The organism is Aminobacter sp. MET-1, assembly GCF_026521175.1.
In the GTDB taxonomy this organism is placed as follows: Bacteria; Pseudomonadota; Alphaproteobacteria; order Rhizobiales; family Rhizobiaceae; genus Aminobacter.
Window position 1 is genome coordinate 1 of sequence record NZ_JAMSHL010000017.1, and the last position, 57,671, is coordinate 57,671.

A 57,671-nucleotide genomic window follows, 5' to 3' on the forward strand; every position below is an offset into this window, starting at 1 on the left:
CCAAGATCCAGCGCCATGCCGGGATTGCGGGCAATGGCGTGCGTCTCGGCCGCGTTCGCAGCCAGGCGCGAAGGCAACTGCGTCACCGTGGCTGAAGACTGCATTTCGGCTTCGCGCGGCTTGCCGCTCATCTGACTGCCTTTCCTCCGTACGCCTTGTTTTCGGCGTAACATCTCAGGCGCCGCTTGGCGCGGCACAACAAAGAATAACCCGTGCAGCCGTGCTCCACGAGTCCTCGGGGCGGAAGATAGACGAAAAATCGAAGCGGCGCAGCGTTATTTTGACCGGATGGTCAAATCGCCGGACCGCCTTGCGATCCAGCGCGGAGAAAATCGTCAGCCGACGAAAGCACGCTCGACGACGAAGGTGCCGGGCTCGTTGAGCGAACCCTCGACGAAACCGAGGCTTTCGGCCAGTTCCTTGACGTCCTTGAGCATGTGCATCGAGCCGCAGATCATGATGCGGTCGGTCTCGGGATCGAACTTGTCGATACCGAGATCGCTGAAGAACTTGCCCGACGAGATCAGCGCAGTGATGCGACCCATGCGCTCGGACTCTTCACGCGTCGTCGAATTGTAGAGCGTGACGCGGCCATGGGTCAGCTCGCCGATCAGCGGATCGCTCTCGAGATTGGCGACCAGTTCCTGGCCATAGGCCAGTTCGGCGACGTCGCGGCAGGTGTGGGTCAGCACGACCTGTTCGAAACGCTCATAGGTGTCGGGGTCGCGCAGCAGGCTGGCAAAGGGCGCGATGCCGGTGCCGGTGGAGATCATGAACACGCGCTTGCCCGGGGTGAGCGCATCGAGCACCAGCGTGCCGGTGGCCTTCTGGCGGATCAGGATGGTGTCGCCCGGCTGGATCTTCTGCAGCTCCGAAGTCAGCGGACCGTCAGGCACCTTGATCGAGAAGAATTCGAGCTCGTCGTCCCAGGAGGGGCTCGCGACCGAATAGGCGCGGTAGACCGGCTTCTCGGCATTGGGCAGGCCGATCATGACGAATTCGCCCGAGCGGAAGCGCAGCGACTGCGGACGGGTCACGCGGAAGGCAAAGAGGCGGTCGGTATAATGCTTCACCGACACCACTGTCTCGGCGTATACATTTGCCGGAATAGGGAACTGCAGCGGCTTGGCCTCTGCCGTGTCCAGCGCAACTTGGCTATTCATATCAACCTCTCGCCAGCGGGCGGCAGTCATGCTCGTCGGCGCGGCGGTGATTTTCTTCCGGCGCGCTGCGGAAATACAGGCAAATTCAGGGGCCTTGTCGGGCCTATTAATTAGTATACAAATGATATGAACGTCAAGGTTTTGGCTTAAAACGCCTTTCCAAACTGGCACATGAACGTAGTCCGTTCGTTTCGGGTTTTGTCCATGGTCGAGAAAATTCCCGCGGGGGCGGGAGACGTCGTGGCGGGGATTGACGTCGGAGGGACGTTCACCGACCTGCTGCTTCTCGACGGCGCCAATGGCGGTTCGGTCCGCATCGCCAAGACACCCACCACGGTCGAAAACCAGGCGTATGGCGTGATGTCGGCGCTGGAGCAGACCGGCTTTCCGATCGCCGGCATCGACCTGATCGTCCACGGCACGACCACCACCACCAATGCCGTGCTGGAGCGCCGGCTTGCACGCACGGGCATGATCACCACGCGCGGCTTTCGCGACGTGATCGAACTCGGGCGCCGCACCCGGCCACAGGCCTATGGCATGACCGGCACCTTCGTGCCCGTCATCCCCCGCGACCTCAGGCTGGAGGTGAGCGAGCGGATCGAGGCCTCGGGCCAGGTGCGCACGCCACTCGACGAAGGCGAAGTAAGGGACGCTGTGCGCCGCTTGCTCGACGCCGACTGCGAGGCATTGGTCATCCATTTCCTGCATGCCTACGCCAACCCCGCGCATGAGCGCCGGGCGGCCGAGATCGCCGCGGAGACCTGGCCCAGCGGCCACATCACGACGGGTCATTCGCTGCTGTCGGAGGCGCGCGAATTCGAGCGCGGGGTAACCGCCTCGGTAAACGCCGCTGTGCAGCCGATCCTCAAGCGTTATGTCGGGCGGCTGGGGCAGGAGCTGGAGGCGCGCGGCTATGGCCGCGACTTCCTTGTCATGAACGGCAATGGCGGCATGATCTCGGCCCGCTTCGTGACGTGCGAAGCGGCCAAGACCGTGATGTCTGGCCCGGCCTCGGGCGTCATCGCCGCCGCCTATACAGGGCGCCGCGCCGGTTTCCAAAACCTCGTCACCTACGACATGGGCGGCACCTCGACAGACGTGGCGCTGATCCGCAATGCCGAGCCGGCGGTGTCGAACGAAATCGAGATCGAATATGCGATGCCGATCCACGTGCCGATGGTGGCGGTGCATACGGTGGGGGCCGGCGGCGGCTCTATCGCGCGTGTCGACGCTTCCGGGCTGATCCAGGTCGGGCCGGAAAGTGCCGGCGCCAATCCCGGTCCGATCTGTTATGGCCGCGGCGGCACAGAGCCGACGATCACCGACGCCAATCTGGTGCTCGGGCGACTCGACCCAAAGAAGCTGCTCGCCGTCGATACCCCTGCAACCGTCGAGGCGGTGCGCAAGATCTTCGAAGACAGGATCGGCAAGGCGACCGGGCTGGACGGCGTTGCCTCCGCAGGCGCGGTGCTGAGGCTCGGCAACATCAAGATGGCGGGCGCCATCCGCATGGTGTCGGTGTCGCGCGGCCACGACCCGCGCGACTTCACGCTGTTTGCCTTCGGCGGCGCCGGGCCGCTGCATGCCTCGGCGCTCGCCCGCGAACTCGGCCTGCCCAGGGTGCTGGTGCCGGCGCGCCCCGGCATCACCAACGCGCTGGGCTGCGTGGTGGCCGACATGCGCCACGACTTCGTCAACACCGTCAACCAGCCGGTAGCGGCACTCGACGAGGCGCACATGCGCGCTGTGCTCGCCCGGCACAGGGCCGAGGGCGAGGCGCTGATCGCCAAGGAAGCCATCCGCCCCCGGAGCATTCGCGTCAGCCATTCCACCGACATGCAGTTTGTGGGGCAGACGCATCTCATCAACGTGCCGCTGCCATCGGCTGACATCACCCGCGCCGTGTTGCAGGAGCTGTTTGAAAAGGCCTATTTCGCACGCTTCAAGGTCGAACTCCCGGAAATCCGCGCCAACCTGGTCAATCTCAACACCTCTGTCACCGGCGTCCGCCCCGACATCGACCTCAGCCGGTTGATCGACCCGGCAGGGCGGGCAGCGACGCTCGCAGCTGCGTTGCGCGAGGTCCGGTCGGTCTGGTTCGAAGGCACCTGGCACGACACGCCGGTCTACGAGCGCGAGAAACTGCCGCTGGATGCCGCGCTCGAAGGTCCTGCGATCATCGAGCAGATGGACGCGACAACGGTGCTGGAGCCCGGTGACCAAGCCCGGTCGGACCTGGATGGAAACATCATTGTCGAGGTGCGGCGATGAAACAGTTCGCCGGGCGCTTGGATGAGGGGTGTTGGAAAGAGTTCGGCGGAGCCACGCCATGACCCTCGACGCCATCACCCTTTCCGTCATCCAGGCTGCCCTGCAGCAGACCTGCGACGAGATGGACCTGACCTTCTCACGCGCTGCTTTCTCGCCCGTCATCGCCGAGGCCAACGACCGCTCGGACGGCATCTACTCGGCGATCGACGGCTCGCTGATCGCGCAGGGATCGCAAGGGCTTCCCGTCTTTGTCGGCGTCATGCAGCATTCGACCAAGACGATCATCGAGATGATATCGGACGGCCGCGTGCTGCCGCCCGAGCAAGGCGACATCTACATCGTCAACGATCCCTATCTGGGCGGCACGCATCTGATGGACGTGCGTTTTGCCATGCCGGTGTGGCGCGCGGGCAAGATCATCTGCTGGCTGTCCAACACCGGCCACTGGCCCGACATCGGCGGTTCGGTGCCGGGTGGATTTTCTGCCTCGGCCACAGCCGTCGAGCAGGAAGGGCTGCGGCTGCCGCCGGTCAAACTGTTCAAGAAAGGGGTGCTGGACCCCGAAATCTACGCCATCATCTGCTCGAACATCAGGGTTGCCGACCAGCGTATCGGCGACATCAGGGCCCAGGCGGCAGCGCTTCATGTCGGGCAGGAGCGGCTGCTCGCGATCCTCGACCGCTACGGCGATGAAACTGTGACTGCGGCCATCGCCGAATTGCGCCGGCGCGCGGCGGAGCAGATGCGCGCGCATATCGCTGCCCTGCCCGACGGCAGCTGGCAATCGAAGGCCTATGTCGATTCCGACGGCGTGGTTGACGAGCCGCTGACGATCGCCCTTTCGGTGGAGAAACAGGGTGACACGCTGGTCTTCGATTTCGCCGGCTCGTCGAAGCCTTGCGCCGGACCGATGAACAGCGTGCTGGCAACGACCCTGTCGGCGGTCTATCTCGCCATGCGCCACATTTTCCCCGACGTGCCGATCAGCGCCGGGGCCTTCGAACCCCTGATCGTCAGGCGGCCGGAGGGAACTTTTCTCGACGCGAAGTACCCGCGCCCGGTTTCCGGCTGCGCGGCGGAGGTGTCGCAGCGCATCGCCGAAGCGGTCTTTGCGGCGATGGTGCAGGCAGCACCCGACAAGGTGACGGCGGCCCCCGCAGGCTCCAGCGGCAATTTCGCGCTCGGCGGCAACGACCCGGCACGCGGCCGCGACTATGTCATGTACCAGATCTCGGGCGGCGGTTACGGTGGCAATTCAGGCCATGACGGGCTGTCCAACGGCTGCTCGACCATCGGTATCTCGAAATCGCCACCGGTGGAGATCATGGAGCAGGCCTATCCGGTGCTCTACCGCCAATACGCCCTGCGCGAGGGCTCGGGCGGCGCCGGCAGGCAGCGCGGCGGCTTCGGCCTGGCCTACGAGATCGAACTGTTGCGCGGCGAGGCACGCGCCTCCTTCGTCATGGACCACGGCCGCTACGGGCCCCAAGGCGCTTTGGGTGGTCAGAATGGCGCAGTGAACATGGTCACGGTGTTTCGCGACGGGCAGCAGCATGTGCCGCCGCATCTGTCGAAAGAACAGGACATTCCGCTGAAAGCCGGCGACCGCGTGCTGGTCGGCACGCCCGGCGGCGGCGGATACGGCAGCCCGCTGGAGCGCGATCCCGAACTGGTGCTGCGCGATGTCGGGCTTGGCTACTACACGCGCGAGCAGGCGGCGGAGATGTTTGGAGTGGTGCTTGGGAATGGCGGCGTGGATATGATTGCTACCTTGCGACTACGGGCGAGGTAGCCCCCTCTCCGGAGAAAGGCGACTACCGCCCGCGCCGCGTCGCAGCATCAATCCTCAGCCCGCCACTCGTCCATCCTCGCCAAAGCGATAGGTGCGTGCCGCGTCGGGCGTGGCGTAAAGCGTGGCGCCCGGGCCGGTCTGGTATTCGCCGAACAGGCGGATGGTGATGAGGCCGGCCTTCTCGGTTTCCAGGAAGACGTTGGTGTCGGCGCCGAGATGCTCGGCATGGACGACCGTGCCCTTCCAGGCGCCGTCGGTCTGGCTGACCGAGATGTGCTCGGGGCGGACGCCGACCGTCTTGACGGTCTCGCCGAGGCGGGCGCCGTCGATGAAATTCATCTTGGGCGAACCGATGAAGCCGGCGACGAAGAGATTGGCCGGCTTGTTGTAGAGCTCCATCGGCGCACCGACCTGCTCGACCCGGCCGGCGTTCAGCACCACGATCCGGTCGGCCAGCGTCATCGCCTCGACCTGGTCGTGGGTGACGTAGATCATCGTCGACTTCAGCCGGTTATGCAGCTGGGCGATCTCAAGGCGGGTGTTGACGCGAAGTGCGGCATCGAGGTTCGACAGCGGCTCGTCGAACAGGAACAGCTTGGGCTCGCGCACTACGGCGCGGCCGATGGCGACGCGCTGACGCTGACCACCTGACAGTTCGGCAGGACGGCGCTTGAGATAGGGCTCCAGCGACAGCATGGCTGAAGACGTGGCGATGCGCTTGTCGATCTCGGCCGCCGGCGTGCCGGCCTGCTTGAGGCCGAGGCCCATATTGTCGCGCACCGTCAGATGCGGGTAGAGCGCGTAGGTCTGGAACACCATGGCGATGCCACGATTGGCCGGCGGCACATTGTTGACGCGCTGACCGTCGATCAAGAGGTTGCCGGAGGTGGCATCCTCGAGGCCGGCGACGATGCGCAGCAGGGTGGACTTGCCGCAGCCCGACGGGCCGACGAAGACGACGAACTCACCGTCCTTGACGTCGAGGTCGATGCCCTTGAGCACGTCGACCGGACCAAAGGACTTCTTCACATTTTCGATCTTGAGAGATCCCACAGGAGGTTCCTTCCCGTTAAAGCTTGACTGGCTGGCCGGTGCGGACGCTTTCGTCCGCGGCAAGGCACACGCGCAGCGATTTGACGGCATCCGCCATGTGGCGGGTCAGGTCGATGTCTTCGCGGATGGCCTTCAGCACGAAGGCCTGCTCGCGGTCGCACAGCCCCTGGTGGCCGGGCTCGTCCTTCATCGACAGGTCCTCGTCGGCGTGGACGAAGTTGCCGTCGGCGCCGAGGGCGGCGCGGTGCACCCGGATCATGTTGGTCTTGGTGTGGGCGTCGACGTCGTCCGACTTGGTGGCGGCTTCGTTGACGACGATCGAGACGCTGCCCTTGGGCGAGATGACGTCCTTCACGAAGAAGGCCGTCTCCGACATCATCGGGCCCCAGCCGGCTTCGTACCAGCCGACCGAACCATCGGCGAACAGCACCTGCAGGTGGCCATAATTGTACATGTCGGGCGCGATCTCGTCGGTCATGCGCAGTCCCATGCCGCGCACCTCCACCGGGTCGGCGTCGGTGATCTGGCACATGACGTCGAGATAGTGCACGCCGCAGTCGACGATCGGCGAGGTCGTCTTCATCAGCTGCTTGTGGGTGTCCCACTTGTGGGCCGAGGACTGCTGGTTGAGGTTCATGCGGAACACGTAGGGACCGCCGAGCGCACGCGCTTCGCCGATCAGCCGCATCCACGAGGGGTGATGGCGCAGGATGTAGCCGATCACCAGCTTGCGGCCATTGGCCTTGGCGGCAGCGACGACACGTTCGGCATCGGCGACGGTCGTTGCCAGCGGCTTCTCGAGGAAGACATGGCAGCCCGCCTCCAGCGCCATGACGGCATAATCGGCATGGCTGTCGGAATAGGTGTTGATCGAGGCAACGTCTGGCTTCAGCTCGCGGATGGCGCCCTCGAAGGAGCGCTGGATGCCGTAGCCTTCCATGCCTGCAGGCAGCGCCACATCCGAGCGGTTGACGAGGGCCGCGATCTCGAAGCCCGGGTTGTTGTGGTAGGCGAGCGCGTGGCTGCGGCCCATATTGCCGAGGCCGGCGACGACGACGCGAAGAGGCTTTTCAGTGGTCACTTGACTGCTCCGGAAGTGATGCCGCGGATGAGCTGCCGCGAGAAGAAGAAATAGAGGATGAGGACCGGCAGGATCGCCAGCGACAGCGCTGCCAGAACCGCGTTCCAGTTGGTGACGAACTGGCCGATGAACACCTGGGCGCCGAGCGTCACGGTCTTGGTCGCCTCGGACGGCGCCAGGATCAGCGGGAACCACAGGTCGTTCCAGATCGGGATCATGGTGAAGACCGCGACGGTTGCCATTGCCGGGCGCACCAGCGGCAGCACGAGACGGAAGAAGATGCGGTACTCGCTAAGCCCGTCGATGCGGCCGGCGTTCTTCAGGTCGTCCGACACCTGTTTCATGAACTCGGACAGGATGAAGACGGCGAGCGGCAGGCCTTGCGCGGTGTAGACCAGGATCAGTGCCGTCAGCGTGTTGACCAGGCCGGACGCCACCATCAGCTGCAGGATGGCAACCGTGCCCAGGCGGATCGGGATCATGATGCCGAGGGCCAGATAGAGGCCCATCATGGTGTTGCCCTTGAAGCGGTATTCCGACAGTGCGAACGCCGCCATGGCGCCGAACAGCAGCACGAAGAACAGCGAGGCGACGGTGACGATCAGGCTGTTCTGGAAATAGAGGAAGAAATCGCCCTGGGCCATCACCGTCTTGTAGCCGATGAGGTCGAAGGTCTCGGCCGTCGGCGGGGCCAGCGGCGAGCGGAAGATGGCCGCGCGCGACTTGAACGAGTTGATGACGATGACGATCACCGGGAACAGCGCGATCGCGGTGTAGGTGAGAAGCACCGCATGTGCGCCGATGGTGCGCGGCAGGGAAGAGGCAGCCTTGCTCATGACACCCTCAGAACTGGTAGCGGCGCAGCCGCGTCTGGATGAGGAAGAGGTACAGGCACACGCCGGCGAGGATGATGAAGAACATCATCGAGGCGATGGTGGCGCCCATGTTCTTGTCGCCGATCTGCAGCTGGAAGCCGAAGAACGTGCGGTAGAGGAACGTGCCCAGGATATCGGTTGAGTAATTGGGCCCGGCAAGCGCGCCCTGCGCCGAATAGATCAGGTCGAAGGCGTTGAAGTTGCCGACGAAGGTGAGGATCGAGATGATGCCGATCGCGGGCAGGATCAGCGGCAGCTTGATCTTCCAGAACTGGGCCATACCGGTGATGCCGTCGCATTCGGCGGCCTCGATCACTTCTTCGGGGATCGACAGCATGGCGGCATAGATCAGCATCATCGGGATGCCGACGAACTGCCAGACCGAAATCAGGCTGAGCGCGGTAAGCGCATATTCTTCCTTGCCGAGCCACGGCACGAACAGGCTCTTGAGGCCGACGAGGTCGAGCACGTTTGGCGCGACGCCCCAGAGCGGGCTCAGGATCAGCTTCCAGGCGAAGCCGACGATGACGAAGGACAAAAGTGTCGGGATGAAGATCGCGGTACGGTAGAAGGCCGAGAACCGCAGCTTCGGGCTCGACAGCAGCGCCGCCAGCACGACACCGATGGGGTTCTGCACCAGCATGTGGATGATGAAGAACCAGGTGTTGTTGCCAAGCGCGTTCCAGAACGACGCCGACCAGCGCGGATCGCCGAACAGCGTGCGGAAATTGTCGAAGCCTGCGAACACCTGGGCATTGTCGATGTTGCGGAACAGCGACAATTGCAAGGTACCGAACAACGGCAGGATCATCACGGCGGTGTAGACCAGCAGAGCGGGCGCGAGGAAGACGGCGATGTGCCAACGCGTCGGTCTCTTGTCTTGGCTATGCTCTAGGCTTTGCTCCGACATCTCAAATTCCCTGGCCCGGCCCGACCGGGCCGTTGAAATTGTTTGCGAGGATGTGCCCCGGCGACGCTTCCGGCCCGTTTGGCCATGGAAGCAGTAGCGCATCTTCGGATGCGCTAATTCAAGTCCCAATTCGAATCCGCGGGTCCGAATTCGAAGAGGACGGGAGGGCGCCGGAGCGCCCTCCCAGCGAGCATCAAGCCCGCCGCATTACTTTGCCGGCTTGTACCAGCTGTCGAGGCCCTTCTGCAGCTCGGCAGCAGCGGCTTCCGGGGTCTCGGTGCCGTTGATGACGTTGGCCGACTTCACCCAGGTCTCGTTTTCGAGGTTCGGGGTGCCGCGCGACAGGATCTGGTAGGTCGAGCGGATGGTGGGCTTGCACTTCTCGCGCCAGGAGACGAATTCCTGTGCCAGCGGGTCTTCCATCTTCACGGCGGCCGAGTTCAGGCTGAAGAAGCCCGGCAGGGCGTTGGCGTAGATGGTCGCGAACTCGGGCGAAGCGATCCAGGACAGCAGCTTCTTGGCGGCTTCCGGATTCTTGCTCTTGGGGTTCAGGCCGACACCGATGTCGTTGTGGTCCGAGATGTAGCAGGTGTCGCCAGCCTTGCGGACCGGCGGCGGGAAGGCACCCATCTTGAACTGGGCCTGCGTGTTGAAGGTCGCGATCTCCCACGAGCCGGCCGGATAGATGGCGGCGCGGCCGAGCGTGAAGAGGTTCTGGCTGTCAGGATAGGTCTGGGCTTCGAAGCCGTCGCCGAGGTAAGGCTTCCACTTGGCCAGCGTCGCCAGCGGCTCGACCCAGTCCTTGTCGGTCAGCTTCTGCTCGCCCTTGATCAGAGCCAGGCGGCCTTCTTCACCCTTCCAGTAGTTCGGGCCGATGTTCTGGTAGCCCATGGTCGCGGCTTCCCAGAGGTCCTTCGTGCCCATGGCCATCGGGATATAGGTGCCGTCGGCCTTGATCTTGTCGAGAGCCGCGAAGAATTCTTCCTCGGTCGCCGGGACGGCGATGCCGAGCTTCTCGAAGGCGTCCTTGTTGTAGATGAAGCCGTGGATGACGGAGGCCATCGGCACGCAGAAGCTGGCCTTGCCATCGTCGGTCTGCCAGGCGGACTTCGCGACCGGCGAGAAGTTCTCCATGCCCGGCAGGCTGCTCAGGTCAGCGAGGTGACCCTTGTTGTAGAGTTCGAGCGAGGCGTCGAACGGACGGCAGGTGATCAGGTCACCAGCCGAGCCGGCGTCGAGCTTGGCATTGAGAGCAGCATTGTATTCGGTCGGAGCCGACGGCGCGAAGGTCACTTTGATGCCCGGATTGGCCTTCTCGAACACCGGGATCAGCTTCTCCTGCCAGATGGCAAGGTCGTCGTTGCGCCAGCTCTCGATGGTGAGCGCGGCATCCTGGGCGAGCGCAACCCCGGCAGAGCCGAGGATGCTGGACGCCATCAGCAGTCCAGTAAGCAGACGATGTTTCATTTCAGTTCTCCCTGTTAACCTTCCAAGGCTTCTACTGATGAGAGCCTCTGCTCCCCTCGAGCTTCGAAAGCGCGGATCTGAGCTTCAGCTCCGCCCCCTCCAGAAGTTGGCTTGCCTCCTCCAGGCTTGCGGCCCCCGCCGCCAGCAGGACCGCAATCTTGACCGAGCCACCACTCTTTTCGAGCAGCGCCTGCGCCTCGGATTCGCTGGAACCAGATATCGCCGAAACGATGCGGGCAGCGCGTTCATGCAGCTTGATGTTGTCGGCGTGCAGATTGACCATGTAGCCGTCATGGACATGGCCGAGGCGGATGGCCGCCAGCGTCGACATCATGTTGAGCGCGATCTTCTGAGCCGTGCCGGCACCCATGCGGGTCGAGCCGGCAACGACTTCCGGCGGCGTGGCAAGCAGCACCGACGTCTCGGCGATGTCGAACATCGGCGCGCCGGCATTGTTGGCAAAGGCAATGGTGGATGCGCCACGGCGCTTGGCTTCCTCGAGCGCGCCGATTGCATAGGGCGTCGAGCCACTGGCCGAAAGCGCGATGAGGCAGTCGCCGGCCGCAAGGCCGGTTGCGGCGACATCGCGGACAGCCTGTCCAGCATCGTCCTCGGGACCGCCGGCAAGATTGATCAGTGCCTCGCGGCCACCGGCAAGAAGGATGAAGACGCGTTCGCGCGGAATTCCAAAGGTACCGGGCAGTTCGAGTGCATCGGCAAGCGCCATCAGCCCGGAGCTGCCGGCAGCGGCGTAGACGAGGCGGCCTCCGGCTGCGAGACTGACTGCAATCTTGTCGGCGGCCTCGGCGATTTCGGGAATGGCTGCATGGACAGCGCCAGCAGCTTCGATCTGGGCATCGGCAAGCAGGCGCAGAATGGATTCAGGTGCCCGGGCGTCGATCCCCCCGGCATCTTTGTGCACCGCTTCTGTACGCCTTGGCGCCATTCTGTCTCTCCCTTTCATCGACAATACCAAAAAAATACCACTTGTCCAGCGGCGTTAACAAATTCCTTTGCTGCAGCGCGAGGCAACTCGAAAAATCTCTAAAATTCAACGCAATGAGCCGACGATGCCGCCTGCGGGAATTTAATGCTTGGCTATTGGTATTTTATTGGTATTATCAATCCCGAGGAGAAAACACCGTGGATCTTGTGCTCGGGATAGATGGTGGCGGCACCGGTTGCCGGGCGGCCGTGGCCACCCCTGCCGGCGACGTCTTGGGTCGCGGGCGCGGCGGCCCTGCGAACATCCGCACCGACCTTTCGGGTTCGCGCGAAAACATCGTCGAGGCGGCCCGCCTGGCCTTCGCCGACGCCGGTCTTGATCCGACCTTGTTCAATTCCGCCGATGCCGTGCTCGGCCTCGCCGGCGCCAATGTCGGCGACTACAAGCAGCGGCTTGAAGCCATTCTGCCCTTCCGCAACAGTGACGTTGAGAACGACTCGCTGATCTCGCTCGAAGGCGCGCTCGGCGACCACGACGGCGCCATTGCCGCACTCGGCACCGGCACGGTCTATCTCGGTCGCAGGGGAGACAAGTTCACGCCAGTCGGCGGCTGGGGCTTCCAGATCGGCGACCTCGGCAGCGGCGCACGCATCGGCCGCGACCTGCTGCAGGAGACGCTACTCGCATTTGACGGAATCCGCGAGGGCTCGCCACTGACCGAGATCGTGCTCGACCGCTTCGGCCGCAATCCCGGCGAGATGGTCGAATTCACGACAGATGCCAAGCCGGTCGACTATGGCAGCTTCGCGCCGATGGTCTTTGAGCACGCGGCCAAGGGCGACGTCGTGGCGAAACGCATCGCCGATCGCGCCGTCGCCGACGTCGAGGAGACGCTCGCCGTCTTCAACCTCGCCTCCAGCGAACGGCTGTGCCTGCTGGGCGGCCTATCGGTGCTTTATGCGCCGCTGCTTTCCGAGCGCTACCGCGCTATCATGCATCCGCCGCTGCAGGACGCACTCGGCGGCGCGGTGCAGATGGCGGTGAAGAAATTCGCCAAGGCGGGAGGCAGCCATGGATGACGCCGCCGAACGCATTTTCGCCGCTCTGCGCGACGTCAGCCAGTCCGGCGCGCCGCTCTATCTCCAGCTCAAGAAGAACATCGAGGAGGCGGTCAAGCGTGGCCTGATCGGTCCCGGCGACGCCTTGCCCTCAGAACGCGATATCGCCGCCCAGGCCGACATTTCGCGCGTCACGGTACGCAAGGCGGTACAAGATCTGGTCAAGTCGGGCGTGCTGGTGCAGCGCCATGGCTCCGGCACATTCGTTGCCCCGCGCATGGAGCGCGTCGAGCAGTCGCTTTCGCGCCTCACTTCGTTCACAGAAGACATGGCGCGGCGCGGCATGGCGGCACGCTCGCAATGGCTCGAGCGCGGCATCTACACCGCCTCGCCCGACGAGATGATGGTGCTCGGCCTCTCCGCCAGCGAACTTGTGTCGCGGCTCAGCCGCCTGCGCATCGCCGACGAAACACCGCTTGCCATCGAGCGCGCAACTATTTCGGCTTCGGTGCTGCCCGACCCTCACGAAGTGACATCTTCGCTCTATATGGCTCTTGGCAAGACCGGCCACCGCCCGGTCCGGGCCGTGCAGCGTATCTCCGCCGTCAATCTCGGAGAGCCCGAGGCCCAGCTGCTGGCGGTGCCCGTCGGCTCGGCCTGCCTGCAGATCGAGCGCATTTCATATCTCGCCACCGGCAAGGTGATCGAGTTCACCAAGTCGATCTATCGCGGCGACGCCTACGACTTCGTCGCCGAACTGAGATTGCCCGGCCCCGAAGGGCAAGAAGGAGAAAGTACTTGAACGCGACTACCCATATGCGGCGCGAAATCGCCGAAATCCCCGAAGCGACCGCCCGCCTGCTGGAAGGCTCGGCCAAGGAACTGGCAGAAACCGGCCTGCACTTGAAGCGTGCCCAGCCCCGTTTCGTCACGACGGTCGCCCGCGGCTCCTCCGACCACGCCGCCTCCTTCCTCAAATATGCCATCGAGCTCAACGCCGGCCTGCCGGTGGCCTCCATCGGCCCATCGATCTCATCGATCTATGGCGCCAGGCTGAAGCTCGCAGATTCCGCCTGCCTCGCCATCTCGCAGTCGGGCAAGAGCCCTGACATCGTTGCCATGGCGGAGGGCGCCCGCGCTGGCGGCGCACTGACGATCGCGCTGACCAACACCGCCGGCTCGCCGCTGGCCGAGGCGTCCGAACACGCCATCGATATCCGCGCCGGCGTCGAAAAGAGCGTCGCCGCAACCAAGACCTTCGTCAATTCGGCGGTCGCCGGCCTTGCCGTGCTCGCTCACTGGACCGGCGACGACAAGCTTCTGGCCGCGCTTTCGGCCCTGCCGGAGCATTTCGCCAAGGCTGTCGACTGCGACTGGATGGGCATCGCCGGCGAACTGACGGAAGGCAACTCGCTGTTCATCCTCGGCCGCGGTCCGTCCTTCGCGATCGCCAACGAGGCGGCGTTGAAGTTCAAGGAAACCTGTGCCATGCACGCCGAGTCCTACAGCGCGGCCGAGGTCATGCACGGCCCGCTGGCGCTGGTGCGCCCCGGCTTCCCGGTGCTGGCGCTGGCCGCTCGCGATGCGTCCGAGCCGTCGATCGCCCAGGCCGCCGACGGCCTCGCCGACCGCGGTGCCGCGATCCACATCACCTCGTCGCTGGCCAAGAAGGCCAAGGTGCTGGAGCACGTCGCCACCGGCCACCCGCTCACCGATCCGCTGATGCTGATCGCCTCATTCTACGGCTTCGTCGAGGCCTTTGCCCGCCATCGCGGCCTCAACCCCGACAGCCCGCCGAACCTCAGGAAAGTGACCGAAACCATATGAGCGAACGTCTTGCCATTGCTGCCGGGCGCATCTTCGACGGTGACGCCTGGCACGAGGATGCGGCGCTGCTGGTCGCCGACGGGCTGGTCGAGGGCATCGTAGCGCGCAGCGATGTTCCGGCTGGCGTGAAGGTCACCGAGGCGGGCGCCATGCTCGTCCCCGGCTTCATCGACCTGCAGGTGAATGGCGGCGGCGGGCTGATGCTCAACGACAAGCCCGACGTCGACACGCTGGAAATCGTCTGCAAGGCGCAGATGGCCTTCGGCACGACGGCGGTGCTGCCGACGCTGATCACCGACACCCCCGAGATCACGCGCTCGACCATTGCCGCCGGCATCGAAGCCGCCAGGCGCAAGGTGCCCGGTTTCCTCGGCCTGCATCTCGAGGGGCCGCATCTGTCGCTCGCCCGCAAGGGCGCACACGATCCCAAGCTGATCCGCCCGATGGACACCGACGACGAGGCCATGCTGGTCGCTGCGCGTCCGTCGATGCCGGTGCTCTTGACCACCATCGCGCCGGAATCGGTCAAGGCCGAGCAGGTCAAGACGCTGGCGGATGCTGGCATCGTCGTCAGCCTCGGCCACACCGACACCAGCTATCGCACGGCAACGGAGTATGCCGAGGCCGGCGCCACCATGGCGACACACCTGTTCAACGCCATGAGTCAAATAGGCAACCGCGAGCCCGGCCTCGTCGGGGCGGCCGTCGAAACCGGAACCATGTGGGCCGGCCTGATCGCCGACGGCATCCATGTCGACCCAGCGGCGATGCAGATCGCGCTCAAGGCCAAGAACGGCCCGGCGCGCATCTTCCTCGTCAGCGACGCCATGGCGACCATCGGCACCGACCTCAAGTCGTTCCAGCTCAACGGCCGTACCATCAAGCGCGAAAACGGCCGCCTGACGCTGGAAGACGGCACGCTCGCCGGTGCCGACCTCGACATGATCTCGGCCGTTCGCTTCATGCACGAAAAGATGGGCTTCAGCCTCGACGAAACCATCCGCATGGCCTCGCTCTATCCGGCTGAAGCCGTCAAGCAGGAGCACCGCCTCGGGCGGCTGGCCAAGGGGTTCGCGGCGAATGCCGTGCAGCTCACCGGCGCACTCGACGTGTCCGGCACCTGGATCGACGGTCGGAAGGTGTTTTCGGCCTAGTCCGAGCGGGATAGGTCTACACCGGGTGGGAAAGCCCCTCACTGTCACGGCTTGCGTGACGATGAGGGGGCGTCCCCCCAAGCTCTGCGTGTCAGACCGCAGCTTTGTCGGCCGCAGCCCGGATCGCCTCGATGTTCGCGGCATAAGCCGACGGCCCGCCCTTGAACACGGCATTGCCGGCAACAAGCACGTTCGCGCCGGCGGCGGTGACCAAGGGCGCGGTCTCGGGCGTGACGCCGCCATCGATCTCGATGTCGATCGGGCGGCTGCCGATCATCGCCTTGACGCGCCTGACCTTGTCGATGACAGCAGGAATGAACGCCTGGCCGCCGAAGCCGGGGTTGACGGTCATCAGCAGCACCAGGTCAAGACGGTCGAGCACGTATTCGATGACCGATTCCGGCGTCGACGGGTTGAGCGATACGCCGGCCTTCTTGCCGAGATTGCGGATGGTCTGCAGCGAGCGGTCGAGATGCGGACCGGCCTCGGCATGCACGGTGATGATATCGCAACCGGCATCGGCGAAGGCCGCCAGATACGGATCCGCAGGGGTGATCATCAGGTGGCAGTCGAACACCTTGTCGGTGCGGCCGCGGATCGCCTTGATGACGGGCGGGCCGAAGGTGATGTTGGGGACGAAATGGCCATCCATGACGTCGAGATGGATCCAGTCGGCGCCGGCGGCGACGATGGCCTCGACCTCGTCACCGAGCTTGGAGAAATCGGACGACAGCACCGAGGGCGCAATCAGGGTTTTGTTGCTCACGTTCAGGCCTTTCCGGAAGGGCGCTATATCAGCGACTGCCTAATATCAGCCGCAGCCCTTGTCGAGCCGAGAATCCCGGCACATCGCCGCAGCGGAGAACCTTGTAACGCCTGCCAGATCGATTTGCGCTGCTCGGGCTACGGATTGTTAGTGCCCGGCCCGCTCGCGCCGCCGCGGCCACCCCCTTGGCGTCCGGGGGAGTCAGGCCGGTCGCTGTCGTTGGAGGGTGTATGCAGCGTACGGGGTACGGGCCGGCAGTTGGGGAACTGCCCCACCATGCCGCTCGGACAGCCCTCGACGATCATGCATTGTCCGTTGACGAAGATCTCGCCGGCGATGCAGCCGCCATTGGTGCTGTCGGGCACGCAGCGGCCATTGGTCGACGTCGTGCCGGCCGGACAGCTGCGCGGCGGCTTGCGACACGCGCCGCTGACCGCCTGGGTGCCACGCGGGCAGGCGCAGCGGCCATCGGCGTTGCGGACCTGGCCCGAGACCCTGCATGCGGGCTGCTTGGCCGGCGCGCACTTGCCGTCCACGAGCGACGTTCCCTTCCGACAGATGCAGCGGCCCTCCTTGCGGATCTGGCCCGGCAGCAGCTTGCACTGGCCGCCACCGTCCTTCGGAATCTCGATGGTGAAACGGTGGCAAGCAAAGGGCCCGCCTCCGCCGGGACCGCCAGGGGCCGCAGCGCCTCCGGCGAGGCCGGCAACCGTCGTATCGGGCGGCACGGCAGCAAAGCAGTTCTGGGCGGAGATGGGCGACACCGCCCCGCCCAACGCAGCGGCGGCGATGACGACCGTCATCTTGTGCGTACTGCTACCACCGCCGCCAAGCCCACCTCCACCGGTGCAGGACAGCGGCAGCCTGGCATCCAGCGGCTTGCAATCCAGCGGCGGATCAATGGAAGTGATGGACACATCCTTCAATCGACCGATGCCGTCGGCGGCGATGGCGTCGCCGAAACGGACAGGGCCTTCGAGCGGAGCCGAGGCGGGATTGGTTATCTTGATCACGAAGCTGCAGGGCTTGCCGATCTGGCAGATGGCATCGCCGGTCAGTTCGACCTGCAGGGCGGCCGAAGGCTTGCCGACCGCCTCGGCAAGCGCGCCGGCAATCGGAGCGGTTGCCACGGCGACCCCGGTTGCGGCCGTCGGGGCCTGCGCGCTCGCGGGCCCCTCGCAGGGATGCCAGACCGCGACGTCGCCGACCTTTGCCGAAGTGGCGCCCAGGCGAACGAAGCGGGAGTTGGCAGAGGCCCCGCCTTTGGCCGGCTCCATCAACACGACACCAGCTCCACCTGAGGCCGTCTCCTCACCTGTTGCCGCAATGGAGCCGAAACAGGAAGCGCGGTCGAAACGTCCCTGCGGGTCATAGCCATATTGCAGGGCAACGCCGCCCGCCGCCGGGCCGGCAGCGCTTGCCACCGGAACAGGGACCCAAGCACCGCTACCATCGCGGCTGTAGCGCAGCACCTCCGCCTTGCCGGCCGCAGCATTGCCGGCCTTGCCACGCTGGGCGAGATACATGTCGCCCTTGTCGTCGAAGGCAATGTCGGTGACCGGCAGGTCGCTGTCCGCCTTGACGACGAACTCGCGGCGTGCGTCTTCAGCGAGCTTGCCGCCGTCGCCGATGCCGACCGACCAGATCTCCGCCTTGTCACCGACTGCATAGAAGAGCCGCCCGCCATTCAAGGCGACGCCCCAGACGCGGCGCTCGGCTTGCGTGTAGGCCCAAGTCGCCGGGTCGTCGCTGTCGAATGCCGGAGAAGAAATCTCCATCCGCTTGCCGTCATCCTTGACCGGGGTCAGCCCGGCTTTTGGACGGGCGACAGCACCATGGTCGAAGCTCTCGACCAGGGCACCGGACATGTCGATGCGATGGATCTGGCCGGTGTCGAGATCGGAAGCGAAGAATTGCCGATGCGCCGGGTCGAAGGCGATGTTGCCGATCGCAGGCCCGCTATTGGTGCCGATGTCGGCGAATTTCGAAACCGCGCCGGTCAACCCGTCGATGCGCCAGATGGTGCCGGGCCCGCCGCCACCCTCTTCGCCGAACTGGCCGGACATGAAGGCAGCGCCGGGCGCACCGCGCTGCTGCGGTTGAGGTTGGCCCTTGGCGTCCCTGCCGACAATGCGGACACCGTAGAGCGAGGTCGCCGCCACGTAGAGATCGGGCATGCCGGAAGGATTTCCATCGCGCAGGCCATCGTCGAAGGCGAGCCCGAACACCTGGCCCACCTGGCCGGCAACGACCTCGAACGGCTTGCCGCCATCGGCCACCTGGTCGCCCCCTGGACCACCGAGCGAAGACAAATCGAAAACGCGCAGGCTTGCGCCGCTGGGATCGATGAACTTGCTCGCCGCGTGCTCGGCTGAAGCCCCTGCACCTGAAAAGCCAGTAACGGCGGTAGCGCCGGGGTGAAAAATCTGTCTGTCCTGGGCCGAAACCGGCGCGACGCTGCCAAGGACGGCGAACAGGGCCAGTGTCGCCGGGAAAACGGCAAAGCCACGGCGCAACAGGGCCACGGCGCCGGCCAGATGCGCGAGCATGGCTCCGTCACGACACCGCAACATGGCACCTCTCCCGAAACCCATGGCTAGAAAGCCCGCGACGCCGACTGCCGCCAGGAGCCAAGAAGCGAAACTCTCCTACCTTGGCAGTCTTGCGATTGCCCCTTGCGGCGACGATATGTCGGCGCTCCCACCGGGTCAACGCGACCACGCCCGCACCGGGCTGGTGCGCCTCGCATCGGCGTTGCCGGGCGCCCTGCTCCGCACCTTGGTCTGTTCCCATGTCCTGCATTCCGTTGCCGACGCCGCATGCGTCCCGTCCTGTGTGTCTTGGAGCCATAAAAAGGTTCACGACGCGCAGGCATTTTCCGACCTCATTTTGATGTGCTTGGCGAGGCCTCAAACCCTTGCAAAATGGCGATTGAAATCGATTACATAATCTGCCTATCATGTCTGGCAGCAGTTTTTGCATCGGGAGGAATACATGAGGAAATTTGCAACGTTGGCGTTGACCACGGTGGCAGCGCTCGCCGTTTCGGCGTTTTCGACCCAGGCCGAGACCTTCAAGATCGGCCTCAGCAATGGCTGGGTCGGCTCCGAATGGCGCACCCAGATGATCGAGCAGGCCCAGGCCGCCGCGGCCGCCTGGAAGGAAAAAGGCGTCGACGTCGAAGTCGTGGTGCAGAGCGCCAATGTCGACGTGCCCGGCCAGATCGCGCATGTCCGCAACTTCATCTCCGAGGGCGTCAACGCCATCATCATCAACCCCAACAGCCCGACGGCGTTCGACCCGGTCTTCGCCCAGGCCAAGGAAGCCGGCATCCTCGTCATCGCCACCGACGCCGAAGTGTCGTCGCCCGACGCCACCTATGTCGGCATCGACCAGAAGGCATGGGGTGCCGCAGGCGCCAAGTGGCTGGCCGAGACGCTCGGCGGCAAGGGCAACGTGGTTGCGATCAACGGCGTCGCCGGCCACCCGGCCAACGAGATGCGCGTCGCCGGCTACAAGGAAGTGTTCGGCCAGTATCCTGACATCAAGATCGTCAACGAAGTGAACGCCAACTGGGATCAGGCGCAGGGCCAGCAGGCCATGCAGAACCTGCTTGCCACCAACCCGGACATCAACGGCGTCTGGGTGCAGGACGGCATGGCAGCGGGCGCCTGGAAGTCGATCATCGACGCCAAGAAGCAGTCGTCGATCGCCGCAACCGGTGAAATCCGCAAGGACTTCATCGACATCTGGGTCAAGGACAAGCTGAACTCGGGCGCTTCGGTGAACCCTCCCGGCGTCATGGCCTCGGCACTCAACGTCGCCGTGCTGATGCTGCAGAAGAAGGAACTGAAGGAGCCGGCAACGGCGGGCCAGTACAAGAACGCCATGTACCTGCCGATCCCCTTCATCGACAACAAGAATGTCGAGCAGGTCGCCAAGGACCTCGAAGGCAAGCCGGGCTACTTCTCCTACACCAGCCAGCTTTCGATCGAAGACGCCGAGAAGCTCTTCAAGTAAGCTTCCTCCCAAGCCGGGGGCGCCAGCACAAGCTGCGGCGCCCCCGGACCGACGTATCCTAGGGAAGCCACCACCATGTCCAAAATCGAGCTCCGCGGCGTAAGCAAGGCTTACGGCGCCACCTTGGCCTTGCGCCGCGGCGACCTGTCGATCGATGCCGGCGAAGTGCATGTGCTCATCGGCTCCAACGGGTCGGGCAAAAGCACGCTGTGCAAGATCCTGGCCGGCAGCGTCCGCCCCGACGGCGGCGAGATCCTGATCGACGGCAAGCCGGTGAGCATCACCGGCCCACGCTCGGCGCGCGACCATGGCATCGGTATCTTCTACCAGGAGCTCAGCCTCGCCGGGCACCGCACGGTGGCCGAAAACATCTGCCTGCCCGACCTTCCGGCCACCCGCGCCGGCTTCGTCGACCGCGCAGCCTTGGACAAGCGCGCAGCCCATTACATCGCCCTGTTCGATACGGTCGCCGGCGAAGGCTTCGCCGCGGAGACGACGGTCGAGAACCTGCGTGCCGACCAGCGCCAGCTGGTCGAGATCATGAAGGCGCTGGCGACCGAAGCGCCCGTCATCATTTTCGACGAGCCGACCTCGGCGCTCGACCGGGCCCAGGTCGACCGCTTCTTCGACATCCTGCGCGACCTGAAGGCCCAGGGCCGCAGCATCGTCTTCATCTCGCACCGCATGGACGAAATCTTCGCCATCGGCGACCGCGTCACGGTCATCCGCGACGGTGAGACCGTCGGCACCGAAAAGATATCCGAGACCAATCCATCGGCGGTGATCCGCATGATGGTCGGCGGCCAGGACGAACTCGCCGCCGGCAATTCAGCGCCGCCCGCGTTGGCGACCATCGCCCGCGTGCCAGCACTGACGATCAAGGGACTGTCGGGCAAGGGCTTTGCCAATGTCGGCTTCGAGGTCGCCAAGGGCGAAATCCTCGGCTTCGGCGGCCTACATGGCCAGGGTCAATCGTCGGTGCTGCGCGCCATCTTCGGCGTCAATCCGATTGCGGCTGGCGAAATCGTGCTCGACGGCAAGCCCTTTGCCGCGGGCAGCCCACGCGAGGCGATCCGGCGCGGCTGCGCCTATGTCTCGGGCGACCGTGGTCGCGACGGCGTCATCTCGGGACGGCCGATCCTCGAGAACGTCACGCCGATCCACTACCTCCGCCAGAAACTGAAGCTCGCGCGCCCGTCGGTGCTGGCCGAGCGGGTGAAGCCGGCGCTTGAGGCGCTGCACACCAAGTTCGGCGGGCTGTCGCACCCGATCAATTCGCTGTCAGGCGGCAACCAGCAGAAGATCGTCATCGCACGCTGGCTGATCGACCGGCCCGAGGTGTTGTTGCTCGACGATCCGACCAAGGGTATCGACCTGTCGGCCAAGGCCGATCTGTTTGCGCTGATCCGCAAGCTCGCCGCCGAGGGCATGGGTATCGTGCTCTACTCGTCGGAGGACGCCGAACTGCTCAACAATGCCGACCGTATCCTCGTCTTCAACGGCGGCTCGGTACGGCGCGAACTCACCGGCGCGGACCGAACGCGCTACAATCTCTACCAGGCAGCATACGAGGCCGCGTGATGTCGACCGCGACCCTTCCTTCCCCCCGACCGGGCACGCTGAAGCGCCTTGTCGAGCGTTATCCGTTTCTGCCAGCACTTGTCATCGCGTTCGTGCTTCTGGCGCTCAACGGCCTCTACCAGCCACGCAGCGTGAGCTTCACCGGCATCACCGGCCTGACCAAGACCTATCTGGCGCTGATGATGCTGGCCATCGCCCAGACCTATGTCGTCTATGCGGGCGACATCGACCTCTCGGCCGGCGCCATCGTCTCGTTGGTCAACGTCGTCATCGTGGTGATGATGGAAAAGATGGGGGGCACCGGCTTCTCGGTCGCCGCGGCCCTCGTCGTCGGGCTGCTGACGGGGCTTGCATGCGGCATCGTCAACGGCATCGTGGTGGCGGCGCTCAGGCTGCAGGCCATCGTCGCCACCTTCGCCACCAGTATCTTCTTCACAGGGCTCGCGCTCTACGTCATGCCGGTGGCCGGAACGCCGGCGCCCGCCACGTTCTGGCGCACCTATGGCGGCCGCTTCTTCGACATCCCCTTCGTCTACTTCGCCGTCGTGTTGCTGGCCATCGTACTCTATGTGCTCGCCCGCACCCGCCTCGCCACCCAGCTTCTCGCCGTCGGCGACGATGCGCAGGCTGCGTTCCAGAGTGGCCTGCCGGTGACGAAAATCCGCATACAGGGTTACGCACTGTGCGGCCTGTTCGCAGCCCTCGCCGCCTTCTGCATCACCGGCGACACCGCCAGCGGCGACCCGCTCGTCGGCGGCAAGATGACCCTGTTCTCGGTGGCAGCCGTGGTGCTCGGCGGCAGCGCGCTGTCGGGCGGCTTCGGTACCGTCGTCGGCTCGATCATCGGCGCACTCATCATCGGCCTCATCAACTCGCTCGTCTTCTTCGTCGGCACGCCATCGGAATGGCAGAACCTGGTCCAGGGCCTCGCCATCCTGGTGGCGCTGATGGCGGGCGTCCTCGTCGGACGGAGGGCACGCGCATGACTGCCACCACGCAGACTGCCGCAGCCCCCGCCCCCTCGCCGGTGCTCGCCTTCCTCAAGCGGCCGCTGGTCGTGGCGCTGATCCTGATCGCCACCCTTTTGATCCTCGGCGAAATCCTGTCGCCCGGCTTCGCCTCGGCCCAGCAGATCCTGCGCCTGCTGATCGTTGCTGCCCTGCTTGGCATCGTCGCCGCCGGCCAGAACCTGGTCATCCTTGGCGGCCGCGAAGGCATCGACCTGTCGGTCGGCGGCGTCATCTCGCTCTCGGCCATCATCGCCGGCAACGTCATGAACGGCGCAGACAGCGCCATCCTGCCGGCGGTGCTGGCCTGCATGGCGGCCGGCGCCTTCATCGGCCTGATCAACGGAATGGGTGTCACGCTGCTGCGAATCCCGCCGCTGGTGATGACCTTGGGCATGCTCGGCGTTCTGCAGGGCCTTCTGGTCGTGGTCCGCAACGGCATCCCGTCGGGCTTCGCCGCACCCGGCCTGTCGCGTTTCGTCACGCAACCGTTCCTGCTCGGCCTGCCCGGCATCATCTGGCTGTGGGTGGCGATCGGGCTCTTGATGGCCTTCATGCTCACCCGCACCGTCTACGGCCACCGTATCTATGCCATCGGTTCCAACGAGCAGGCCGCCTACATGGCCGGCGTGCCGGTCAAGGCGATGCGCATTTCGCTGTTTATGCTGTCGGGCGTGTTCGCCGCCATCACCGGCATCTGCCTTCTCGGCTATTCCGGCTCGTCCTTTGCCAATGTCGGCGAGCAATACATGCTGGCCTCCATCATCGCCGTCGTCTTCGGCGGCACGCCGCTGTCGGGCGGCAAGGGCGGCTACACCGGCACCATGGCGGGCGCGCTCTTGCTGGTCATCCTGCAAGGCATTCTGACCACAGTTCATATCGACGAATCCGGCCGGCAGATGGTGTTCGGCGCCACGCTTCTGCTTTTGATGCTGTTCTACGGACGCGGAAGGGCGATGCGCGGATGAACGACCGTCCCAAGATCAAGGACATCGCCGAGCGGCTCGGCGTTTCGGCCGCCACCGTGTCGCGCGCGCTGTCCGACAGCGGGCTCGTCGCCGAGCCGACGCTCAGCCGCATTCGCGAAGTGGCGCGCGAGATGAACTACCGGCCCAATGTCAGCGCCCGCAACCTGCGCACCCAGCGCGCCATGGCGGTGCTGATGGTGGTCCGCGACGTCGGCAACCCATTCTATCTCGAGATTCTCAAGGGTGTCGAAGCCACCGCCCGCGCCGCCGGCTACTCGGTGCTGATGGGCAATACCGAAAACGACTCCGACCGCGAGGTCGAGTATTTCGACATGCTGCGCGACGGCCATGCCGACGGCATGATCCTGATGACCGGCAAGCTGCCCGAGCGTGAGGGCTTCCTCGCCTCGGTCGCAGGCGGTGCGCCCATCGTGGTGGCGCTTGAGGAAATCCGCGACGCCGGCTTCCCGCATGTCATGATCGACAACGAGGCCGCCGCCCGCAACGCCATCGATCACCTGATCGGCCTCGGCCATGTCAGGATCGCCCATGTCTCCGGCCCGGTGCCCGAAATCATGAGCATCGAGCGCCGCGAGGGCTACCGCAAGGCGATGGCCACTGCCGGCCTGCCCATTCCCGATGGCTACGAGCAGCGCGGCGACTACCTGCTGCACACCGGCCAGCATCTGTGCCGTGCCCTGTTCGAGCTGCCGGAGCCGCCGACGGCGATCTTCGTCGCCAACGACGAAATGGCCTTCGGCGTCATCCATGAGCTGCGCCGCCTCGGCGTCGACGTGCCCGGCGAAGTGTCCGTCGTCGGCTTCGACGACCTGTTCCTAAGCGAAGCCTTCTATCCGCCGCTGACCACCGTCAGCCAGCCGCGTACCGACATCGGCCGCGCCGCCATGACCATGCTGCTCGACCTGATGGCGGGCGGGCTTTCGCCGCGGAAGCCGGTGATGCTGCCGACCACGCTCAAGGTCCGTGGCACCACGGCGGCGGCACCGAAATAACTTTCCAAGACTTCAGTATGAGGGACCTCACATGACCGGATTGCCCAAACAACGGCTGCGCGTCGGCTTCGTCGGAAGCGGCTTCATTGCGGAATTCCACCTCAAGGGCATGCTGGGCGTGCGCAATGTCGACGTGACAGGCGTGTTCAGCCGCAAGGCCGAGAACCGCGCACGCTTTGCCAATCGCGTTGCCGAGCTCGGCCTAGGCGAATGCACCAGCCACGACAGTCTGGAATCGCTCGTCAACGCCGACGATGTCGACGCTATCTGGATCCTGTCGCCCAACTACACCCGCCTCGACGTGATGCGCACCATCCATGCCGAGGTGAAGGCCGGGCGCAGCAAGGTGATCGCGGTCGCCTGCGAAAAGCCGCTTGCCCGCACCGTCGCCGAGGCGCGCGAGATGCTGCGCCTGGCGGAAGATGCCGGCCTCAATCATGGCTATCTCGAAAACCAGGTCTTCTGCACGCCCGTCATCCGCGGCAAGGACATCGTCTGGCGCCGCGCTGCCTCGACCACGGGCCGCCCCTATCTGGCGCGCGCCGCCGAAGAACATTCAGGTCCGCACGAGCCATGGTTCTGGCAGGGCGACAAGCAGGGCGGCGGTGTGCTCTCCGACATGATGTGCCACAGCGTCGAAGTGGCCCGGCACTTGCTGACCAAGCCGGGCGCGGCGCGCAAGTCGCTGACCATCAAGCAGGTCAGCGGCACGGTCGCCACGCTGAAGTGGAGCCGGCCCAACTATGCCGACCAGCTGCGCAAGCGCTTTGGCACGGATGTCGACTACCGCAACCGCCCATCCGAGGATTTCGCCCGCGGCACCATCCTGCTCGAGGACGAGGACGGCAACGAGCTGGTGATCGAGGCCACCACCTCCTGGGCCTATGTGGGTGCGGGCCTGCGCATCCAGCTCGAACTGCTCGGGCCGGAATACGCAATGGAGTTCAACTCGCTCAACACCGGGCTCAAGATCTTCATGTCGCGCGAGGTCAAGGGCGAGGAAGGCGAGGACCTGGTCGAGAAGCAGAATGCCGAGCAGGGCCTGATGCCGGTGCTGGAGGATGAGGCCGGCGTCTACGGCTACACCGACGAGAACCGCCACATGGTCGAGCGCTTCCGCAAAGGCGAAACGCCCTTGGAAACCTTCCATGACGGCCTCGCCGTGGTCGAGATCCTGATGGGCCTCTATCGCTCGGCCGAGATCAACGGCACGGTGTCGTTCCCGGCGCCCGAGCTGGAGGACTACGTCCCCGTGGTGGCGCGCCGCGGCGCCTAAAGTCTCGACCAGCTACCCGCAACAGCGGTCGCCATCAGGCGGCCGCGCGATCCCCACAGGCAGCCTCATGACCGTTCCGGCCTTGCTCATCCTCGGCAACGTCAATGTCGATCTCGTGCTCGGCGAGGTCGACGGCTGGCCCGCCGTCGGCACCGAAGTGGTTGTCGACCGCGCCGAGATGCGGCCGGGCGGCTCAGCCGGCAACACCGCGCTGGCACTTTCGGGCATGAAGTCGCCCTACCGAATGATCGCTTCGGTCGGCAACGATCCCAATGGCGACTGGCTGAGCGGGCAATTCGACGAGGCATCGACGGCGTGGATCGTCGAGCCCGGCGACACGACGCTGACCGTCGGCATCGTGCACAAGGGCGGCGACCGGGTGTTCTTCACCACACCGGGCCATCTGCAACGCGCCAGCCTCGACGACCTCGTCGAGCGCCTGCCGCAGGCGCCTGATAGCAACGCCTTTGCGCTGATCTCCGGTGGGCACCTGATGCCACGGATCGAGGCCGGCACCATCGAGCTTCTGTCGGCGCTTTCCTCAAGAGGCTGGCATACGGCGATCGATCCCGGCTGGCCGCCGGCTGGGTGGAGCGAAGACAACAAGCGCCGCATGTTCGATTGGATCGCCTCAGCCGACATTTCGCTGATCAACGCAGAGGAAGCCAAGGGGCTGGCAGGGCTGGACGACCTCGATACGGCCGTCGCCCTGCTCATCGAGCGCGTCGGCCCCGGCCACACACTGGTGGTGAAGGACGGAGCGCAGGGCGCGCATGCCTATGGGGCCGGAACGCATTTCCACGCAGCATCGCCCAAGGTCGAGGTCATCGACACGGTCGGCGCCGGCGACACTTTCAACGCCGCGTTTCTGGCTTCCCTGGCCAAGGGCCGGACGCTCGCTGAGGCGCTCGCGCGGGGCACCGACATCGCCGCGCGAGCGATCTCGACCTTCCCGCGCCGCTACTGCGGCAACTGAGAACCCTGCCGCCGGGCGGAGCACTTCGCACGCCCCCCGGACGCGGTCGGCCAAGGTCGCAAAATCGCTCAAAATACGTTATATTTTGCAATGGTGAAGGTCGCGGTTTGGCGTGACGCTCATGCCAGGCCCGGACCGCGACCCGCTCCAAAGGAGGAGTGGTCATGGCAAGCTTCCATGTGTACGCAGGCGCTACCAATACGATCGAGCATCCCGCCATCCGCCGGATATCAGTCGCGGATGTGTTTGACGCACTGCGACGCGGCTTTGGCGACTTTTGGGACAAGCCGTCGCATTACGTTTTCCTGTGCCTGATCTACCCGATCGTCGGCGTGTTCCTGATCACATGGACATCGGGCGGCAATGCGCTGCAGCTCATTTTCCCGCTGATGTCCGGCTTTGCCCTGCTCGGACCGTTCTTCGGCATCGGCCTCTATGAGATCAGCCGACGACGTGAGCAAAATCTCGACACGTCGTGGTGGCATGTGTTCGATGTCAGGCAATCGCCGGCCATTCCTGCGATGGTGGTTATCGGCATCATGCTGCTGGCGCTTTTCGTCACCTGGCTGTTGGTCGCGCAGGCGCTCTACACCTCGTTTTACGGACCTGATGCCCCGCAGTCGACGGCAGCGTTCTTCGGCGACCTCTTCACCACCCAGCGCGGCTGGACGCTGATTGTGCTCGGCAATCTGATCGGATTCCTGTTCGCCCTGGTGGTGCTCTGCACCACCGCCGTCGCCTTTCCGCTGCTGCTCGACTGCGATGTCGGCGTCTATGCTGCGATCGAGACCTCGGTGCGGGCGGTGGTGGGCAATCCGGTGCCGATGCTTTTATGGGGACTGATCGTCGCGGTCGCGCTGTTGATCGGGTCACTGCCGTTCCTGGCGGGTCTCGCCATCGTCATTCCGGTGCTCGGTCACGCGACATGGCACCTCTATCGCAAGGTCGTCGACGTCCCGGCCGACAAGAAGACGCCGCTGCCGGTTTCGACCAATGAAGGTGACGACCGACACTTCCCATATTGGCTGCGCTGGTAGTCGACACAACTGAAGCGAACACATGCAGAGAACCCTAACCGCTGGGGTTTTGCTCCTCGCTGCGCGGGTGACCTTCCTGCGCTGCTACCGCAGTTGACGGCTTGCCGCCGTAGTGTCCGCCTTTACCAATCCCGGCGAAGACGTGGAAAGCCGGTCGAGATGCATGCGGATATGGGCCGCCTCGGCCGCCGTATTGGCGAGCGCTATCGCCCGGCCGAAGGCCTCGCGCGCTTCCTCGTCACGGCCGAGCTGCATAAGCAAGCCGCCCTTGACGCCGAAGAAGTGGAAGTAGCCTGAGAGCTTCGGGGCCAGTGGCTCGATCAGCTTCAATGCCGCTTCCGGCCCGCGCAGCTTGGCGAAGGCGACGGCGCGGTTGAGCGTCACGACGGGCGACGGCATCATCGATTCCAGCACGGAATAGAGCAGGTCGATCTCGGCCCAGTCTGTATCCTCGGGGCGCGCGGCACGGGCATGGAGTGCGGCAATGGCCGACTGGATCTGATAGGGGCCGGGTCGGCGATGGCGCATCGCCTTGTCGATCAGTGCCAGGCCCTCGTCGATCAGCGCCCGGTTCCACAGCGTGCGGTCCTGGTCGTCCATCAGCACCAGATCGCCATTGGCATCGAAACGCGCGTCGGCGCGAGCGTGTTGCAGAAGCAGCAGCGCCGTCAGCCCCATCACCTCCGGCTCGGTCTGGAACAGGCGCAGCAAGAGCCGCGCCAGCCGGATCGCCTCCTCACACAGCGGCGCGCGGTTGGTGATTTCAGTGGCGCCGGCGGAATAGCCTTCGTTGAAGACGAGGTAGACCATGGCCAGCACCGCCGCCAGCCGTTCGGAGCGCTCCACCGGCCCGGGCACCTCGAAGGGCACGTTGGCATTGGCGATGCGCGCCTTGGCGCGGGTTATGCGCTGTTCCATGGCGCTTTCGCCGACGAGGAAGGCGCGAGCGATCTGCTTGACCGAAAGGCCCGAGACGATGCGCAGCGCGACCGCGATCTGCTGGGTCGCCGGCAGGTCGGGATGGCAGCAGATGAACAGCAGTCTCAGGATGTCGTCGCGATAATGCGCGCCGTCGAGACGGTCGGCCATGTCGTCCTCGACGTCGTCGAGGTCGGACAAAAGCTCTTCCGCCGGCAACGGCGCCTGCTTGCTGCGACGACGGACGACGTCGATGCCCGAATTGCGGCCGACAAAGATCAGCCAGGCGGCCGGATCACGCGGCGGTCCCTTTTCCGGCCAGGTGCGCAGCGCACGCAGGCAGGCCTCCTGGAACGCTTCTTCCGCGGTGTCGAGATCGCGGAAATAGCGCAGCAGAGCTGCCACGGCCTGCGGCCGGGCGGAGGAGAGAGCCGTGTTGATCCAGGCCGGGTCGGTCATGCAGTTTGTCTTCCAGGGAAAAACGCGCCGATGGGGCGCAATTCATATGAACCGATGCCGGGATTGGCGTCCGCCAGGTCCCTGGCAACATCGACGGCATCGTCGAGCGTCTCGCAATCGACGACGTAGAAGCCGAGGAGCTGTTCCTTGGTTTCGGCAAAAGGCCCATCGATCACGAATGGCTCATCCTTGGCCTTGCGCAAGGTGGTGGCAGCGGTCGTCGGCAACAGCCGGGCCACCGGCCCCAACCTGCCCTGCTCGCGGAGCTTGCCCGTGACAACGCCAAGTCGCTCCATCACCTCGTCGTCCTGCTCCTTGGACCAGGCGCAGACGACGTCTTCGTTGTTGTAGCAAAGGATGGCGTAGAGCATCGGTTGTTTCCTTCATGTGTAAGACGCATGGATATGTGCACTTCCGACACGATATGCGAAATTTTTTCGAGGCTGGGGAGGACCAACGTCCATCGGACCACTGACAGCTTGTGAAAAGCCGCAGGAGGTGCAGACATTGGCCAAAGCGGCGCCAAACCCTGGCGACGGTCAAGCGGGAGAATGAGCGATGAAAAACGCCGAAATCTCACAGCGCAAGATGCAGACCATCGCGCGCGGTGTCGGCATGACGACCCAGGTCTATGCCGATCGGGCCGAGAACTCCGAAATCTGGGACGTCGAAGGCCGCCGTTACATCGACTTCTCCTCCGGCATCGCCGTCGTCAACACCGGCCACCGCCATCCGCGCGTCATCGAGGCGGTCAAGGCGCAGCTCGACCGCTTCACCCACACCTGCCACCAGGTCGTACCCTATGAGAGCTATGTCCGGCTCGGCGAAAGGCTGAATGCCATTGCGCCGATGAAGGGCGACAAGCGCACCATCTTCGTCACGACCGGCGCGGAAGCGGTCGAAAACGCCATCAAGATCGCCCGCAACGCCACCGGCCGCCAGGCCGTCATCGCCTTTGCCGGCGGCTTCCACGGCCGCACCTTCATGGGTATGGCGCTGACCGGCAAGGTGCAGCCCTACAAGGCGGGCTTCGGCGCCATGCCGGGCGACGTGTTCCACGCGCCCTTCCCCGTGCCGTTGCATGGCTTGACCACTGCCGACGCGCTTGCAGCACTCGACCGCCTGTTCAAGGCCGATGTCGACCCGGCGCGGGTGGCTGCCATTATCATAGAGCCGGTGCAGGGCGAAGGCGGCTTCTACGAAGTGCCGCGCGACTTCATGACGGCGCTGCGCAAGATCTGCGACCAGCATGGCATCCTGCTCGTTGCCGACGAGGTGCAGACCGGTTTCGCCCGCACCGGCAAGATGTTCGCCATGGACCATCATGACGTCGCGCCCGACCTGATGACGATGGCGAAAAGCCTCGCCGGCGGCTTCCCGCTCGCCGCCGTCACCGGCCGGGCCGAGCTGATGGACGCGCCCAATCCCGGCGGCCTCGGCGGCACCTATGGCGGCAGCCCGATCGGCGTCGCCGCAGCACATGCCGTGCTCGACGTCATCGAGGACGAAAAGCTCTGCGACCGCGCCAACCAGCTCGGCGCACGTCTCAAGCAGCGGCTGGAGTCGCTGCGCGACGACGTGCCTGAAATCACAGACATCCGCGGCCCAGGCTTCATGAACGCTGTCGAGTTCAACGACGTGAAGACGAAGACGCCCTCGGCGGAATTCGCAAATGCCGTCAGGCTCAAGGCGCTCGACAAGGGCCTGATCCTGCTCACCTGCGGCGTCTATGGCAACGTCATCCGCTTCCTGGCGCCGATTACAATCCAGGACGAGGTGATGACCGAAGCGCTCGACATCCTGGAGGCATCGATCCGGGAAGTCAGCGCGAGGTGACGCTACCTCTGCGCGGGCGGCACCGCCCTATCCATTCCAGATGAAGGACAGGGAGATGGGGGCATCGGCGTCGAGACGAACCTCCGCTCCGGAACCCGAAATGGCCGTGTCCAAGAAAACGGCAGACAGCGCAGCTCAAGCGCAGAAGCTTCCTCCTTCTCCGCGGTCTTTAGGGGAAGAAGGTCCGGAAGGGGATGGGGAGGCGCCGACGTGGCCGAATTATGCCGCCGGCAGCGCCGCCAGCGCGGCCTTCAACGCCTCGGCACCACCCGCCACCTGTTCCGCCGTCGGCGAGAAGCCGAGGCCGAGCATCTTGCGGCCGAGCATGTGGTCGGCGGGGCGATTGACGGATTCGATCGCCACCAGCCGGTCGCCGATGAAATGGAACACCGAGAAGCGGTTCTCGGCCAGGTCGCCCGACAGAATCTGCCTGTCGCCGCCCGATGTCAGGCCGACCATCTGCAGCTTCATGTCGCCGATGTCGGACCAAAACCACGGCACGGCCGCGTAATCGCCCCGATGCCCGACGATGGTGCGGGCGGCGAGCTTCGACTGGTCGGTGGCGTTCTGCACCGATTCCAACCTGACGTCCGAGCCTGTCTGCCAGTGGCGGTAGCTGGCATTGTCGCCGACCGCCAGGATGTTTTCGACCGAGCTGCGCATGGCACCGTCGACGCGAATGCCGTTGGCAATCGCAAGCCCCGCCGCATCGGCGAGCTCGACATTGGGCACGACGCCGATGCCGATGATGACCATCTTCGCCGGCAGCCTTTCGCCCGATGAGGTCAAGGCTGCCGCGACTTGGCCGCTGTCGCCCTCAAGGCGCTCGATGGTGGTCTTGAGCAGGATGCGGATGCCCGAGGCCTCCAGCCGCTTGCGCACATGCTCGGCGATCAGCGGCGCCACCGCGCGGCCGAGCAGCCGGTCGAGTGCTTCGACCACCGTGACGCGCCGGCCGCCGGCGGCAAGCGTCGCCGCGATCTCCAGGCCGATAAAACCGCCGCCGATGACGACCACGTCCTCGCAGGCAGCACTATGGTCACGGATGGTCCGCGCATCGGCCACCGAGCGGAGCGACAGCACTCCGGCCAGCTCCGAACCCGGCAAGGGCAGGACGCGCGGGCGCGAGCCGGTGGCAAGGATCAGGTGGTCGTAGGCGAGGTTCTCGCCGCCCGCCAGCGACAGCCGGTTGGCGCCGGTGTCGATGCGTTCGACCAGCGAGCCCGGACGGAAATCAATGGTATGGCCGGTGTAGAAGGCCTCGCCGCGCAACGGCTGCGGCTGGGCGGCGGCGTCCTTGATAAAGGTCTTTGACAGCGGCGGCTTGTGGTAGGGCAGTTCCTTCTCGTCACCGAGCAGGATGACCGGACCATCATAACCCTCTTCCCGCAGGCTGGCGGCAGCCTGCACTCCGGCATGGCCCGCCCCGACAATCACCACACCGTTCTTCATGCTCGCCTCTGCAACACAGGAAATCTCTACCGAAATGACCGCTAGGGGCCTCCGCCGCAAGAGGCCATGACGTGATTTCATGGCTGACAGGCAGGATTTCATGGCCGACAGGCGGGCAGGACCGTCATGCGCGCCACACCCTGACCGCGCCATATCGCGGCGCTACCTGATGTCGCAGCGGCTTCCCGATGCTTGCGGCCGGGTCCAGCGCCATGTCTCGACAAATCAACAGCTTGGCGGAAGAGACTACCCGCAAACTGGACAAATTCAGTTTAGAATAATTCTAAACTATTGATACAACTACGCTTTTTGCCGGAATATGCGTTGACTTTTCAGGCCACACCGCTTTTATGGCGGCGTGCTTTACAGCGCCTGTCTTTGATGTCTGGGCCTTTAACCCTTTCGATTGGAGCCAACAGGGTGCCTGCCTTCGTGATGCCGCGCGGTTGCGCGGACGCCTGCACAGTGTCCCTTCCGAGCCGAATTCGGAGCATGGACCGCCAGGGCGCCGAAGGCTCCAACCCCCTTGAGCCAACAGTCGATTTCGCGGTTCCAGCCTGGCAAGTCCTTGCGGGTGCTCGACTTTTTCGCGCCGTCGGGCGCAGTTCGGTTTACTGAGGAGACGACCATGCCTGCATCCATCTCGCGCAGCCGGCATTTCGGCAGGATCGCTGCGATCGCCGCGACGACGGCGCTTACCGCTGCCGTTTTCGTGCTGCCGGCAAAGGCAGACACCGACGCCAAGGCTGTCATCTCGACCTATGCCGACATCGCGCTCGCCAAATACGAAGACTCGCTGACCACGGCCAAGGCGCTCGACGTTGCCGTCGAAGCGTTGATCGCCAAGCCGTCGGACGCGACGCTGAAGGCCGCTCGCGAGGCCTGGAAGGCATCGCGCCTGCCTTACCAGCAGACCGAGGTCTATCGCTTCGGCAACGCCATCGTCGATGATTGGGAAGGCCGCGTGAACGCCTGGCCGCTCGACGAAGGCCTGATCGACTATGTCGACAAGAGCTACGGCACCGAGTCCGACGAGAATTCGCTTTACACCGCCAATGTGATCGCCAACCCGTCGATCGAGATCAACGGCCAGAAGGTCGACGCCTCGAAGATCACGCCCGAGCTCCTGTCGGGCACGCTGCAGGAGGCCGGCGGCATCGAGGCCAACGTCGCCACCGGCTATCACGCCATCGAATTCCTGCTCTGGGGCCAGGACCTGAACGGCACCGGTCCCGGCGCCGGCAACCGTCCCTACACCGACTACGACACGGCCAACTGCACCGGCGGCAATTGCGACCGCCGCGCCCAGTATCTCCAGGTGGCGTCCGACCTCCTGGTCTCGGACCTCGAGGAGATGGTCGGCAACTGGAAGGCCGACGGCGCTGCCCGCAAGGCGCTCACCGACGGCGAAACCAACGCCGGCATCTCGGCCATCCTCACCGGCATGGGTTCGCTGTCCTACGGCGAACTCGCAGGCCAGCGCATGAAGCTCGGCCTGCTGATCCACGATCCCGAAGAAGAACACGACTGCTTCTCCGACAACACCCACATCTCGCATCTCTACGACGCGATCGGCATCCGCAACGCCTATCACGGCAGCTACAAGCGCATCGACGGCTCGACCGTCGAAGGCCCGTCGGTGTCGGATCTGGTCAAGGCAACTGACGCCGCCCTCGACACCGAGCTCAGCGGCAAGCTCGACACGACCGTCGCCAAGATGGAAGCCATCAAGGCGCGCGCCGATGCCGGCGAGGCCTACGACCAGCAGATCGGCGAAGGCAATGTCGAAGGCAACGCCACCGTCCAGGCGGCAATCGACGCACTTGTCGACCAGACCAAGTCGATCGAGCGTGCCGTAGCGGCCCTGAAGCTCGACAAGATCGCGTTCGAAGGTTCGGACAGCCTCGATTCCCCCGACAAGGTCTTCCAGTGAGGGTGCCACGCACCTAGATAATTTCAGCCAAGCAGCGCGCAGAGGTGCGCTGCCAGCCACCCAGAGCCTGCAATGCTGATCTGCCACTGCAACCTGATCACCCAGAAGGAGATCGAAGACACGATCATCGAGCTTCTGGACGGCGACCCCTGGTCGCTGATCGTGCCTGCCAAGGTCTATCACACGCTGCAAAAGCGCGGGCGCTGTTGCGGCTGCTTTCCAAATGTGGTCGAAACGATCATTCGGGTAACCGAAGCCTACCATACCCGTACGGAGGCGGGTGAAGGCGACATCGTTTCACACATGGACCGTGTGAAAGAGTTGCGGGTCCAATTTGGGAGCAGATTCAATGAAAGGCGAAAAGCAGGTCATCGAGCGGCTTAACGAAGCCCTCTTCCTCGAACTCGGCGCGGTCAACCAGTATTGGGTTCACTACCGCCTGCTCGAAGATTGGGGTTACGGCAAGCTCGCCAAGAAGGAACGCGAAGAATCGATCGAAGAGATGCGCCACGCCGACCGGCTGGTGGCCCGCATCATCTTCCTCGAAGGCCATCCCAACCTGCAGTCGGTAGCGCCGCTGCGCATCGGCCAGAACGTCAAGGAAGTGCTCGAAAGCGATCTTGCCGGCGAATATGACGCCCGCACCTCCTACAAGAAGTCACGCGATGTCTGCCAGCAGCACGGCGACTACGTATCCATGAAGCTCTTCGAGGAGCTGCTCGCCGACGAGGAAGGCCATATCGACTTCCTCGAGACGCAGTTGCAGCTACTCGGGGAGATCGGCGAAGAGAAGTACGGTCAGCTCAACGCCGAGACCGCAGACAAGGCCGAATAGGATGCCGGAATGCGGCGCACCTTCCCTCTGACGCGCCGCATGCTACCGGGTGCGCCCACCTGCACCCCCACGACACACGACAAGCGAAGTGCTCCGGCACTTCGCAATTTCGTTGCCGGCCTGCTGCTTCTCGGCGCTGCCGTTCCCTCGGTCGCCGGCGAGCCGGTTCCGGATGGGCTCGCCACCGAACGCCAAGATCTCAAGCCTGTCGACAAGGCACGCGTCGACAAGATCGTCAGGCCGACCACCGATTTTTCGAAGCCCGAGCAGTTCGAGCTGATGCAGGGCGGTGCCGGCACCTCCAAGAAAAGCGCCAACCGAGACGCCTTCTCACAATCCTCCGCCAACATCACTTTCGAGGAAGAAGGCGACTTCAAACTTGGCAACGGCTTCTTCACCAAACTTTGGGTGTCGTCGCCATCGTCGACACAGGCCTCTGACGGCCTCGGGCCGCTGTTCAATGCGCGCGCCTGCCAGAGCTGCCACCTCAAGGACGGCCGCGGCCATCCGCCGGAAGGCAATGCCGACGCCACCTCGATGTTCCTGCGCCTCGCACGCGTGGCGGAAACCGACGAGGAAAAGGCAGCCGTCGCCGACCGGCGCGTCCTGAATTTCCCCGACCCGGTCTATGGCAGCCAGTTCCAGGACCTCGCCGTGCCCGGTCTGAAGGGCGAAGGCCGGATGGTGATTTCCTACCAGACCGTCCCGGTCGAACTCCCCGACGGCACCCATCTGACGCTGCGCTGGCCGAGCTATTCGGTCTCCGATCTTGGCTACGGTCCGATGGATCCGAGAACGACACTGTCGCCGCGGGTTACGCCGGCGATGATCGGCCTTGGCCTGGTCGAGCAGATCCATCCCGCCGACATCCTCGCCAATGCCGATCCGGACGACAAGAACGGCGACGGCATCTCCGGCAGGGCCTCGATCGTGCGCGACAAGAAGACAGGCGAACTGACGCTTGGGCGCTTCGGCTGGAAGGCGCAGACGCCGACGATCCGCCAGCAGTCGGCAGATGCCTTTGCCGGTGACATCGGCATCTCGACGCCTGAAGTGCCGCACCATTGGGGCGACTGCACCGAAGCCCAGGCCGACTGCCTCGCCATGCCCAACGGCGTACAAGAGCGGCTTGGACCGGTAGAGGCGCCCGATCCGATCATGGATCTCGTCACCTTCTATTCGCAGAACCTCGCCGTGCCCGCCCGCCGCGACATCGACAATCCGCTAGTGCTGCGTGGCAAGCAGATGTTCTACGAGGCTGGCTGCGCCTCGTGCCATATGCCGAAATTCGTCACCCGCCGCGACGCGCCCAACAAGGCGCAGGCCTTCCAGCTGATCTGGCCCTATTCCGACTTCCTGCTGCACGACATGGGCGAGGAGCTGGCCGACGGCCAGCAGGTCGGCGATGCCACGGGGCGCGAATGGCGCACGCCGCCGCTCTGGGGCATAGGCCTGACCCAGACGGTCAACGGCCACACCTTCTTCCTGCATGACGGCCGCGCCCGCAACCTCACCGAAGCCATTCTGTGGCACGGCGGCGAGGGACAGGCGGCACGCGACCGCTTCGCAGCGCTTCCCGCCGATGACCGCAACGCTTTGATCAAATTCCTGGAGTCGCTCTGATGGCCAGATCCGTCCTTGCAGCATCGCTTGCCCTCTTGGTCGCACTGCCCGCTGCCGCCCACGCCAACCAGGCATCGGACAAAGTGATCGCCGACGCCATCGACGGCTTCATCCGCCCCGCCTATGGCCGGCTCGTGGAGGTCACGGCAGCACTCGGAAAGAGCGTCGAGGCGCTTTGCGCCGCACCGTCGGCAGACAATCTTGCGGCGGCGCGTGCGGCCTTCTCCAAGACGACGGTGACCTGGTCGGAAATCGAGATCATCCGCTTCGGCCCGATCACCGAACACAACCGTCTCGAGCGCATGCTGTTCTGGCCGGACCGCAAGGGCACCGGTCTGAAACAGGTGCAGGCCGCCCTGTCCGACAAGGACGAAACAGCAACCGACGCCGCCAAGCTCGGCGACAAGAGCGTGGCGATGCAAGGCCTCGGCGCGCTCGAATTCGTGCTGTTCGGCACCGGTGCCGACGAGCTTGCCGGCACATCGGCCGCCTATCGCTGCGCCTATGGCAAGGCTATCGCCGGCAACATCGGCACGATCGCCACCGACGTCGATGCAGCCTGGCGTGACGACAAAGGTTTTGCCAGCCAGTGGCAGCATCCCGGGCCGCAGAACCCGCTCTACCGCACTGCCTCGGAAGCGGCGACCGCGCTGCTCGAGGTCTATGTCAACGGACTGGAGCTTGTCCGCGATGTGCGCGTTGGTGGTTTCCTTGGCAAGGAGGCTTCCGCCGACAAGCCGAAACAGGCGCTCTACTGGCGCTCGGAAGGTACGACCGCCTCGCTCGGCGGCAACCTCGCAGGCATGAAGGCGCTGTTCGACGCCTCGCATTTCGGTTCGCTTCTGCCTGACGATTCCCAGTGGATCGCCCAGTCGATCGATTTCGAGTTCGCCAATGGCCAGAACGCGGTAGCGGGCATCACCGGCCCTATCGACGCAGCGCTGGCGGATGCCGACAAGCGCGCCAAGCTCACCTATTTCGGCGTCGTCACATCGAGCCTGTCGGAGCTGTTCGGCACCCGTCTGTCGAGCGCGCTCGGGCTGACCGCCGGCTTCTCGTCGCTGGACGGCGACTGAGAGCATGATCCCGAAAAGTGGACGCCGGTTTTCGGACAAGATCATGCTCAAACAAGAACTGCGCACGCCACTCTTCGACCGCCGCGACTTCCTCAAGGCCGCAGGCACGACCTTCCTGATGTCGCTCGCGCCTGCGAAACGCGCGCTGGCGCTCGAAACCGACGCTATGTTCGCCACCGCTTACCAAGCGCGCACCGGCGAGTATGGCGTCGCGGTGATGTCCGAGGCGGGCAAGATCCTGCACAGCGTCGCTTTGCCCGAGCGCGGACATGACGTGACCTTCGATCCCATCTCGCGCAAGTCGGTGGTCTTTGCCCGCCAGCCCGGCACCTTCATGCTGGTCTTCGACCACACCGGCAGGGACCAACCGCTGACCATTCCGAGCATCGCCGGCCGCCATTATTACGGCCATGGCGTGTTCTCGCCCGACGGGGCGCTGCTCTATGTGACCGAGAACGATTTCGACAACGCGGCCGGCATGGTCGGCGTCTATGACGCCCGCGACGGCTTCCGCCGCACCGGCGAATTCCCGACCCATGGCGTCGGCCCGCACGAACTGATCCTGCTCGGCGACGGCAGGACACTTGCCATCTGCAATGGCGGCATCGAGACCCACCCGGATTTTGGTCGCGCCAAACTCAACATCCCGACCATGAAGCCGTCCTTCGTGCTGGTCGACCGCGTATCCGGCGACCTCCTCGAAAAGCACGAATTGCCCGAGAAGCTGCACCAGCTGTCGATCCGGCACATGGACATCGACGCCGAGGGCACCGTCTGGTTCGGCTGCCAGCACGAGGGTCCGGCGAGCGAAAGGCCACTTCTGGTCGGCCGTGCCAGGCGCGGCGAGGAACTTTCCATGCTGGAGATGCCAGACGACATCCTCGGCGGCTTCCGCAACTATATCGGCTCAGTGGCGGCAAACCGCGACGCCGGGCTGGTTGCCGTCTCGTCGCCGGAAGGCAACGCATGGGCGATGATCGAGGCGAAGACCGGCAAGGTGATGGCCAAGAACGATCTGGTCGAGGTCTGCGGGCTTGCGCCCGACCGCGACGGCTTTCTAGCTACAACCGGCGGCGGCCTCATCGTCGCCCCCGACGGCGAGCAGGCAGAGCGTCCAGACTATGTCTGGGACAACCACATGCTGCGCATCTGACTTGCAATAAACGTAAGCAATACCTTACGCAATCAAGTCAGACGAGCCCGGAGACATCCGAATAGGCGACGGCCTTGCGCAGCACGGCGAGGAACTTCTCGCCGGCGATCTCGGGTGAGCCGGAATTGTCGATCTGCACATGGCCCGGGCCGCTGAGGTCGTGCGCCACGGTGCGGGCAAGGCGCGCCAGCACCTCGCCCCGCGATTCCCGTCCGCGTGCGGCGAGCCGCGTCGCGAGAATGTCGGGCGATGCCGATATCTCGACCACAGCGACATTGGCGTAACGGTCGCGCAGCGCCGGAATGATGCCGCGCGAGGTGTTGGCAACGACGACATGGCCGTTGGAAATGGCTTCGTCGACGGCAGCCGGGATGCCGTAGCGCAGGCCGTGCGCCTCCCACGACAGCGCAAAGGCGCCGGCGGCTTCAGCCTCGACGAAGGCAGCGTCTTCAAGCGTGTCATGATCTTCGGTGGCGCCGTCGCTGTTGCGCGTGATGACGCGGCGGGCGAACTCGACATGGTCGTCATCGGTCAGGCGGTCGCGCACATAGGCAATCAGCGTGTCCTTGCCGGCGCCGCTCGGCCCGACCACGGCGACAAACACGCCGTTGCGCACAGGAGAGCCCACCCGGGTCAATTCACGCTCGATCAATGCTGAAACCATCATGCGACGTCATTTCCTCCAAATAGCAGAGCCCCCGCCCTGCCGGCCAGCGCCGGCTAGGGAGTTAAGCGATTTGCATGACGGAATGACGAAAGCCTTGCGACGGAACGGCAACAGGGTGCCGCCGGCCCGCGCGTCGACCCGAAATCAGCTCTATCCCGGAAGGCGCGGGAGCATGGACTACGTGCGGACCTGATAGTCCTTGATCGCGGCGAAACGAATCATCTTCCAGCGCTCGGCCTCGTAGTTGAGCGAGAACTCGTGCTGGGCGAGATAGACCGGATCGTTGTCGAGATCGCGGGCGATGTCGCCGCGATGGCTTTCAACGAAGCGCTGCAGGTCGGCCTTGTCGTCGGCGCTGATCCAGCGGCAAACGGAGAAGCGCGACATCTCGAAGTCGACGGGCAGTGTGTACTCGACGTTGAGACGCTCCTTGAGCACATCGATCTGCAGCGCGCCGACGACGCCGACGATGGCCGGCGAGCCATCTTCGGGCTGGAACAGCTGCACCACGCCTTCCTCGGCCATCTGCTGCAGCGCTTCCTTGAGCTTCTTGGCCTTCATCGCGTCGCCTAGACGGACGCGGCGCAGGATTTCGGGCGCGAAGTTGGGCACGCCTCGGAACAGGATGTCCTCGCCCTCGGTCAGCGTGTCGCCGATGCGCAGCGTGCCGTGGTTGGGGATGCCGACGACGTCGCCGGCATAGGCTTCGTCGGCGGTGATGCGCGAGCGGGCGAAGAAGAACTGCGGCGCCGACAGACTCATCTGCTTGCCGGTGCGCACCAGCTTGGCCTTCATGCCGCGCTTGAGCTCGCCCGAGCAGACGCGGACAAAGGCGATACGGTCGCGGTGATTGGGATCCATGTTGGCCTGGATCTTGAAGACGAACGACGTCATCTTCTCTTCCGTCGCCTCGACCTTGCGAGTGTCGGCTTCCTGGGCGCGCGGCGCCGGACCGAAATCGCCCAGAGCCTCGATCAGGTCGCGGACGCCGAAATTCCTGAGCGCCGAGCCGAAATAGACAGGCGTCAGATGGCCTTCGCGGAAGGCCTGGAGGTCGAACGGCCGGCAGGCCTCGCGCGCCAGCTCCAGCTCCTCGATGAAGGCTGGGCGGTCGTTGTCGGGCAGAAGGCCGGCGGCGCGGTTGGAATCCGGGCCATGCACCGGCGTCCGCTCCTTCTCATCGTCGCCGTGGCGCACGGCGTTCTCGGCGAGGTGGTAGGTGCCGGAGAAGGTCTTGCCCTGGCCGATCGGCCAGGTGATCGGAGCGGTGTCGAGCGCCAGCTTCTCTTCGATCTCGTCGAGGATCTCGAAGGTGTTGCGGGCCTCGCGGTCCATCTTGTTGACGAAGGTAATGATCGGGATGTCGCGCAGGCGGCAGACCTCGAACAGCTTCAGCGTGCGTGGCTCGATACCCTTGGCGGCGTCGATGACCATGACCGCGCTGTCGACAGCCGACAGCGTGCGATAGGTGTCGTCGGCGAAGTCCTCGTGGCCGGGCGTGTCGAGCAGGTTGAAGACGTTGTCGCCATATTCGAAGGTCATCACCGAGGTGACGACCGAGATGCCGCGCTCACGCTCGATCTTCATCCAGTCCGAGCGCGTCTGGATCTTGTCCTTCTTGGCCTTGACCTCGCCGGCGAGCTGGATCGCGCCGCCGAACAGCAGCAGCTTTTCGGTCAGCGTCGTCTTGCCGGCGTCAGGGTGCGCGATGATCGCGAAAGTACGGCGGCGCGCCACCGCCTTTTCGATGTCTTCAGCCATTTTCAGGAATCCATGTGATGCGCCGGCTTCTAGCAGCCGATGCCGCGCCTGTCCACGACGCTACAGCGTGGCCAGCAACTCGCCATAGGTCGGCGCCAACGCCCTGAGCGCTTTGGCAGCCCTGATGTCGTCGCCGACGACAAGCGAATGCTGCAGCGAGCCGATCAACCGCGCCTGCATGGCCGCCACGCTCGCCGCGTCCTTGTGGCCGATGCGTTCCAGGCAGGTGGCGGCATCGTTGGCGCGGCGGGCGCCGACACGGACGGCGAAGTGGATCATGTGGCCGCGCAGGCCGTTGTCGCAACCCGGTTCGATCATGTCGGCCAGCCGCTCGGCTGCTGCTCCATTGCCAACGCTGCCCTCGGGCATGTCACCCGCATCTGACATGGACAGCCAGCGCCGCGCCGCCGGCAGCGACGCTTCGATCGTCTCGGCTTCGGTCAGCACGGCGAGCTGGCGGAAGCGGGTGCGCATGGTGAAGGCCGTGCCATAGGTCAGCGTCGCCGCCTTCCAGGCCGCCATGAAGTCGGCCACGGGCAGCTCGGCATAAGGATAGCCCTGAGGATCGTGCATCAGCACCCGCCCATCCTCGAGCGCCAGGACGACGACATAGTGGTCGGCCTCGATCGGGCCACGCATGCCGGGCTGGTGCCTCAGATGCCCCATCTCCACCGGACCGATCCACACCGGGCCGTCGGCCAGTGCTGCCCGCAGCCGGGCAAGCGCCTCGTCCTCATCGCCGCCGCTCGACACTTCGGTGGTCCAGCCAAGTGCCGCAAGCGCGTCGGCAAAGCCCTTCTCGGGATCCCAGCCATAAGGATCGAAGAAAGGCATCAAACCGCCGATCAGCTGCATGCCGAACGGGCTCGACGTGGCGAATTCGACGACCGCAGGAGACGGCGCCGCCGCGCCGAACATCATAGCGAAGGAGTTCGCATAGCAATAAGGGCCGGAGCCCACATAATTGAAGCCGGTCATTTCGCATCCTCGATGAAAATACACGCCAAGCGACTTCGCTCACGCGCTTCATCCATCGATGGCTGTTTTCAGCCGAATTCGCAAGCCTTTGAATTTATATATAAATTCGGCCTCCGACTTGAGACCCGGCTTATCCGCGCAGGTCAAAACCGCCCTCGGCGACCGTCTCGCCATTGACAATCAGCTCGACGCGATGGTGGCCGGGATAATGCTTGCGGGTGGTGAAGTCGCGGACTGCCTGGCTGATCTCCAGCTCCTTGCGGCCCGTCGGCGGCAGGGTGATCTCCTTCAGCTTGAACACCTTCTTCGAGGTGCCTCCGGCCTTCTTCACATAGTGGACGGCATAATCGACCACCAGCTGCTGCGGCTCGGCGGCGGTCGAGACGATGCATGTCTTCAGCGCGATGCGGCCGCCGAGTGCGATCGACGCCGGCGTCACCGCGAATGCCTGGACATCGACCTTGGGCTTGCCGGTGGTGCCGATCAGCTCCAGCGCCCTTGGATCGCCCTTCTTGATCAGCGTCCGCAAGGCATGGCGCACGATCCAGGCGGTGTTCCTGTCGTTCATGTCCCAGCGCGCCAGCCGCTCGACCAGCAGGCCGGCATTGTCCTTGGAGATGTCGTTGAGGTGGTTCGCCACCGACTTGCGCACATAAAGGCTCGGATCGTTCTTCAGCGCCTCGAGGATCGGCACGGTCGGCGACGGGTCGGAGATCAGGTTCTTCAGCTGGAACGACCAAGGCAGGCGCGGACGCGACCCTTCGCTGGCGAGGCGGCGCACATGCTCGTTGCCGTCGAGCGCCCAGCCGCGCATGACCTTGAGGGTACGGCCAAAATCGTCAGCGAGGAAATGGCGGATCGCGAACTCGGCCGAACCGAAGCGGGTGAAATAATGCAGCGCCTCCATCGAGCGCTCGAAATGCGCCCTGCCATAAAGCGCGACGAATTCAGCCAGCACGATCGACGCAAAGCCATGGCCGATGCGCGGCGCGAGCTCGCCGAGCAACTCGACCGAGCGGGCAAAATTGTCGGGCAGCGCGCCGTGCAGGGCTTCGGCCGTCTGCCGCAGCCTCTGCATGATGCCAAGCGCGTCGAGATTGTCAGTCGCCAGTGCCGTGAAGCGTTCACCGTCAAAGTCAGGCGAAATCGCCGCCATCTCGTTGGCGATATGCCCGAACCGGGCACGGTCGAAGATTTCCTTCAGCGCCGGTGCGGCCTGCGTCTGGTCTTCCGTCATCTACTCTCTTGTCCCTAGCGCGCCCCCGCGCCGACCCCGTGCATCCGTTCGAATGCAGCGGCTTCCTGCGCAGATACGAATCGAGACGCCAAAGTACAACTTGGCTCCTGCCAGGGAGCTGTCAGGAGTTTCTCCAGTCGGCCGCCTCTACAGCACAAAATGGTGAGACCGGCGTCCTCGGACGCAGGCGCGCGCACGTTCGGCTTGGCGGATGTTCCGGCGAGTGCCCGCCGCATGTTCGATTGACGACCACCGGCGACAGGCCGAAAATATCCCCAAAAGCGCTGTCCAGATCCAGGGAGGTCACCGTGACCATTCACCAGGAAGTGCATCTCAGGGGCACGCCGAAGGACATCTACGATCTGCTTCTCAACGCCGCGCGTTTCCAGGCAATGACGGGTGGGCTCTCGGCCCACATCTCGACGCATGAGGGCGGCGAGGTGTCGATCTTCGGTGGCGACATCGAAGCTCGCAACCTCGAGCTGGTGCCCAATCGCCGCATCGTCCAGGCGTGGCGTTCCAGGCATTGGGCTGAGGGTATCTATTCGGTCGTCCGCTTCGAACTCGAAGCCGAGGCCGGCGGCACCCGGCTCGTCTTCGACCAGAACGGCTATCCGCGCTCGGCCCGCGCCATGCTCGATGAAGGCTGGACGAAGATGTATTGGGAACCGATGAACAAGGCACTGGCGCATCACTGAGCGAAGGCCGCCCTGCCCCTCGCTTGGAGAGTTAGAGGTAGAAGCGCGGGGCCAAGAAGCCCGTCACTCCGCGGCTACCGCCCGGTTCGCTGAGGCCGGCTCGAACGGACTGACCGTCATGCCTTGCCGTGTCATGGTGACGAAGCTCGACGGCGGCACGGCCTGCCAGCTTTCGCCTTCGCGGTCGAAGGGCTCGGAGACGATGCAGCGGCCGGCGGCCCCGTCACGCGTGTAGAGGGTCGGTGCATGCGCATCGGTGGCGTAACGCACCGCAAACAGCCTTTCGCCATCGCTGAACGCCGCCGTCAGCTTGAACGAGGCGGTCATGCCGGCGGCTTCCGACGCCTCGACGACGCGGCATGTGGCCCGAGCCACCGCCCCTTGCGGGTCGGCATCCAGCCCCTCCTCCAGCATCAGCAGGAAGAACAATTCGGAATCGGTCGTTCCCTGGCGCTGGTCGTAGAGCGTGTCGCAGACGGCGGCCTCCAGCCGGCGGCGGATCTTTTCGAAGCCGGAAATCTGGCCATTGTGCATGAAGCTCCAGCGGCCCGAGATGAAGGGATGGCAATTGGCCCGGCTGGTGCCACCGCCTGTCGCGGCACGCACATGGGCCAGAAACAGGCTCGACTTGATCTGGCGGCACAGGCTTTTGAGATTGGGATCCGACCAGGCCGGCAGGATGTCGCGGTAGAGGCCGGGTTCGGGCCGGTCGCCATACCAGGCGAGCCCGAAGCCGTCGCCATTGGTCGGCGACTTCGCTTCCTCGGCGCAGTGGCTCTGGGCGATCAGCGAATGGCACGGTGCGGAAACGATGTCTTCGAGAAAGACCTCTTCACCGAGATAGGCGGCCCACCGGCACATCGCGCATCGACCTCAATTTCGGCCCGCAAGGCGGGCTCAAGACCAAGTCCAGACTCGGCCAGCACGTATAAAAAATCGTAAATGCGCGGAATCGCACTCTGCCGAGCTTCGCCATCCGTTTGTGTCGCGGCTGTGGCAAAGGTTCACATGAGTTCCGTCATGCAAAAACCACACAGGCCTGTCCTTGCAGGCGCGCAGCGTGGAGATCGGGATTGACGTTCTCCGAGCACCGTCCCATAGGATCGCCGCCATGAAATCCGCCTCCGAAAATTCTTCCGCCCCCGTCGTCGGGATCGTTCGTTTGCCGCATGCAGGCGACCTGCAGCTGCCTGCCTACGAGACCACGGGCGCAGCCGGCATGGACCTGCGCGCCGCCGTCCCCGAGGACCGGCCGATGCTCATCCTGCCCGGCAAGCGCGCGCTTGTGCCGACCGGTCTGGTCTTCGAAATCCCCATGGGCTTCGAAGGCCAGATCAGGCCGCGTTCCGGCCTCGCCTTCAAGCACGGCATCACCTGCCTCAACACGCCCGGCACCATCGACAGCGACTATCGCGGCGAGGTCAAGGTGCTCTTGATCAACCATGGCGACGAGGACTTCTATGTCGAGCGCGGCATGCGCATCGCCCAGATCGTCATTGCGTCGGTGACCCGCGCCCAGGTCGAGGAGCGCGACCTCGCCGGTGACACGACGCGCGGCAGCGGCGGCTTCGGCTCGACGGGCACCGCGTGAGCGCGCCCAAGCTCGTCATCTTCGACTGTGACGGCGTTCTCGTCGACACCGAGCCGCTGGCCAACCGCCGCCTGTCGGCCTGGTTGAGCGAAGCCGGCTATCCCGTCAGCTACGAGCAATGCCGCAAGCAGTTCGTCGGCCGCAGCCTGGTGTCGGTGCAGAAGGAGGTCGAGGCAACAGGCGTCAGCCTCGGCCCCGACTTCGTCGAGCGCTGGTATCGCGAGCTGCCCGAGCTGTTCGAAACGGGCGTGCAGGCCATCCCGCATATCGAGACCTTCGTCACGGCGGTGCAATCCGCCGGTATCGCCTATTGCGTGGCGTCTTCGGCGCGCGTCAACAAGATGCACATGACGCTCGGCCAGACCGGGCTGCTCACCTATTTCCGCGACGTGCTGTTTTCGGCCACCATGGTCGAGCGCGGCAAGCCCTTCCCCGACCTCTTCCTCCATGCCGCCGGCACAATGGGTTTTGAGCCTTCCGACTGCGTCGTCATTGAAGACAGCGTCGCTGGCGCACAGGCCGGTGCCGCCGCCGGCATGCGGGTGTTCGGCTATCACGGCGATCCGCATTCCGACCGCGACGGGCTGGCTGCCAGCGGGGCCGTGCTGTTCGACGACATGCGCAAGCTGGCGGGACTGATCCCGATCGGCTGAAACAGGGTTTGAGCCCTTCGGCACTCCAGTCTACACTCGCCCCCTGTCGGTTCAGCTCGAGGGCGATGACATGGACAAGGGCGCAGTCTTCCGGAAACTTCACGAGGCGCCGGGCGCCTTCATCATTCCAAATCCGTGGGATGTCGGCACGGCCAAGCTGCTTGCCTCGTTCGGCTTCGAGGCGCTGGCAACGACAAGCGCCGGCTTCGCCTTCTCGCGCGGCCTGCCCGACGGCGACGTCGGCTTCGAGGCGATGATCCACCACTGCCGCGACATGGCGCATGCCACTGGCCTGCCGGTGTCGGCCGACCTCGAAAAAGGCAAGGGCGACAGCCCCGAAAGTGCCGCCGAGACGATCTTCGCGGCCGAAGCCGCGGGCCTTGCCGGCTGCTCGATCGAGGACCACACCGGCGAGGCCGACCGGCCGATCTATGATTTTTCGCATGCAGTGGAGCGTATCACCGCGGCCGCAGAGGCGGCGCGGGCGCTGAAGCACGATTTCGTGCTGACGGCACGCTCTGAAAATTTCCTCTGGAACCGACCCGACCTCGACGACACGATCAAGCGGCTGCAGGCTTTCGAAAAGGCCGGGGCCGACGTGCTTTATGCGCCCGGGATCACCGATGTGGAGATGATCCGTATCCTGTGCAGCTCGGTCACCAAACCAGTCAACGTGCTGGCCGTACCCAGCTTCTCCGTCGCCGTTCTGGCCGAGGCGGGTGCGAAACGCATTTCGCTCGGCTCCAAGCTGACGAGCTACGCCTTCGGCATGATGGAGCGGGCGTCGCGCGAGATGCTGGGCCAGGGCACGTTCGAATTCGCCCGCGACGGCATACCCTACGGCAAGCTGCAGGCGATGTTCGGCCGCGACAACTGATCGGTCATCGTCACGCCCGCAGTCCGGCCGTCCTGAGTTCGGAAACAGATACGCTCTTGTGCAGATGCACCATCATCGCAGCCGCGAAGAGCGGGGTCAGAAGGTTGAGGATCGGCACGGCGAGGAAGGCGGCAATGACGAGGCCCGCCAAAAACACCGTGCCGGCGTTGCGGCGGCGCAAATCCTTGGCGTCCTGCTCGGAGCGGAAACGCATGGCGGCGAATTCGAAGAACTCCCGGCCGAGCAGATAGCCGTTGACTAGGAAGAAGGCGCCGATGTTGACGCCCGGCACGAACAGCAGGAACAGCGCCACGATGTTGCCCAGGATGACGATGCCGAAGAACTTGATCGCCAGAACCAGGGCGCGCAAGGCCGGCACCGGCCGGCCCGGGCGGTCATTGGGATAGTTGGTCTTCTCGACGACCTCGGCGACGTCGTCCAAGAACAGGCCGGCGACGATGGCCGTGGCGGGCGCAATCAATAGCGCCAGCCCCAGCGCCAGGCCGATACCCGCGACAACAGCCGCGATCAGCCCGAGCCAGCCGGTCCACGAGGGCAGGCCGGGCAGCATGGCGTCGATCCATGGCATGGCAAGCCAGTCGAACACTTCGCGGATGCCGAACCACAGCGCCACCAGCGCAAGGATCGTCAGCCCCAGCGTCTTGAAGAACACGCTGCGGAACTCGGCCGTGAAGAGCTGGCTTGCGGCGGCGCGGGCGGCGTCGAGGATCATGTTGGCGTGGTCGCTCCCTGTTCGGCCCCTGAGATAAGGTGCCGCACGGCCGGCCTCAAGCGCGGGCCCGCCAAATTGCCGGGTAGGCAAACGGGCCGCGAGCCGCTAAACGCAATCCGTTTTGCCGACCCGTCGGCCCCTTTTACGGCCAAAGTGCTGCGGAGACCCTGATGAGCCAATATGACGTGCTGTGCATCGGCAACGCCATCGTCGACATCATCGCGCAATGCGACGAAGCCTTTCTCACCGACAACGGCATCATCAAGGGCGCGATGAACCTCATCGACGGCGAGCGCGCCGAGCTGCTCTATTCGCGCATGGGCCCGGCGATCGAGGCCTCCGGCGGCTCCGCCGGCAACACGGCTGCCGGCATCGCCAGCTTCGGCGGCCGCGCCGCCTATTTCGGCAAGGTTTCCCGCGACCATCTCGGCGAGGTCTTCACCCACGATATCCGCGCCCAGGGCGTCGCCTTCGACACCAAACCGCTTGACGGCACCCCGCCGACGGCGCGCTCGATGATCCTCGTCACGCCCGACGGCGAGCGCTCGATGAACACGTTTCTCGGCGCCTGCGTCGAGCTCGGCCCAGACGACGTCGAGGCCGACAAGGCGAGTGGCGCCAAAGTCACCTATTTCGAAGGCTATCTGTGGGACCCGCCGCTGGCCAAGGAAGCGATCCGCATGACCGCCGCCCACGCACACGCCGCCGGCCGTGAAGTGTCGATGACGCTGTCGGATTCATTCTGCGTCGACCGCTACCGCGCAGAGTTCCTCGACCTGATGCGCTCGGGCACGGTCGACATCGTCTTTGCCAACAGCCACGAGATCAAGTCGCTCTACGAGACCTCGTCGTTTGACGAGGCGCTCGCCCAGATCCGCCGGGATTGCAAGCTCGCCGCCATCACCCGCTCCGAGAAGGGCTCGGTGATCGTGCGCGGCGACGAGACCGTGGTCATCGAGGCGACCAAGATCCGCGAGCTGGTCGACACGACGGGCGCCGGCGACCTCTACGCTGCCGGTTTCCTCCACGGCTACACGCAGGGGCGCTCGCTCAAGGATTGCGGCGACCTCGGCTCGCTGGCCGCCGGCCTGGTGATCCAGCAGATCGGCCCTCGGCCGCGGCAGAATTTGAAGCGCGAGGCCGAGCAGGCCGGGTTGCTGTAGGTCTCTTTTTCCTTCGCCCCGTTTACGGGAAAAAGTGCCCCGAAGGGGCGGATGAGGGGCTGCGCAGACTTCACGCACGCTGCGCCCTACGTCGCCCCCATCTGGCCTGCCGGCCATCTCCCCCTCAGGTGGCCACAATGTCATTACGGCCTTCGCCAACCTTCTACCTGAGCGAAACGGCCGACGCTGCCAATCTCCCCACCTGAGGGGGAGATGGCCGGCAGGCCAGAGGGAGGGGCGCAAAGAAATGCGACCTTCCAACATTTCACACTCCTCCATTGCCACCCCCCGTCTGCGGTCTGGCCCTTGTGATGAAAAATCCGGGTAGCGGGGCGCGAACCCGCGCTCCGCCGGCGATTTCTGTCGCCGTCCGTTCCCTTCCGCGGCGACCCTGCCCCACCGGCGCATCGTCCAGCGTATCCGGGCCGTAGTACCCGGAGAGGAACCTTCGGCCGGAACCTCCCCGGGCAACAGGTTACCTAGCCCTCAAGCCCCCGCGTTGTACGCCGCGATTGCCGCCATGTTGACGATGTCGCTATCCTTGGCGTTGAGCGGGACGACCTGGACCGGTTTGTTGAGGCCGACAAGAAGCGGGCCGATGACGGTGGAGCCGCCGAGTTCCTGCAGCATCTTGGTCGAGATCGAGGCCGAGTGGTAGGCCGGCATGACCAGCACGTTGGCGGCACCGGTGAGGCGGCAGAAGGGGTACTGCTGCTGCATTAGGCGATGGTTGAGAGCGACGTCGGCGGCCATTTCGCCGTCATATTCGAAGTCGACGCGGCGCTTGTCGAGGATCTTGACCGCTTCCTGGACACGTTCCGAGCGCTCGCCGGCCGGGTGGCCGAAGGTCGAATAGGCGAGCATGGCGACGCGCGGCTCATAGCCCATCTTGCGGGCGTAGCCGGCGGCCTCCTCGGCGATGTCGGCGATCTGCTCGGCGTTCGGCATGTCGTGGACCGCCGTGTCGGCGACGATGACGTTGCGGCCGCGGGCGAGCACGATGGAGACACCGATGACGCGGTGGCCGGGCTTGGCGTCGATGACGCGGCGGACATCCTCCAGCACGGTCGAGTAGTTGCGGGTGACGCCAGAGACCATGCCGTCGGCATCGCCGAGCGCCACCATGCAGGCGGCAAAATGGTTGCGGTCGTTGTTGATCAGACGCTGGCAATCGCGCAGCAGGAAGCCCTTGCGCTGCATGCGTTCGTACAGATAGTCGGCATAAAGAGCGTTGCGGCGCGACAGGCGCGCGTTGATGATCTCGAGGCCCGCCTTGTTCAGGTCGATGCCGGCATGGCGGGCGTTTTCCTTGATGACGTCGTCGCGGCCGAGAAGGATGGCGGTGCCAAGCTTCTGGTTCACATAAGAGACGGCGGCGCGCATGACCTGCTCTTCCTCACCCTCGGTGAAGACGATGCGTTTGGGCTGGCGCCGGACACGGTCGTAGATGCGCTGGAGCGTGGAGGCGATGGGGTCGCGGCGGGCCGAGAGTTCGTTGGCGTATTTATCGAGGTCGAGGATCGGCTTGCGGGCGACGCCCGAGTCCATGGCGGCGCGGGCGACGGCCACCGGGATCGCCGAGATCAGGCGCGGGTCGAACGGCACCGGGATGATGTAGTTCGGGCCGAATTTCGGCCGGTTGCCCTGGTAGGCGGCGGCGACGTCGTCGGGAACGTCCTGGCGGGCGAGCTCGGCAAGGGCGGTGGCGGCGGCGACCTTCATGTCATCGTTGATGGTGGTGGCGCGGACATCGAGCGCGCCGCGGAAGATGTAGGGAAAGCCGAGCACGTTGTTGACCTGGTTCGGATAGTCCGAACGGCCGGTGGCCATGATGGCGTCAGTGCGGATCTCGGCCACTTCCTCGGGCGTGATCTCCGGATCGGGATTGGCCATGGCGAAGATGATCGGGTTCTTGGCCATGGACTGGACCATGGCGGTGGTCAGCGCGCCCTTGGCCGAGAGGCCGAAGAAGACGTCGGCGCCGTCGAGCGCGTCGGCGAGGCTGCGCGCCTCGGTCTTGGCGGCATGCGCCGACTTCCACTGGTTCATGCCCTCGGTGCGGCCCTGGTAGACGACGCCCTTGGTGTCGCACAGGATGACGTTGTCGGGGGCGAAGCCCATGGCCTTGACCAGCTCGATGCAGGCGATGCCGGCGGCACCGGCGCCGTTGCAGACGAGCTTCGTCGTCGCCATGTCGCGGCCGGTAATGGCAAGCGCGTTGATGAGGCCGGCGGCGGCGATGATGGCGGTGCCATGCTGGTCGTCATGGAAGACGGGGATGTCCATCAGCTCGCGCAGCTTCTGCTCGATGATGAAGCATTCGGGCGCCTTGATGTCCTCGAGATTGATGCCGCCGAAGGACGGCCCGAGGAAACGCACGCAGTTGATGAATTCGTCGGCGTCCTCGGTGTCGACCTCGAGATCGATGGAATCGACGTCGGCGAAGCGCTTGAACAGCACCGACTTGCCTTCCATGACCGGCTTGGAGGCGAGCGCGCCGAGATTGCCGAGGCCGAGGATGGCGGTGCCGTTGGAAATGACGGCGACCATGTTGCCCCTGGTGGTGTAGTCGAAGGCGCGCGAGGGATCCTCGGCGATGGCCTTCACTGGCACGGCGACGCCGGGCGAATAGGCGAGGCTGAGGTCACGCTGTGTGGCCATCGGCTTGGTCGGCACGACCTCCAGCTTGCCGGGCCGGCCCATGGCGTGGAACTCGAGCGCTTCCTCGGAGCTGACCGAGGGGCCGGTGTTGTCGGTTTTCTTGTTCGATGCCATGGCTGGAAGCGTCCCTACCCTTGAAATATTCTTTTTGTGGAGCGTTCCGGATTAAGGCTACACATCGGCGCTGTAAACCGCCAAGCACAGCGGTGTATTTGCTTTTTTCGAAGGGCCAGGCGTGAACGACCGACCGACCATCGCTGCGGAAGCTGACATTGGGGAAACCCGGGGTGAAGCAGGCACGGAAGCCAGGGCCGACGCCCCGGTGCATGCCGCGCCGACGCCGATGATGGAACAGTATATCGAGATCAAGGCGGCGAATCCGGATTCGCTCTTGTTCTACCGCATGGGCGATTTCTACGAGCTGTTCTTCGACGACGCCGAGAAGGCGAGCCGGGCGCTCGGCATCGTTCTGACCAAGCGCGGCAAACACCAGGGGCAGGACATCCCGATGTGCGGGGTGCCGATCCATGCGGCGGACGACTACCTGCAGAAGCTGATCGGCCAAGGCTATCGCGTTGCCGTGTGCGAACAGATCGAGGATCCGGCCGAGGCCAAGAAGCGCGGCTCGAAGTCTGTCGTAAAGCGCGACGTGGTGCGGTTGGTGACGCCAGGCACGATCACCGAGGACAAGCTGCTTGCGCCGCAGGAATCGAGCTTCCTGATGGCACTGGGGCGGGTCAAGGGTTCGGGCGAGGCAAGCCTGGCGCTCGCCTGGATCGAGATCTCCACCGGTGTGTTCCGCGTCGCCGAGACGACGCCGGAGCGGCTTGCGGCCGACATCTTCCGCATCGATCCGCGCGAGCTGATCGTCGCCGAACCTGCGTTCCATGACGAAGAGCTCAGGCCCAGCTTCGATCTGGTCGGCCGCATCGTCAACCCGCAGCCGCCGAGCCTGTTCGATTCCACCTCGGCGCCGGGCCGCATCGCGCGTTTCTACGAGGTGGCGACGCCCGACAGTTTCGGCGCGTTTTCGCGCGCAGAACTGTCGGCGATCTCTGGCGTCATCGCCTATGTCGAAAAGACCCAGAAGGCCGAGCGGCCGCCGCTGTCGCGGCCCGAGCGCGAGCAGGCGGGCACGACGCTGTTCATCGATCCGGCGACGCGCGCCAATCTCGAACTTTTGCGCACGCTGTCGGGCAATCGCGACGGCTCTTTGTTCCGCGCCATCGACCGCACGGTGACCGGCGGCGGCGCACGGCTTCTGGCCGACCGGCTGATGTCGCCCCTGACCGCCCCCGAGGCGATCGGCGCCAGGTTGGACGCGGTGTCGTTCTTCATGGGCGAGACCAGGCTCAGCGAGGCGCTGCGGCTCAGCCTCAAGGGCGTCGCCGACATGCCGCGCGCCCTGTCGAGGCTCGCGCTCAACCGCGGCGGGCCGCGCGATCTCGGCGCGCTGCGTTCGGGATTCTCGGCGGCGCGCACCATTGCCGGGCTGTTTGGAACCGCACCGCTGCCGGCGGAGCTGCAAAAGGCGATGGCGGCGATCTCGGCGCTGCCCATCGAGTTCGCCGACCATCTCGACACAGCACTCGGCGAAGAGCTGCCGCTGCTCAAGCGCGACGGCGGTTTTGTCCGCGCCGGCTACCATGCCGAACTCGACGAGATGCGGGCGCTGCGCGACCAGTCGCGCCGGGTGATCGCCGGCATGGAGCGCGACCTGATCGAGGAGACGGGCATCCGCTCGCTCAAGATCCGCCACAACAACGTGCTCGGTTATTACATCGAGGTGACGGCGAACAACCAGCAGGCGCTGAACGGCACCGACGAGGCCAAGGCGCGCTTCATCCACCGCCAGACCATGGCGAGCGCAATGCGTTTCACCACCACCGAGCTCGCCGGGCTGGAAACCAAGATCGCCAACGCCGCCGACCGGGCGCTGACCATCGAACTCGCCGCCTTCGATCAACTCGTGGGCGAGGCCGTAACCCACGCCCAGGCGATCCGCGCGGGCGCGGACGCATTGTCGGTGCTCGACGTCTCCGTCGCATTGGCAGCGCTTGCCCAGAACGAGGCCTGGTGCCGGCCCGACGTCGACGCCAGCCTCGCCTTCGATATCCTGGGCGGGCGCCACCCCGTGGTGGAGCAGTCGCTGCGCCGCGAGGCGGCAGCCCCCTTCGTCGCCAATGACTGCATGCTGTCGCCCGACGGCAACGACAGGAACGGCGCCATCTGGCTTTTGACCGGCCCGAACATGGGCGGTAAGTCGACCTTCCTGCGCCAGAACGCGCTGATCGCCATTCTCGCCCAGATGGGGTCCTTCGTGCCGGCCGAGCGCGCTCATATCGGCGTCGTCGACCGGCTGTTCTCCCGCGTCGGCGCCTCCGACGATCTGGCGCGCGGGCGCTCGACCTTCATGGTCGAGATGGTGGAGACGGCAGCGATCCTCAACCAGGCGAGCGAACGCACGCTGGTCATCCTTGACGAGATCGGTCGCGGCACCGCCACCTTCGACGGCCTGTCGATCGCCTGGGCAGCGGTCGAATACCTGCATGAGAAGAATCGCTGCCGCGCCATTTTCGCCACCCATTTCCACGAGCTGACTGCGCTTTCCGGAAAACTCGGCCGCCTGCACAATGTGACGATGCGGGTGAAGGAGTGGGAAGGCGAAGTTGTGTTCCTGCACGAGGTCGGCAAGGGTGCCGCCGATCGCTCCTACGGCGTGCAGGTGGCCCGCCTCGCCGGCCTGCCCGACGCGGTCGTGGCGCGCGCCAAGGAGGTGCTGCACCAGCTCGAGGAAAGCGAGACGTCTGGCAAGGCCGACCGCCTTGTCGACGACCTGCCGCTGTTTTCGGTGGCGGTGAAGCGTGAAGCGGCCAAACCCGTCGCCAACGATGCTCTGAGCGAGGCGCTCAAGGGGCTAAGCCCGGACGAAATGACCCCGCGCGAGGCGCTGGATGCGCTGTACCGCCTGAAGGGGCTGGCGGGGAACTAGGGGCGCAGAGGCAAGGATCGGAGACCGGCATGCTGCACCACCTCTCGCTAGGCGTTTCCGACATCGACCGCGCCGCTGCCTTCTACGACGCAGCACTTGCCCCACTCGGCTATGTCAGGGTCTGGGAAGACCTCGCGTCCGGAGCTGACGACCAGGCCGTCGGCTATGGCGTCGCTGGCGGCGGCGACAAGCTGGCGATCAAACTACGCCGCAAGGGCCAGCGCCCGCCCGGCCCGGGTTTTCACCTTGCCTTCGCAGCACCCGACCGGCAGGCAGTTGCGGCATTCCACGCGGCAGCGCTCGCCCATGGCGGCAGAGACAATGGCGGCCCCGGGCTGCGCGCGCATTATGGCCCGAACTATTTTGCCGCCTTCGTGGTCGACCCCGACGGGCATCACATCGAGGCGGTGTTCAACCAAGCCGTCTAGGCTGGCGCGCCGCGCGGGCGACGCGCCTTTTGTAGCTCCGGGCGGTCACGCCGCCCTGGCGGCCTGCGGCTGCTTGAAAAGATTGCGACCGATGGCTCGCGCCGTGTCAAGGCGGGCCTGCGGGCTCTCGCCTTCAAGCAAGAGCTCGGAGGTCGCGACCTCGGTGCCGACATAGTCGAAGATGCCATGGTCGATCTGTGTCTTCATGGCGCCGAAATAGCCGTGCCGCGCATAGGTGCGCATGCCGGCCCCGCCTATGGCGACAAGATGAACCCTGAGGTGACGAAGCCGCTTCACCAGCTTGGTATCTGGACCTTCATCATAGGCCCAGCCATTGGCGAAGACCCGGTCGATCCAGCCCTTGAGCAAAGCCGGCATTGACCACCAGTAGACGGGGTAGACCAGCACCAGCGTGTCGGCGCGGTCGATCCGCGCCTGCTCGGCTGCGACATCGGCCGAAGGCGGCACTTCCCTGCGGTGAACGGCGAGATCGGTGGCGGTAAATCTCGGATCGAAGGCCTCGGCGGCAATGTCGGCGATCTCGAAGGTGTTGCCGGGATCGGACAGCGCCAGCCCCTCGGCGATCTCGGCAGCGATGCTGTGGCTGAACGAGTTGGGATCGGGATGCGCGACAACGATGAGGGCGTGCATGTCGGAAACTCCGGCTGGGTGTTGTGGATGGCGAGACGAGACTATATACTTTTCGTAAGCTACTTTTAGTAATATACGAATGGTATATAACATGTCAATCAGCGAAACGCCGCCGCCGCGACCCCGCCAGCGCCTGTTGCGCGAGGATAGGCATCGCCAGCTTCTCGACGTGGCGTGGCAACTTGTACGGCAGGAAGGGACGGAAGCGCTGACGCTGGGGCGGCTTGCCGAGCAGGCAGCGGTGGCAAAACCTGTCGTCTACGACCATTTCAGCACGCGAAGCGGGCTGCTCGCGGCGCTCTACATCGAATACGACACGCGCCAGACCGCGCTGATGGATGCGGCGATCGCCGCCGGCGAACCGACCCTTGAAGGCAAGGCCGCCGTGATCGCCTCGTCTTATGTCGACTGCGTGCTGCAGCAGGGCAACGAGATACCGGGTGTGAGCGCGGCCCTCGCCGGTTCGCCCGAACTCGCCAGGATCAAACGCGACTACGAGGCGATTTTCCTGGAGAAATGCCGCCTGACCCTCGCTCCATTCACCAACACCGGAACCATATCCGCTGCCGGCCTCCGTGCCATGCTGGGTGCCGCCGAAGCCCTGTCCTCTGCAGCGGCGGCCGGAGAGCTGGCGGCGCAACAGGCGAAGGATGAGCTGTTCGAGACCATTGTGGCGATGGTTGCGCGAAACACACGCTGAGGGTCAGGCTACCGATCAAGCCGAACTATTTCGCCGCTATCGAAGCGCCGATTCGCTTGCTAGAGCGAGGCTCTGGCAACAAAGCAGTTGCAGACACTGCGCAAGAGACAAGCACCCATTCCAGGTTTTCTGCCTGACTTGGGCCTCTTCCGCTCTCCCATCCCCCACCATTGCATCCCCCCGCAACTGCGGCGACACTGCACTTGCGGGGAGACTGGCGGCGAAGATGCATGAGGTCGTGACACTGGAGGGGTGGTCGTCGCCTTTTGTCGAGGCGGTGACGCGGACCCGGTTTGGCAGCGGCGGCTCTATGCGGATGCAGCCTGATGGCTGCTGGGACGTGGTCGTTTTC

The 57,671-nt window shown here is 64.9% G+C and carries 50 protein-coding genes (1 of these 50 running past the window's edge); 30 read left to right on the forward strand and 20 right to left on the reverse strand.

What is annotated here, in order from left to right; genetic code table 11:
• Window positions 1-335: 335 nt before the first annotated feature.
• Window positions 336-1,163, reverse strand: coding sequence for a ferredoxin--NADP reductase (locus NDO48_RS21180; protein ID WP_026226742.1), 828 nt, complete (start codon window positions 1,161-1,163; stop codon window positions 336-338).
• A 204-nt stretch (window positions 1,164-1,367) separates the two neighbouring features.
• Here NDO48_RS21180 and NDO48_RS21185 point away from each other — a divergent pair, with 204 nt between their 5' ends.
• Together NDO48_RS21185 and NDO48_RS21190 are read left to right on the forward strand one after the other, a co-directional pair.
• Window positions 1,368-3,437, forward strand: a complete 2,070-nt coding sequence (locus tag NDO48_RS21185) for a hydantoinase/oxoprolinase family protein (RefSeq protein WP_267322305.1) — start codon at window positions 1,368-1,370, stop codon at window positions 3,435-3,437.
• 58 nt (window positions 3,438-3,495) lie between these two features.
• Window positions 3,496-5,229, forward strand: coding sequence for a hydantoinase B/oxoprolinase family protein (locus tag NDO48_RS21190; RefSeq protein WP_018425700.1), 1,734 nt, complete (start codon window positions 3,496-3,498; stop codon window positions 5,227-5,229).
• A gap of 54 nt (window positions 5,230-5,283) precedes the next feature.
• Here NDO48_RS21190 and NDO48_RS21195 read toward each other — a convergent pair whose 3' ends face one another.
• The 6 genes from NDO48_RS21195 to NDO48_RS21220 all read right to left on the reverse strand — a co-directional run bounded on the left by NDO48_RS21195 (window position 5,284) and on the right by NDO48_RS21220 (window position 11,561).
• Window positions 5,284-6,282, reverse strand: coding sequence for an ABC transporter ATP-binding protein (locus NDO48_RS21195; protein ID WP_018425699.1), 999 nt, complete (start codon window positions 6,280-6,282; stop codon window positions 5,284-5,286).
• Between the two features lie 16 nt (window positions 6,283-6,298).
• Entirely contained in the window at window positions 6,299-7,363 is a 1,065-nt protein-coding gene (locus tag NDO48_RS21200) for a Gfo/Idh/MocA family protein (RefSeq protein ID WP_018425698.1), read from the reverse strand.
• Window positions 7,360-8,199, reverse strand: a complete 840-nt coding sequence (locus NDO48_RS21205; protein WP_018425697.1) for a carbohydrate ABC transporter permease — start codon at window positions 8,197-8,199, stop codon at window positions 7,360-7,362. The genes NDO48_RS21200 and NDO48_RS21205 overlap by 4 nt, the downstream gene beginning before the upstream one ends.
• A 7-nt stretch (window positions 8,200-8,206) precedes the next feature.
• Window positions 8,207-9,148, reverse strand: coding sequence for a carbohydrate ABC transporter permease (locus NDO48_RS21210; RefSeq protein ID WP_018425696.1), 942 nt, complete (start codon window positions 9,146-9,148; stop codon window positions 8,207-8,209).
• 207 nt (window positions 9,149-9,355) lie between these two features.
• Window positions 9,356-10,615 (reverse strand): ABC transporter substrate-binding protein, encoded by a 1,260-nt coding sequence (locus NDO48_RS21215; protein ID WP_026226740.1) that lies wholly within the window; start codon window positions 10,613-10,615, stop codon window positions 9,356-9,358.
• Between the two features lie 31 nt (window positions 10,616-10,646).
• Window positions 10,647-11,561 (reverse strand): N-acetylmuramic acid 6-phosphate etherase, encoded by a 915-nt coding sequence (locus NDO48_RS21220; RefSeq protein ID WP_018425694.1) that lies wholly within the window; start codon window positions 11,559-11,561, stop codon window positions 10,647-10,649.
• A gap of 197 nt (window positions 11,562-11,758) precedes the next feature.
• Between NDO48_RS21220 and NDO48_RS21225 the strand changes: the two genes are divergently transcribed.
• The 4 genes from NDO48_RS21225 to nagA are packed head-to-tail and all read left to right on the forward strand — an operon-like array spanning window position 11,759 to window position 15,600.
• A complete protein-coding gene (locus NDO48_RS21225; RefSeq protein ID WP_018425693.1) occupies window positions 11,759-12,640 on the forward strand; it encodes an N-acetylglucosamine kinase in 882 nt (293 codons plus the stop codon).
• Window positions 12,633-13,421, forward strand: coding sequence for a GntR family transcriptional regulator (locus tag NDO48_RS21230; RefSeq protein ID WP_018425692.1), 789 nt, complete (start codon window positions 12,633-12,635; stop codon window positions 13,419-13,421). The genes NDO48_RS21225 and NDO48_RS21230 overlap by 8 nt, the downstream gene beginning before the upstream one ends.
• Before the next feature lie 14 nt (window positions 13,422-13,435).
• Window positions 13,436-14,446, forward strand: coding sequence for an SIS domain-containing protein (locus NDO48_RS21235; RefSeq protein WP_018425691.1), 1,011 nt, complete (start codon window positions 13,436-13,438; stop codon window positions 14,444-14,446).
• Entirely contained in the window at window positions 14,443-15,600 is a 1,158-nt protein-coding gene (gene nagA, locus NDO48_RS21240; RefSeq protein ID WP_018425690.1) for an N-acetylglucosamine-6-phosphate deacetylase, read from the forward strand. The genes NDO48_RS21235 and nagA overlap by 4 nt, the downstream gene beginning before the upstream one ends.
• Window positions 15,601-15,691: 91 nt before the next feature.
• On the opposite strand, the gene rpe is transcribed toward nagA, so the two are convergent.
• Together rpe and NDO48_RS21250 are read right to left on the reverse strand one after the other, a co-directional pair.
• Complete coding sequence (gene rpe, locus NDO48_RS21245) at window positions 15,692-16,366, reverse strand: ribulose-phosphate 3-epimerase (protein ID WP_018425689.1); 675 nt, start codon at window positions 16,364-16,366, stop codon at window positions 15,692-15,694.
• Between the two features lie 137 nt (window positions 16,367-16,503).
• Window positions 16,504-18,939 carry an EB domain-containing protein gene (locus tag NDO48_RS21250; protein WP_157632652.1) on the reverse strand — a complete coding sequence of 812 codons (2,436 nt, stop codon included), beginning with the start codon at window positions 18,937-18,939 and terminating at the stop codon, window positions 16,504-16,506.
• A 421-nt stretch (window positions 18,940-19,360) separates the two neighbouring features.
• Between NDO48_RS21250 and NDO48_RS21255 the strand changes: the two genes are divergently transcribed.
• From NDO48_RS21255 to NDO48_RS21290, 8 genes are all read left to right on the forward strand, one after another.
• Window positions 19,361-20,386 carry an ABC transporter substrate-binding protein gene (locus NDO48_RS21255; protein WP_026226739.1) on the forward strand — a complete coding sequence of 342 codons (1,026 nt, stop codon included), beginning with the start codon at window positions 19,361-19,363 and terminating at the stop codon, window positions 20,384-20,386.
• Window positions 20,387-20,461: 75 nt separating this feature from the next.
• On the forward strand, window positions 20,462-21,967 hold the full coding sequence (locus NDO48_RS21260) for a sugar ABC transporter ATP-binding protein (protein WP_018425686.1): 1,506 nt from the start codon (window positions 20,462-20,464) through the stop codon (window positions 21,965-21,967).
• Complete coding sequence (locus NDO48_RS21265) at window positions 21,964-22,953, forward strand: ABC transporter permease (protein WP_157632651.1); 990 nt, start codon at window positions 21,964-21,966, stop codon at window positions 22,951-22,953. The genes NDO48_RS21260 and NDO48_RS21265 overlap by 4 nt, the downstream gene beginning before the upstream one ends.
• A complete protein-coding gene (locus NDO48_RS21270; RefSeq protein WP_018425684.1) occupies window positions 22,950-23,942 on the forward strand; it encodes an ABC transporter permease in 993 nt (330 codons plus the stop codon). Before NDO48_RS21265 ends, NDO48_RS21270 begins: the two co-directional genes overlap by 4 nt.
• Window positions 23,939-24,955 (forward strand): LacI family DNA-binding transcriptional regulator, encoded by a 1,017-nt coding sequence (locus NDO48_RS21275; RefSeq protein ID WP_267322306.1) that lies wholly within the window; start codon window positions 23,939-23,941, stop codon window positions 24,953-24,955. The genes NDO48_RS21270 and NDO48_RS21275 overlap by 4 nt, the downstream gene beginning before the upstream one ends.
• Before the next feature lie 31 nt (window positions 24,956-24,986).
• Window positions 24,987-26,231 carry a Gfo/Idh/MocA family protein gene (locus NDO48_RS21280; RefSeq protein WP_018425682.1) on the forward strand — a complete coding sequence of 415 codons (1,245 nt, stop codon included), beginning with the start codon at window positions 24,987-24,989 and terminating at the stop codon, window positions 26,229-26,231.
• Between the two features lie 67 nt (window positions 26,232-26,298).
• The gene (locus NDO48_RS21285) at window positions 26,299-27,207 is read left to right on the forward strand and encodes a carbohydrate kinase family protein (protein ID WP_018425681.1); all 909 of its coding nucleotides are present in this window, start codon (window positions 26,299-26,301) and stop codon (window positions 27,205-27,207) included.
• A gap of 164 nt (window positions 27,208-27,371) precedes the next feature.
• Entirely contained in the window at window positions 27,372-28,244 is an 873-nt protein-coding gene (locus tag NDO48_RS21290) for a DUF2189 domain-containing protein (RefSeq protein ID WP_018425680.1), read from the forward strand.
• A gap of 84 nt (window positions 28,245-28,328) precedes the next feature.
• On the opposite strand, the gene NDO48_RS21295 is transcribed toward NDO48_RS21290, so the two are convergent.
• Entirely contained in the window at window positions 28,329-29,621 is a 1,293-nt protein-coding gene (locus tag NDO48_RS21295; protein ID WP_267322307.1) for an RNA polymerase sigma factor, read from the reverse strand.
• Complete coding sequence (locus NDO48_RS21300) at window positions 29,618-29,992, reverse strand: YciI family protein (RefSeq protein WP_018425678.1); 375 nt, start codon at window positions 29,990-29,992, stop codon at window positions 29,618-29,620. Before NDO48_RS21300 ends, NDO48_RS21295 begins: the two co-directional genes overlap by 4 nt.
• Before the next feature lie 187 nt (window positions 29,993-30,179).
• Here NDO48_RS21300 and NDO48_RS21305 point away from each other — a divergent pair, with 187 nt between their 5' ends.
• Window positions 30,180-31,457 (forward strand): 4-aminobutyrate--2-oxoglutarate transaminase, encoded by a 1,278-nt coding sequence (locus NDO48_RS21305; RefSeq protein WP_018425677.1) that lies wholly within the window; start codon window positions 30,180-30,182, stop codon window positions 31,455-31,457.
• A 219-nt stretch (window positions 31,458-31,676) separates the two neighbouring features.
• Here the strand turns inward: NDO48_RS21305 and NDO48_RS21310 are convergent, their stop codons facing one another.
• Entirely contained in the window at window positions 31,677-32,909 is a 1,233-nt protein-coding gene (locus NDO48_RS21310; RefSeq protein ID WP_018425676.1) for an NAD(P)/FAD-dependent oxidoreductase, read from the reverse strand.
• A gap of 628 nt (window positions 32,910-33,537) precedes the next feature.
• On the opposite strand from NDO48_RS21310, the gene NDO48_RS21315 reads away from it, so the two are divergent.
• The 6 genes from NDO48_RS21315 (at window position 33,538) to NDO48_RS21340 (ending at window position 39,529) form a co-directional block, all read left to right on the forward strand.
• Entirely contained in the window at window positions 33,538-34,842 is a 1,305-nt protein-coding gene (locus NDO48_RS21315; RefSeq protein WP_051091930.1) for an imelysin family protein, read from the forward strand.
• 72 nt (window positions 34,843-34,914) lie between these two features.
• Window positions 34,915-35,226, forward strand: a complete 312-nt coding sequence (locus NDO48_RS21320) for a (2Fe-2S)-binding protein (protein ID WP_018425674.1) — start codon at window positions 34,915-34,917, stop codon at window positions 35,224-35,226.
• Complete coding sequence (gene bfr / locus NDO48_RS21325; protein ID WP_018425673.1) at window positions 35,192-35,677, forward strand: bacterioferritin; 486 nt, start codon at window positions 35,192-35,194, stop codon at window positions 35,675-35,677. The genes NDO48_RS21320 and bfr overlap by 35 nt, the downstream gene beginning before the upstream one ends.
• A 9-nt stretch (window positions 35,678-35,686) precedes the next feature.
• Window positions 35,687-37,300 (forward strand): di-heme oxidoredictase family protein, encoded by a 1,614-nt coding sequence (locus NDO48_RS21330; protein ID WP_018425672.1) that lies wholly within the window; start codon window positions 35,687-35,689, stop codon window positions 37,298-37,300.
• The gene (locus tag NDO48_RS21335) at window positions 37,300-38,376 is read left to right on the forward strand and encodes an imelysin family protein (RefSeq protein WP_267322308.1); all 1,077 of its coding nucleotides are present in this window, start codon (window positions 37,300-37,302) and stop codon (window positions 38,374-38,376) included. Before NDO48_RS21330 ends, NDO48_RS21335 begins: the two co-directional genes overlap by 1 nt.
• A 58-nt stretch (window positions 38,377-38,434) precedes the next feature.
• Window positions 38,435-39,529, forward strand: coding sequence for a DUF1513 domain-containing protein (locus NDO48_RS21340; RefSeq protein ID WP_026226735.1), 1,095 nt, complete (start codon window positions 38,435-38,437; stop codon window positions 39,527-39,529).
• 37 nt (window positions 39,530-39,566) lie between these two features.
• Here the strand turns inward: NDO48_RS21340 and phnN are convergent, their stop codons facing one another.
• The 4 genes from phnN to NDO48_RS21360 form a co-directional block, all read right to left on the reverse strand.
• Complete coding sequence (gene phnN, locus NDO48_RS21345; protein ID WP_018425669.1) at window positions 39,567-40,196, reverse strand: phosphonate metabolism protein/1,5-bisphosphokinase (PRPP-forming) PhnN; 630 nt, start codon at window positions 40,194-40,196, stop codon at window positions 39,567-39,569.
• A 177-nt stretch (window positions 40,197-40,373) separates the two neighbouring features.
• Entirely contained in the window at window positions 40,374-41,957 is a 1,584-nt protein-coding gene (locus tag NDO48_RS21350; protein WP_018425668.1) for a peptide chain release factor 3, read from the reverse strand.
• Between the two features lie 60 nt (window positions 41,958-42,017).
• The gene (locus tag NDO48_RS21355) at window positions 42,018-42,935 is read right to left on the reverse strand and encodes a hypothetical protein (RefSeq protein WP_018425667.1); all 918 of its coding nucleotides are present in this window, start codon (window positions 42,933-42,935) and stop codon (window positions 42,018-42,020) included.
• 130 nt (window positions 42,936-43,065) lie between these two features.
• Window positions 43,066-44,172: a DNA alkylation repair protein gene (locus NDO48_RS21360; protein WP_018425666.1), complete on the reverse strand. Its 1,107-nt coding sequence runs from the start codon at window positions 44,170-44,172 to the stop codon at window positions 43,066-43,068.
• Between the two features lie 308 nt (window positions 44,173-44,480).
• Between NDO48_RS21360 and NDO48_RS21365 the strand changes: the two genes are divergently transcribed.
• On the forward strand, window positions 44,481-44,870 hold the full coding sequence (locus NDO48_RS21365; protein ID WP_018425665.1) for an SRPBCC domain-containing protein: 390 nt from the start codon (window positions 44,481-44,483) through the stop codon (window positions 44,868-44,870).
• Between the two features lie 63 nt (window positions 44,871-44,933).
• On the opposite strand, the gene NDO48_RS21370 is transcribed toward NDO48_RS21365, so the two are convergent.
• Window positions 44,934-45,731, reverse strand: coding sequence for a class II glutamine amidotransferase (locus NDO48_RS21370; protein WP_018425664.1), 798 nt, complete (start codon window positions 45,729-45,731; stop codon window positions 44,934-44,936).
• Window positions 45,732-45,981: 250 nt separating this feature from the next.
• Here NDO48_RS21370 and dut point away from each other — a divergent pair, with 250 nt between their 5' ends.
• The 3 genes from dut to NDO48_RS21385 all read left to right on the forward strand — a co-directional run bounded on the left by dut (window position 45,982) and on the right by NDO48_RS21385 (window position 47,991).
• The gene (gene dut, locus NDO48_RS21375) at window positions 45,982-46,461 is read left to right on the forward strand and encodes a dUTP diphosphatase (RefSeq protein WP_018425663.1); all 480 of its coding nucleotides are present in this window, start codon (window positions 45,982-45,984) and stop codon (window positions 46,459-46,461) included.
• Window positions 46,458-47,114: an HAD family hydrolase gene (locus NDO48_RS21380; RefSeq protein ID WP_018425662.1), complete on the forward strand. Its 657-nt coding sequence runs from the start codon at window positions 46,458-46,460 to the stop codon at window positions 47,112-47,114. The genes dut and NDO48_RS21380 overlap by 4 nt, the downstream gene beginning before the upstream one ends.
• 70 nt (window positions 47,115-47,184) lie before the next feature.
• Entirely contained in the window at window positions 47,185-47,991 is an 807-nt protein-coding gene (locus NDO48_RS21385; RefSeq protein WP_018425661.1) for an isocitrate lyase/PEP mutase family protein, read from the forward strand.
• A 10-nt stretch (window positions 47,992-48,001) separates the two neighbouring features.
• Here NDO48_RS21385 and NDO48_RS21390 read toward each other — a convergent pair whose 3' ends face one another.
• Window positions 48,002-48,724 carry a sulfate transporter family protein gene (locus NDO48_RS21390; protein ID WP_018425660.1) on the reverse strand — a complete coding sequence of 241 codons (723 nt, stop codon included), beginning with the start codon at window positions 48,722-48,724 and terminating at the stop codon, window positions 48,002-48,004.
• Window positions 48,725-48,894: 170 nt separating this feature from the next.
• Here NDO48_RS21390 and NDO48_RS21395 point away from each other — a divergent pair, with 170 nt between their 5' ends.
• Window positions 48,895-49,887, forward strand: a complete 993-nt coding sequence (locus tag NDO48_RS21395; protein ID WP_018425659.1) for an adenosine kinase — start codon at window positions 48,895-48,897, stop codon at window positions 49,885-49,887.
• A gap of 486 nt (window positions 49,888-50,373) precedes the next feature.
• Here NDO48_RS21395 and NDO48_RS21400 read toward each other — a convergent pair whose 3' ends face one another.
• Window positions 50,374-52,662 (reverse strand): NADP-dependent malic enzyme, encoded by a 2,289-nt coding sequence (locus tag NDO48_RS21400; RefSeq protein ID WP_018425658.1) that lies wholly within the window; start codon window positions 52,660-52,662, stop codon window positions 50,374-50,376.
• Window positions 52,663-52,891: 229 nt separating this feature from the next.
• Here NDO48_RS21400 and mutS point away from each other — a divergent pair, with 229 nt between their 5' ends.
• Both mutS and NDO48_RS21410 read left to right on the forward strand, forming a co-directional pair.
• The gene (gene mutS, locus NDO48_RS21405) at window positions 52,892-55,540 is read left to right on the forward strand and encodes a DNA mismatch repair protein MutS (RefSeq protein WP_267322330.1); all 2,649 of its coding nucleotides are present in this window, start codon (window positions 52,892-52,894) and stop codon (window positions 55,538-55,540) included.
• Between the two features lie 29 nt (window positions 55,541-55,569).
• Window positions 55,570-55,968, forward strand: a complete 399-nt coding sequence (locus NDO48_RS21410) for a VOC family protein (protein ID WP_018425656.1) — start codon at window positions 55,570-55,572, stop codon at window positions 55,966-55,968.
• A gap of 45 nt (window positions 55,969-56,013) precedes the next feature.
• Here NDO48_RS21410 and NDO48_RS21415 read toward each other — a convergent pair whose 3' ends face one another.
• Entirely contained in the window at window positions 56,014-56,619 is a 606-nt protein-coding gene (locus NDO48_RS21415) for an NAD(P)H-dependent oxidoreductase (protein WP_018425655.1), read from the reverse strand.
• Window positions 56,620-56,710: 91 nt separating this feature from the next.
• On the opposite strand from NDO48_RS21415, the gene NDO48_RS21420 reads away from it, so the two are divergent.
• Complete coding sequence (locus NDO48_RS21420) at window positions 56,711-57,319, forward strand: TetR/AcrR family transcriptional regulator (protein ID WP_018425654.1); 609 nt, start codon at window positions 56,711-56,713, stop codon at window positions 57,317-57,319.
• 226 nt (window positions 57,320-57,545) lie between these two features.
• Window positions 57,546-57,671, forward strand: the beginning of a protein-coding gene (locus NDO48_RS21425) for a helix-turn-helix domain-containing protein (RefSeq protein WP_267322309.1). 537 nt of this gene lie beyond the right edge of the window; 126 of the gene's 663 nt are visible here — the first part of the coding sequence; its start codon is at window positions 57,546-57,548; the stop codon falls past the right edge of the window.

Coding starts and splice junctions, on each gene's coding strand:
- NDO48_RS21320 (WP_018425674.1), top strand. CDS start 34,915: ATGCTGATCTGCCACTGCAACCTGATCACCCAGAAGGAGATCGAAGAC.
- NDO48_RS21395 (WP_018425659.1), top strand. CDS start 48,895: ATGAGCCAATATGACGTGCTGTGCATCGGCAACGCCATCGTCGACATC.
- NDO48_RS21390 (WP_018425660.1), bottom strand. CDS start 48,724: ATGATCCTCGACGCCGCCCGCGCCGCCGCAAGCCAGCTCTTCACGGCC.
- NDO48_RS21285 (WP_018425681.1), top strand. CDS start 26,299: ATGACCGTTCCGGCCTTGCTCATCCTCGGCAACGTCAATGTCGATCTC.
- NDO48_RS21400 (WP_018425658.1), bottom strand. CDS start 52,662: ATGGCATCGAACAAGAAAACCGACAACACCGGCCCCTCGGTCAGCTCC.
- NDO48_RS21210 (WP_018425696.1), bottom strand. CDS start 9,148: ATGTCGGAGCAAAGCCTAGAGCATAGCCAAGACAAGAGACCGACGCGT.
- NDO48_RS21235 (WP_018425691.1), top strand. CDS start 13,436: ATGCGGCGCGAAATCGCCGAAATCCCCGAAGCGACCGCCCGCCTGCTG.
- NDO48_RS21335 (WP_267322308.1), top strand. CDS start 37,300: ATGGCCAGATCCGTCCTTGCAGCATCGCTTGCCCTCTTGGTCGCACTG.
- NDO48_RS21410 (WP_018425656.1), top strand. CDS start 55,570: ATGCTGCACCACCTCTCGCTAGGCGTTTCCGACATCGACCGCGCCGCT.
- NDO48_RS21185 (WP_267322305.1), top strand. CDS start 1,368: ATGGTCGAGAAAATTCCCGCGGGGGCGGGAGACGTCGTGGCGGGGATT.
- NDO48_RS21260 (WP_018425686.1), top strand. CDS start 20,462: ATGTCCAAAATCGAGCTCCGCGGCGTAAGCAAGGCTTACGGCGCCACC.
- NDO48_RS21190 (WP_018425700.1), top strand. CDS start 3,496: ATGACCCTCGACGCCATCACCCTTTCCGTCATCCAGGCTGCCCTGCAG.
- mutS (WP_267322330.1), top strand. CDS start 52,892: ATGATGGAACAGTATATCGAGATCAAGGCGGCGAATCCGGATTCGCTC.
- NDO48_RS21300 (WP_018425678.1), bottom strand. CDS start 29,992: ATGCTCTACGCCATCCTTTGCTACAACAACGAAGACGTCGTCTGCGCC.
- nagA (WP_018425690.1), top strand. CDS start 14,443: ATGAGCGAACGTCTTGCCATTGCTGCCGGGCGCATCTTCGACGGTGAC.
- NDO48_RS21180 (WP_026226742.1), bottom strand. CDS start 1,163: ATGAATAGCCAAGTTGCGCTGGACACGGCAGAGGCCAAGCCGCTGCAG.
- NDO48_RS21370 (WP_018425664.1), bottom strand. CDS start 45,731: ATGTGCCGGTGGGCCGCCTATCTCGGTGAAGAGGTCTTTCTCGAAGAC.
- NDO48_RS21270 (WP_018425684.1), top strand. CDS start 22,950: ATGACTGCCACCACGCAGACTGCCGCAGCCCCCGCCCCCTCGCCGGTG.
- NDO48_RS21420 (WP_018425654.1), top strand. CDS start 56,711: ATGTCAATCAGCGAAACGCCGCCGCCGCGACCCCGCCAGCGCCTGTTG.
- NDO48_RS21360 (WP_018425666.1), bottom strand. CDS start 44,172: ATGACGGAAGACCAGACGCAGGCCGCACCGGCGCTGAAGGAAATCTTC.
- NDO48_RS21415 (WP_018425655.1), bottom strand. CDS start 56,619: ATGCACGCCCTCATCGTTGTCGCGCATCCCGATCCCAACTCGTTCAGC.
- NDO48_RS21290 (WP_018425680.1), top strand. CDS start 27,372: ATGGCAAGCTTCCATGTGTACGCAGGCGCTACCAATACGATCGAGCAT.
- NDO48_RS21310 (WP_018425676.1), bottom strand. CDS start 32,909: ATGAAGAACGGTGTGGTGATTGTCGGGGCGGGCCATGCCGGAGTGCAG.
- NDO48_RS21350 (WP_018425668.1), bottom strand. CDS start 41,957: ATGGCTGAAGACATCGAAAAGGCGGTGGCGCGCCGCCGTACTTTCGCG.
- NDO48_RS21215 (WP_026226740.1), bottom strand. CDS start 10,615: ATGAAACATCGTCTGCTTACTGGACTGCTGATGGCGTCCAGCATCCTC.
- NDO48_RS21305 (WP_018425677.1), top strand. CDS start 30,180: ATGAAAAACGCCGAAATCTCACAGCGCAAGATGCAGACCATCGCGCGC.
- NDO48_RS21220 (WP_018425694.1), bottom strand. CDS start 11,561: ATGGCGCCAAGGCGTACAGAAGCGGTGCACAAAGATGCCGGGGGGATC.
- phnN (WP_018425669.1), bottom strand. CDS start 40,196: ATGATGGTTTCAGCATTGATCGAGCGTGAATTGACCCGGGTGGGCTCT.
- NDO48_RS21355 (WP_018425667.1), bottom strand. CDS start 42,935: ATGACCGGCTTCAATTATGTGGGCTCCGGCCCTTATTGCTATGCGAAC.
- NDO48_RS21295 (WP_267322307.1), bottom strand. CDS start 29,621: ATGACCGACCCGGCCTGGATCAACACGGCTCTCTCCTCCGCCCGGCCG.
- NDO48_RS21230 (WP_018425692.1), top strand. CDS start 12,633: ATGGATGACGCCGCCGAACGCATTTTCGCCGCTCTGCGCGACGTCAGC.
- NDO48_RS21250 (WP_157632652.1), bottom strand. CDS start 18,939: ATGTTGCGGTGTCGTGACGGAGCCATGCTCGCGCATCTGGCCGGCGCC.
- NDO48_RS21255 (WP_026226739.1), top strand. CDS start 19,361: ATGAGGAAATTTGCAACGTTGGCGTTGACCACGGTGGCAGCGCTCGCC.
- NDO48_RS21385 (WP_018425661.1), top strand. CDS start 47,185: ATGGACAAGGGCGCAGTCTTCCGGAAACTTCACGAGGCGCCGGGCGCC.
- dut (WP_018425663.1), top strand. CDS start 45,982: ATGAAATCCGCCTCCGAAAATTCTTCCGCCCCCGTCGTCGGGATCGTT.
- NDO48_RS21330 (WP_018425672.1), top strand. CDS start 35,687: ATGCGGCGCACCTTCCCTCTGACGCGCCGCATGCTACCGGGTGCGCCC.
- NDO48_RS21205 (WP_018425697.1), bottom strand. CDS start 8,199: ATGAGCAAGGCTGCCTCTTCCCTGCCGCGCACCATCGGCGCACATGCG.
- NDO48_RS21280 (WP_018425682.1), top strand. CDS start 24,987: ATGACCGGATTGCCCAAACAACGGCTGCGCGTCGGCTTCGTCGGAAGC.
- NDO48_RS21315 (WP_051091930.1), top strand. CDS start 33,538: ATGCCTGCATCCATCTCGCGCAGCCGGCATTTCGGCAGGATCGCTGCG.
- bfr (WP_018425673.1), top strand. CDS start 35,192: ATGAAAGGCGAAAAGCAGGTCATCGAGCGGCTTAACGAAGCCCTCTTC.
- NDO48_RS21275 (WP_267322306.1), top strand. CDS start 23,939: ATGAACGACCGTCCCAAGATCAAGGACATCGCCGAGCGGCTCGGCGTT.